The following is a 57671-nucleotide window of genomic DNA, read 5'->3' as shown; positions in this document are numbered from 1 at the left end:
GAGCAGCAGGAAGCCTATCTGACCAAACTGGTCTCCGGCGAATGGACCGGCACCATGTGCCTGACCGAACCGCACTGCGGCACCGACCTGGGCATGCTGCGCACCAAGGCCGAGCCTCAGGCCGACGGTTCCTACAAAGTTTCCGGCACCAAGATCTTCATCTCGGCCGGTGAACACGACATGGCCGACAACATCGTCCACATCGTACTGGCCCGCCTGCCGGATGCTCCGGCTGGCACCAAAGGCATCTCGCTGTTCATCGTTCCAAAGTTCCTGCCAAACGCCGATGGCACCATTGGCGCTCGCAACGCAGTGAGCTGCGGTTCGCTGGAACACAAGATGGGCATCCACGGCAACGCCACCTGCGTGATGAACTTCGACGGCGCCACCGGTTACCTGATCGGCCCGGCGAACAAAGGCCTGAACTGCATGTTCACCTTTATGAACACCGCCCGTCTCGGTACCGCGCTGCAAGGTCTGGCCCACGCCGAAATCGGCTTCCAGGGCGGTCTGAAATACGCTCGTGATCGCCTGCAAATGCGCTCGCTGACTGGCCCGAAAGCGCCGGACAAAGCCGCTGACCCGATCATCGTCCACCCGGACGTGCGCCGCATGCTGTTGACCATGAAGGCGTTCGCCGAAGGCAACCGCGCGATGGTGTACTTCACCGCCAAGCAAGTCGACATCGTCAAATACGGCGTCGATGAAGAAGAGAAGAAGAAGGCCGACGCGCTGCTGGCGTTCATGACCCCGATCGCCAAAGCGTTCATGACCGAAGTCGGTTTCGAAGCCGCTAACCACGGCGTGCAGATCTACGGTGGCCACGGCTTCATCGCCGAGTGGGGCATGGAGCAGAACGTTCGCGACAGCCGCATTTCGATGCTGTACGAAGGCACCACCGGTATCCAGGCTCTCGACCTGCTCGGCCGCAAAGTGCTGATGACTCAAGGCGAAGCTCTGAAAGGCTTCACCAAGATCGTCCACAAGTTCTGCCAGACCAACGAAGGCAACGAAGCCGTCCAGGAATTCGTCGCGCCGCTGGCTGCACTGAACAAGGAATGGGGCGAGCTGACCATGAAGGTCGGTATGGCCGCCATGAAAGACCGCGAAGAAGTCGGCGCGGCCTCCGTGGACTACCTTATGTACTCCGGTTATGCCTGCCTGGCCTACTTCTGGGCTGACATGGCGCGTCTGGCTGCGGAAAAACTGGCTGCCGGCACCAGCGACGAGGCGTTCTACACCGCCAAGCTGCAAACCGCGCGCTTCTACTTCCAGCGCATCCTGCCGCGTACCCGCACGCACGTGGCCACTATGCTGTCGGGCGCTGGCAACCTGATGGACATGAAAGAAGAAGACTTCGCACTGGGCTACTAAGCCTTCACGCAGTCTGACGAAAACCGCTGCTCCCATTAGGGGGCAGCGGTTTTTTTGTTTGCGGATGGCTCAGATAGTCGAGCTTCCGGCCGTTACAGAGACCGTGTGTGATCTGGATCACATTGTATGGGCTTGGCCGCACTTTGCAGGCACAATGCCATCTCTTTGCTATGACGGGTCGGAGCTTACCCTTGCCGCGTTCTTCCGCTGTACGTTTCAGCCATTTCCTGCCATCACTGCTGTTATTGCTTGCGGGGCTGGCGGCTGCGTACGTCAAAGACCTCAGCGTATTTTTCACATCGCTGTTCAACGTGTTGCCGACATTGGTTCTGCTCCTCGGTGGCGCTTATTGCGCGGTGTATCGACGTCAGCGCGAACTGTTTCTTATGCTGACGGTGTACATCGCCTACTTTTTGCTCGATACCCAGACCGATTTCTACCGCGACAACGGCAAGGTCCGCGAAGACGCTGCGGTGGTGTTTCATCTGGTCTGCCTGCTGCTGCCGTTGTTGTTCGGGCTATTCGCGGCGTGGCAGGAACGTACGCATCTATTCCAAGACATGGTCGCGCGCTTTGCCGTGCTGCTGGCATTCGGCAGCGTGGCGCTAGGGCTGGAACAAAGTTACCCACAGGCGCTGCTGCTGTGGTTGTCGGAGATCCGCTGGCCGGCGCTGCACGGCGCGTGGATGAGCCTGATCCAGTTGTCCTACCCGGTGTTCATCTCGGCCTTCCTGCTCCTGGCCTGGCAATACTGGCGCAACCCGCGTCCGTTGCACGCGGCGCAACTGGTCGGCTTGCTCGGGGTGTTCTGGATGTTGCCGAAGACCTTCATTCTGCCGTTCACCCTGAACATCATGTGCAGCCAGGTGATGCTGATGATCGCTGCGGCGGTTGCGCATGAGGCCTATCAAATGGCCTTCCGCGACGAGCTCACCGGTCTGCCAGGACGACGTGCGCTCAACGAGCGCATGCAGCGTCTGGGGCGCAACTACGTGCTGGCGATGAGCGACGTCGATCACTTCAAGAAATTCAACGACACCCACGGCCACGATGTCGGTGATCAGGTGCTGCGCCTGGTCGCCAGCAAACTGTCGAAAATCAGCGGTGGCGGTAGGGCGTATCGCTACGGCGGTGAGGAATTTGCCTTGGTGTTTGCAGGCAAAACCCTTGAGGAGTGCATGCCGCACCTGGAAGTGATTCGTGAGTCGATCGCTTCCTACAGCATTCAGTTGCGCAACCAGGAAAACCGCCCGCAGGACGACCAGCAAGGGCGCCAGCGCCGCAGCGGTTCCGGCGCCTCGGCCGTGTCGGTGACTGTGAGCATCGGCGTCGCCGAACGCGTGGAGCAGCGCACTCCCGAAGAAGTGCTCAAGTCCGCTGACCAGGCGTTGTACAGCGCCAAGGGCGCCGGGCGTAACTGCGTCATGGCATTCGGGCAGAACCGCCGTGGCGCGGTGCGCATGGACGCCGCTGCGGGTTGAGTGATGACGGCGCATTCAGCGCCCGCACGATGATTGTCGCGGGTGGTGGCCAGCAGTAGGTTGGAGGAATCTGCTGACGGAGAAGCCACCATGCCCGAGTACAAAGCTCCCCTGCGCGACATGCGCTTTCTGATCGATCACGTCTTCGACTTCCACTCCAGCTACGCCAATCTCGGCGCGCATGACGCCAGCCCGGACATGATCAGCGCGATCCTCGAAGAAGGCGCGAAGTTCTGCGAGAACGTGCTGGCCCCGCTCAATCGCAGCGGCGATGAAGAGGGCTGCCATTTCGACAACGGCGTGGTGACAACGCCTACAGGCTTCAAGCAGGCCTTCGCACAATATGTCGAGGGCGGCTGGCACGGTTTGGCGGCTGATCCGGCTTACGGTGGCCAAGGGTTGCCGAGCTCGCTGGGGCTGGTGATCAGCGAGATGGTCGGCTCCAGCAACACGTCCTGGGGCATGTACCCTGGCCTGACCCACGGCGCGATGTCGGCGATCCACGCCCACGGTACTGCCGAGCAGAAAGACACCTACCTGAGCAAACTCACCGCTGGCCAGTGGACCGGCACCATGTGCCTGACCGAAGCGCACTGCGGCACTGATCTGGGCATCATCAAGACCCGCGCGGTGCCCCGGGCCGACGGCAGCTACGCGATCACCGGCAGCAAGATTTTCATTTCCGCCGGCGAGCATGACCTGAGCGACAACATCATCCATCTGGTCCTGGCCAAGCTGCCGGACGCACCGGCCGGAACCAAGGGCATTTCCCTGTTTATCGTGCCGAAATTCCTGCCGGATGCAGCAGGCGAAGCGGGTGAGCGCAATGGCGTTTCCTGCGGCTCGATCGAGCACAAGATGGGCATCAAGGCTTCGGCCACCTGCGTGTTGAATTTCGATGCCGCCACCGGTTATCTGATCGGTGAGCCGAACAAGGGCCTCAACTGCATGTTCACCATGATGAACCACGCGCGGCTCGGCACCGGCATGCAAGGGCTGTGTCTGGGCGAGGCGAGTTTTCAGGGTGCGATCAAGTACGCCAACGACCGCCTGCAGATGCGCGCCCTGACCGGCGCCAAGGCCCCGGAAAAACCTGCTGACCCGATCATCGTCCACCCCGATGTGCGGCGCATGCTGCTGACCATGAAGGCCTTCAACGAAGGCAACCGCGCGCTGACCTATTTCACCGCGCAGATGCTCGACGTCGCGCACCTGAGCAGCGACGCCGAGGCGCGTCAGGAGGCCGAAGACCTGTTGGCGTTCCTCACGCCGATCTGCAAGGCGTTTATGACCGACACCGGGCTGGAAGTGACCAACCACGGCATGCAAGTGTTCGGCGGCCACGGTTTCATTCGTGAGTGGGGCATGGAGCAACTGGTGCGCGATTGCCGGATTGCACCGATCTACGAGGGCACCAACGGCATTCAGGCGCTGGACCTGCTCGGGCGCAAGGTGCTGGGCAGCCAGGGCAAGCTGCTGCGCGGCTTTACCAAGATCGTCCACAAGTTCTGCGCAGCGAACGCCGGCCACGCGCAATTGGGCGGCTTCGTCGCGCAACTTGACGGGCTCAATCAACAGTGGGGCGACCTGACCATGAAGGTCGGTATGGCCGCCATGAAGAACCCGGACGAAGTCGGTGCCGCATCGGTCGATTATCTGATGTACAGCGGCTACATCATCCTTGGCTACCTGTGGCTGCGCATGGCGTTGGTTGCCCAGGCACAGTTGGAGGCGGGCGAGGGTGAGGCTGATTTCCTCAAAGGCAAACTGGCGACGTGCGAGTTCTACTTCAAGCGTTTGTTGCCGCGCACGGCTGCGCATCAGGCAGCCATCGAGGCGGGCAGTGATTGTTTGATGAATTTGCCGGCGGAGGCGTTTGCTTTGTAGGGCAGATCGAAAGATCGCGGCGATCTTTTTCTGGTGACTAAAAATAACAAATCAGTCACCGGTTGACCCTATGTGTCGCAAAAGTTGTTGAGGTACACTCAGGCTCAACGAAAACATCATTCCACGAACCACCTGTTTAGATCTTGCGAGGTTTGCCATGGCTGACTACAAAGCGCCGCTGCGCGATATGCGCTTCGTCCTCAATGAAGTGTTCGAAGTCGCCAAGCTCTGGGCCGAGCTGCCAGCGCTGGCCGAGACCGTCGATGCCGAAACCGTTGAAGCGATTCTCGAAGAGGCCGGCAAGGTCACCAGCAAAAGCATCGCGCCGCTGAGCCGTGCCGCTGACGAGGAAGGTTGCCATTGGGCGGACGGTGCCGTCACCACGCCGGCCGGCTTCCCACAGGCCTATCAGACATATGCTGAAGGCGGCTGGGTCGGCGTCGGTGGCGATCCGGCCTATGGCGGCATGGGCATGCCCAAAGCCGTGTCGGCGCAGGTCGAAGAAATGGTCAACTCCGCCAGCCTGGCGTTCGGTCTGTACCCGATGCTGACCGCCGGCGCCTGCCTGTCGATCAACGCCCACGCCAGTGAAGAACTGAAAGCTGCGTACCTGCCGAACATGTACGCCGGCATCTGGGCCGGTTCCATGTGCCTCACCGAGCCGCACGCCGGTACCGACCTGGGCATCATCCGCACCAAAGCCGAACCTCAGGCTGACGGTTCCTACAAGGTCAGCGGCACCAAGATCTTCATCACCGGCGGCGAGCACGACCTCACCGAAAACATCATTCATCTGGTACTGGCCAAGCTGCCTGATGCCCCGGCCGGTCCGAAAGGCATTTCGCTGTTCCTGGTGCCGAAGTTCATGGTCAATGCCGACGGCAGCCTCGGTGCGCGTAACCCGGCCAACTGCGGTTCGATCGAACACAAGATGGGCATCCAGGCGTCGGCGACCTGCGTGATGAACTTCGACGAAGCCGTCGGCTATCTGGTCGGCGAGCCGAACAAAGGCCTGGCGGCGATGTTCACCATGATGAACTACGAGCGCCTGGGTGTTGGTATTCAAGGCCTGGCCACGGGCGAGCGCTCTTATCAGAACGCTGTTGAATATGCGCGCGATCGTCTGCAGAGCCGTTCGCCGACCGGCGCGCAGAACAAGGACAAAGTCGCTGACCCGATCATCGTCCACCCGGACGTGCGACGCATGCTGCTGACCATGAAAGCCTCGAACGAAGGCGGCCGTGCGTTCTCCACGTATGTGGCGATGCAACTGGACACCGCCAAGTTCAGTGAAGACGCGACCACCCGCAAGCGCGCGGAAGATCTGGTGGCTTTGCTGACGCCGGTGGCGAAAGCCTTCCTGACCGACCTGGGTCTGGAAACCACCGTCCACGGCCAGCAGATTTTCGGCGGCCACGGCTACATCCGCGAGTGGGGCCAGGAGCAACTGGTGCGTGACGTGCGCATCACCCAGATCTACGAAGGCACCAACGGCATCCAGGCGCTGGACCTGGTCGGGCGCAAGATCGTTGGCAGTGGCGGCGCGTTCTACCAGTTGTTCGCTGACGAGATCCGCCATTTCACCGCTACCGCCAGTGCTGATCTGGGCGAGTTCACCAAGCCGTTGAACGATGCCGTCGACACCCTCGACGAGCTGACCGCGTGGCTGCTGGACCGGGCGAAAAACAATCCGAACGAAATCGGCGCGGCCTCGGTCGAATATTTGCAAGCGTTCGGATACACCGCTTACGCCTACATGTGGGCGTTGATGGCCAAAGCCTCGCTGGGCAAGGAAGCGCAAGATGATTTCTATGCGAGCAAGCTGGGCACCGCACGCTTCTATTTCGCCCGTTTGCTGCCGCGTATCCACTCGTTGAGCGCGTCGGTCAAGGCCGGTAGCGAGTCGCTGTTCCTGCTGGATGCGGCGCAGTTTTGATCCCGTAGACGTCATGTAAGCATTTGCTTACGTGACGTGCTGCTGTTCTCCCATATCCGTATATTGGATCCACGGCTAATCTACATTTCATGGACGTCGCGCAGGAAGCGCAAAGTAAACAACACGGACACGTAGGATTCTGCCAGGGTGGCGGAGTGAAATGGATGTCAGGGAAACAGTCTGCAAAGCCCCGCTTCGGCGGGGTTTTCTTTTGCCTGAAGAAAAGTTTCAGGCAAGCGGATCGAGAGGCGGCTTCATTTCGCGATCGATTACCTCTTCAAGCAATGTCCGCAGCAGTGCCAGCGAGGCCTGCTGGCGCTGTACATCGCGGCACACCAGGCCAACTTTCAACGGCACCCGTGGTTCGCTCAGCGGTTTCCACAGCAGATCGGCATCGTCGTATTCCTTTTGCGAACGTCCCGGCAGCACCGTCGCCAGACGGGTATGCGGCAGGCTGTCGAGAATCCCCAACATAGTGTTCAGCTCGGCCTGCACCTGCGGGCGTCGACCGAGGCTGGTCAGTTGTGCCTGCCAGATCTGCCGGATCTGGAACTCTTCGCCGAGCAGCAACATGGGCAGCTCAGCAGCCTGGCGCATCGAGACCTTCTTGAACTCGCGCAAGGGATGGTCTGCCGGGATCACCAGCGTCAGTTCATCTTCGTACAGCAACACGCCGTGCAGACCGGGTTGGCGCGGTGGCAGATAGCTGATGCCGATGTCCAGCGAACCATTGAGCAGACGCCGTTCGATTTCCAGCCCCGTAAGTTCATAGATCTGCACCACAAGATGCGGCTGCGCCTTGCGCACACGCTCGAGCATTTGCGGCACGAGGCTGGTGTGCACCGTTTGCAACACACCGATCGCCAGGGTGCGCAATGCCTGACCCTTGAAATTACCCAACGCCTCGCGCGCCCGCTGCAAGCCATCGAGCAACGGCAGCGCGTGGTTGTACAGCGTGTGCGCAGCGAGGGTCGGCAGCAGGCGTTTACTGCTGCGCTCGAACAGGGTGACGTCGAGATTCTGCTCCAGCTGACGAATCTGCTGCGACAGTGCCGGTTGCGAGATCGAGAGGCGTTCCGCCGCGCGTCCGACATGGCCTTCTTCGTAGACCGCGACGAAATAACGCAGTTGTTTGAAATCCATAAGTAGCGCTTATCGAAATGGCTGAAAAATCGAAATGGCCTGAAGCCGTTTGCGCGCCTAGTCTAACCGCATTCACAAGGCTTGCAGGGCCAGAAAGCGTGACGAATTCCATTTGCTTCGTTCGTGTTTACATAGGCAGTTCAAAAAACCTCCAGCGAGGTTTTTCCGCATGAATCTGTTCAGTTTGCGGCGCCAGACGCCGAGTCTGGATGACCTCTGCTTCGAGGCGGGGCCATCTGCTATGACCGACCATCTCAATGCCCAACGCCTGATGCCCAGTGTCGAGCGGCCGCATCAAGTGTTCGTTCGCGGCCAGGGTTCATGGCTGTGGGACAGCAACGATCGCGCCTACCTCGACTTTTCCCAGGCCGGCGGCGCCAACAGCCTTGGCCACAGCCCCACGGCGCTGGTCAAAGCCATCGCCAATCAGGCTCAGGCGCTGATCAATCCAGGCTGCAATCTGCGTAATCGCGGCATGTTCAGCCTCGCCGAACGTCTGTGCGCCAGCACGTCCAGCGATCAGGCATACCTGCTCAACAGTGGCAGCGAGGCTTGTGAGGCGGCGATCAAACTGGCGCGCAAATGGGGGCAACTGCATCGCGGTGGCGCTTCGCGGATCATCGTGGCGCAGCAGGGTTGCCATGGCCGCAGTCTGGCGACGGTCGATCAAGTGCCATTCAACGACCTGCCGGCGCTGCATGCGGCGGTTGATGCGCAGACCGTGGCAATCATGCTAGAGCCGATCCAGAGCGATGCCGGGGTTATTCCCGCGACCGAGCACTACCTCAAAGGCGTCGAGCGACTGTGTCGTGACCTAGGCATTCTGCTGATTCTCGACGAAGTGCAGACCGGCATCGGCCGTTGCGGCAGCTTGCTTGCCGAACAGTCCTACGGCATTCGCGCCGATATCGTCGTGCTCGGCAAAGGCCTTGGCGGCGGCTTGCCGCTGGCGGCCTTGCTGGCGCGAGGCAAGGCCTGCTGCTTCGCCACTGGCGAGCTGAGCGGCACCCATCACGGCAACGCCTTGATCACGGCGGCCGGTCTGGTAGTGCTCGACAGCATCCATGACCGCAGCTTCTTTCAGCAGGTCAACGACAACGGCCAGCACCTGAGCGAAGGCCTGGCGCGACTGGCGCACCGCTACGGTCACGGCGAGTTGCGCGGCCAAGGCCTGTTTTACGGGTTGACGCTGTCCGACGAATGCGCCGACGCCGTCGTTCACGCCGCACTTCACGAAGGCCTGATATTGAACGCCGCGCAGCCTGACTGCCTGCGCTTCACCCCGGCCCTCACTGTCGGCAAAGCCAACATCGACGAAATGCTGCTGCGCCTGGGCCGCGCCTTCTCGCGAGTGCGCACCGCCCAGTTGCAATGCCGCAAGGGCATTGCCGTCTGAGCTGAGCAGCTCCAACCGATTACCCGAACCGTCTCGCGGTATAACGCACGCCCCACGCCTGATTCTTTTGGCGTAGGGCGTTTTTTTGTGGCCGGGTTTTACAGACGGGATTTAGAGCTTGAGGGATCGTACCGCGGATGGTCTTTTAGAGAATGCCAGCAAGGGATGCGGCCACGGCCTGATCAGTATCACCGAAAAAGCCGTTTTGCGATCTGTACCACTGGGTGGTATGTTTTTGGAAGGGATACCTATGCCATTGAGGTTGTTCAAGACCAAACGCTTCGCCCTCCAGGCCAGCAGGGCGTGGATCACAGATGAAGAGTTGCAGGAGGCGTTTCACCAGATGCTTCAGGGACAGGCGGACGATCTTGGCGGAGGCGTGTGGAAGAAGCGCTTGAAGGCGAACCGCCACCGTTCGATTGTTTTGGCAAAAGGTGGACATTACTGGATCTACCAAGTGCTTTTCGCCAAGCAGGATCAAATCAATATCACGCCAACGGAATTGAAGGATTTACGTAAATTGGCAAAGGTTTATGCGCAACTGACCGAAGAGCAGATCAGCGACTTGTTGGCGATGAAGGAGTTTGTGGAGATATGTCATGAGTAAGAAATTCAAAAGTGAAGTCTTTGAATCGATACACGAATCAGCCGGGGCGTTGCTTGCTGTCGGAGCAATCAACAAAGCAACGATGCGAGAATTCAATGACTCCTGTCTGGCATCGGTTCCCTTAGCGATCCCGGCTGAGGAGATCAAGGCGCTACGCGAGCGTAACAAGGTCAGCCAGCCGGTGTTTGCACGCTATCTCAACACCAGTGCATCCACGGTCAAGCAATGGGAATCGGGTGACAAACATCCCAGCGGTATGGCGCTCAAACTACTGAGCATCGTACAAAAACATGGGTTGAAAATTCTCGCTTGAGCCTGACGCAGCTATTGCACTGAACCCTGACGAACGGCGCAGGTCGATTAGCTTGTATGGCTCAAGTGAGCCAACCCCCATTCAGGAGCTGCCCCATGGATTTCATTCGTATCATCATCGCTATTCTGTTGCCGCCACTGGGCGTGTTTCTGCAGGTCGGGTTTGGCGGGGCGTTCTGGCTGAACATTCTGCTGACGTTGTGCGGCTACATTCCGGGGATCGTGCATGCGGTGTATATCATCGCCAAGCGTTGAGTCCGGTAGCGTCTATTAGATAGCTTTCGCGAGCAGGCTCGCTCCCACAGGGGATTTGTGAATGACGCAGATCCAATGTGGGAGCGAGCCTGCTCGCGAATGGGACGACACGGTTTTCAGTCAACCAGCCCCATCACCCGCCGATAAAACGTCCACTCCCGCTCCAGCGCATGCGCCTGGTTAGCCGCGCGACGAAAGCCGTGGCGTTCGTCAGGGTAGTAATGCGCTTCGACAGGGATGCCGTTGTGCTCCAGCGCCGCGACCATGTCGCGGGTCTGTTGCGGCACGACCACCGCGTCCAGTTCACCCTGGAAGAAAATCACCGGCACGCGAATGTTGTCTGCGTGCAGCAATGGCGTGCGTGAGGCATAGCGTTCGGCATCTCGCTCGGGATCGCCGATCAGCCAGTCCAGATAATCGCCCTCGAACTTGTGCGTGGCCCGTGCAAGCGCGACCGGATCGCTGACGCCGTAGAGGCTGGCGCCTGCGCGGAAAACCTGCCTGAACGCCAGTGCGCACAATGTGGTGTAACCACCTGCACTGCCACCGCGAATGAACGCGCGGTCACCATCGATCAAACCTTGGTCAGCGAGATAACTCACCACCGCGCAGGCATCCTCGACATCCACCTCGCCCCAGCGCAAATGCAGCGCTTGACGATATTCGCGACCATAGCCACTGCTGCCGCGATAGTTGAGGTCGGCGACGGCAAAGCCGCGCTGCGTCCAGTACTGGATACGCGGATCGAGGATCGGATAGCACGCCGAGGTCGGGCCGCCGTGGATGAACACCACCAGCGGCGGTTTCGCTTCACCGCTCATGGCCGGGTAAAAGAAACCGTGCGCCTCGCCGGAGCCGCTCGGATAACGCAAGGTCTGCGGACGGCTGATGCGTTCGGCAGGCAATGGAGCCACGCCGCCAGCGAGGATTTTCACGGCATGCGAGACACGATCAATGGCGATCACTGCCGACGGGCTGGTCGGCGATGCAGCGATGCAATAGATGAATTGTTGATCCATCGCCAAGTGGCGGAAGCGGCTGTAGCCACCGCTGAAATCTTCAACTCCAAGGGCCAGGCGACCGAAACCATCCTCGCTCCAGCTGGCTAAGAATTGATCACCGACAGGCAGCCAAGTGCAGCCGCCCAGTTGCCAGGGCGCGGGCGCGTGATCGGCCTCTGCACTCGGTAGCGCGTGCAAGCCATCGGACGTTTCGACCCACGGCTGCCAGTAGCCGCCACGATCTGTCAGGCAGTAGAGCCGGCCGTCGGCGTCGAAACGCGGCTGCTGGATCGACTCCTCGATCTGCTCGCCGGCAATACAACGAGGCGCAGAAAAATCACCGTCCGCGACCATCAACCGCGTCGAGGTCCACGGCTGATGCGGTCGGCTCCACTCGATCCATGCCAACTGCTGGCCGTCGGGGCTCAGCGTTGGCGATGCATAGAAATCCGCACCCTCGGCCAGCACCTGTCGCGTGCCGGCCGCCAGATCAATCGCCACCAGGCGATGTCGATCCTGCTGCTCTTCGACCGCCAACACCCGGCCAGCGGCGAATTGCAGATCGCCGTAGCGGCAGTCAGTCGATGTCAGCGCGACCGGCTCGCCATCCAGCGCCTGCCGATACATCTGCTGATCCGCTTCATTGACGAAAACCACCCCGTCAGGCGTCAGACAAAACGCACCACCGCCATATTCGTACACGCGGCTACGCACGCTGAAGCCGTCCGGCGTCAGACGTTTCGCTGCGCCATCGCGCCAATGCCAGATTCGGCACGCGGCATCCTCGGGGCGGTATTCATTCCAGAACACGCCATGGGCGCCGAGCTGCAGTTCGGCGAAGTCGGTTCCGGCGGCGACGGCCTGGGCGGCGCTGAAAGGCTCAGCCCTTGGCGATGAGGCGTGAGTTTCGTTCATTGCGAAAGGCCAATTGTTCGATGGTTTGAGTGGCGGTCTCGGCTTCTTCGCGGGCCTTGAGGATCACGCCGTGATGTTCGGACTTGCTGCACACCGGGTCGGCATTACTGGCGTCGCCGGTGAGCATGAACGCTTGGCAGCGGCAGCCGCCGAAGTCTTTTTCTTTCTCATCGCAAGAGCGGCACGGCTCGGGCATCCAGTCGTAACCGCGAAAACGGTTGAAGCCGAACGAGTCGTACCAGATGTGCTGCATGCTGTGATCGCGCACGTTGGGAAACTGCACAGGCATCTGGCGGGCACCATGGCAGGGCAGGGCGGTGCCGTCCGGGGTGACGGTCAGGAAGATGCTGCCCCAGCCGTTCATGCAGGCTTTCGGGCGTTCTTCGTAGTAATCCGGGGTGACGAAAATCAGCTTGCAGGGATGCCCTTCGGCTTCCAGCCTGGCGCGGTATTCGTTGGTGATGCGTTCGGCGCGCACCAGTTGTTCCTTGGTCGGCAACAGACCGACACGGTTGAGCTGCGCCCAGCCGTAGAACTGGCAAGTGGCGAGTTCGACGAAGTCAGCCTCCAGCGCAATGCACAGTTCGATAATGCGGTCGATCTTGTCGATGTTGTGCCGATGGGTGACGAAGTTCAGCACCATCGGATAGCCGTGGGCCTTCACCGCACGAGCCATTTCCAGCTTTTGCGCAAAGGCCTTTTTCGAGCCCGCCAGCAGGTTGTTCACTTGCTCGTCGCTGGCCTGAAAACTGATCTGGATGTGATCGAGCCCGGCCTTTTTGAAGTCGCTGATTTTCTGCTCGGTCAGGCCAATGCCGGAGGTGATCAGGTTGGTGTAGAAACCCAACTGCCGCGCTTCACGGATAAGTTCGGCCAAGTCCTGGCGCACCAACGGTTCGCCGCCGGAAAAGCCCAATTGCGCCGCGCCCATCTCCCGCGCTTCGCGGAACACCTTGATCCATTGTTCGGTGGTCAGCTCTTTGCCCTGCTCGGCGAAATCCAGCGGGTTGGAGCAGTACGGGCATTGCAGCGGGCAGCGGTAGGTCAGCTCGGCGAGCAGCCACAGCGGCAGGCCGACTTGCGGTTTGGCCGGCAGATCAGCCAAGGGTGAGCCAGTGTTGCTCACGGGCAACCTCCATGAATTGCTCGACGTCGTCACCGAGCTCGGGCACGCCGGGGAACTGCTTGTCGAGTTCGGCAATGATTGCCGCGACATCGCGTTCGCCATCAATCAGGCTGCCAATCAGCGCGGCCGTTTCGTTGAGCTTGATCATGCCTTCCGGGTACAGCAACACATGGCCCTTTTGCGCCGGTTCGTACTGAAAGCGATAGCCCGGGCGCCAGCTCGGCACTTTGCTGCGGTCGAAACTCATAAGATGATTCCTTTATGCCAGACCCGTTGTTCGGTCACGCTGTGATACGGCGGACGGTTCAGTTCGTAGGCCATGCTCATGGCATCGAGCATGCTCCAAAGAATGTCCAGTTTGAACTGGAGAATTTCCAGCATGCGCTCCTGTCCTTCGCGAGTCTTGTAGTGCTCAAGCGTGATCGCCAGCCCATGCTCGACATCACGCCGCGCCTGACCGAGACGGGTGCGGAAGTATTCGTAGCCGGCCGGGTCGATCCACGGGTAATGCTGCGGCCAGCTGTTGAGGCGCGACTGGTGGATCTGCGGCGCGAACAGTTCGGTCAGCGAGCTGCTGGCGGCTTCCTGCCAACTGGCGCGACGGGCGAAGTTGACGTAGGCATCGACGGCGAAACGCACGCCGGGCAGCACCAGCTCCTGAGAACGCAATTGGTCCGGGTCGAGGCCAACAGCCTGGCCCAGACGCAGCCAGGCTTCGATGCCGCCATCTTCACCGGGTGCGCCGTCGTGGTCGAGCAGGCGCTGAATCCACTCGCGGCGGATTTCCCGATCCGGGCAATTGGCAAGGATCGCCGCGTCTTTCAGGGGAATGTTCACCTGATAGTAGAAGCGGTTGGCGACCCAGCCCTGAATCTGCTCGCGGGTCGCGCGGCCTTCGTACATCGCCACGTGGTACGGGTGGTAGATGTGGTAATAGGCGCCTTTGGCGCGCAGGGCCGCTTCGAATTCGGTGGGGGACAGCGGGGTGTCGGTCATCTCTGTTCTCCGGGAACAACCCTGGAAATCTTGGTGTCTGTGCTGGCCTCTTCGCGAGCAGGCTCGCTCCCACAGTTGATCGCATTCCAATGTGGGAGCGAGCCTGCTCGCGATAGACCGCGCAGCGGTCTCGATTGCTTAAAGCACGATACTCATGCCATCAAACGCCACTTCAACATTACGCCGCACCAGCTCCGCACGCTCCGGGGAATCCTCGTCGAGGATCGGGTTGGTGTTGTTGATGTGGATAAGTACCTTGCGCTGCTCGGGCAACTGCTCCAGCACTTCCAGCATGCCGCCGGGGCCGTTTTGCGCCAGATGGCCCATCTCGCGACCGGTGCGGGTGCCGACGCCACGGCGCTGCATTTCATCGTCATCCCACAGCGTGCCGTCGACCAGCAGGCAATCGCTGCCCGCCATGATTTCCAGCAGCGGCGCATCGACCTTGCCCAGCCCTGGCGCGTAGAACAGCTTGCCGCCGGTGTTGAGGTCTTCAACGATCAAACCGATGTTGTCGCCCGGATGCGGATCGAAACGGTGCGGCGAATACGGCGGCGCGGCGCTGCGCAACGGTAACGGTGTGAAACGCAGGTTCGGGCAGGCCGCTACGGTGAAGCTCTGGTCGAGCTCGATAAGGTTCCAGTCCAGCCCGCCATTCCAGTGGGTGAGCATTTTGAACAAGGGAAAACCGGTGCTCAGGTCTTCGTGAACCATGTCCGTGCACCAGACCTGATGCGGGCAGCCTTCGCGCAGGCTGAGCAGGCCGGTGGTGTGGTCGATCTGGCTGTCCATCAGGATGATCGCGCTGATGCCGGTGTCGCGCAGGGCGCGGCCCGGTTGCATCGGGGCGAAGCTTTGCAGTTGCGCGCGGATGTCCGGCGAGGCATTGCACAACACCCAGTTCACGCCGTCATCGGAAATGGCGATGGACGATTGGGTGCGGGCCTTGGCGTTCAGGCTGCCGTCGCGAAAGCCTGCGCAGTTGACGCAGTTGCAGTTCCACTGCGGAAAACCGCCACCGGCGGCCGAACCCAGAATCTGGACGAACATGAACGCTCCATCATTTCAACGCGGAAAATAAAACGCCTCGGCGAGCCGAGGCGTTGCACTGCGAATCTGCGTAAGCAGAACTCAGCGGCTGGCGAAGTACATGGTGACTTCGAAGCCGATACGCAGGTCGGTGTAAGCAGGTTTGGTCCAGGCCATGAGATGTCTCCTTCTGAGGGTTGGGATAGCGCTATCCATAGTTATAGTCCACGGCAGCGCGGTGATGTTCCAATTAGTTAGGCGGCTATGTTACTCAAAATTTCAACGCCGTGACCCGTGAATCTTTGAGAAAGCTCCTTGCAGCCTCAGTAATGATCACTTTGTCGCTTGCCACGGCGCGTCCGGCATCGATTCATTGGCCAGGCAGTGCCAGCCGCCCTCGGCATTGATCAGACGTTGCGCAGCATCGAGCAAGGCCTGGCGATTCAGCTGCTGGATCGCCGCGACCAACTGCTCACGGTAATCCGACGAATGGCCGGCAAGTTTGCCTTGCCACAGCAGCTCGGCAGCATCGCTGCTGGACAGTGTGGCATCGTCGAACTGATCGGCGAGGCTTTGGCGCTGTTGCTTGAGGCTTGCGTCATCGAGCGTTTCGATCAACGCGGGAATGCCATTGAAAAACTCATGCATGTATTCGAGCAACTTGCCCGCCGCAGTCGTCGGCGATTGCACGCCAAAGACAATCGCAGTCCTGCCATGCAACTGACGCAGCGCGCTGAACACGGCGTACCCCAATTGCAATTCGACACGCAGGCGCTGGTAAAAAGGCGTCTGGCACACCTGAGCCAGAAGGCGCCATGCAGCTTCATCAGCGATGTCGCGGCTGGCAGTCGGGCAGACCAGCAGCAAGGCGTGTTCGCTGGAGGCCGTGTTGATCTGGCTCCAGTGGTACTGGGCTTGGGTGATCGGTGTCACCGGTAGCTGATTGTCCGGTGTGCCGGGAATGCGGCTCAGCGCCAGGCCCATGGCTGATTGGGTCTGTTGATTTAGCCCTAGAGCGAGGCCGTCCCAGCGCGAAGTTGTCCACAGCTGATGGGCGTCATCGCTGGTTTCAATCATGGGCAGGCATTTTTCCGGCAACGCTTCGAGCAGTTGGCGGATCGGCATCGAGGGTATCTGTAGCTCATCGCGCGGCGAAACGGCTTCGATCATCGTCAGACATTTCAGCGCATGCTCGAGGACGCTGGGCATCGGTTCCTGTAATCCGGTCATTTTCAGCAGGCATTGGTTACCTGTGGCGCTGAAAGACAAGTCCACTCCGGCTTCGGACGCATCCTGTCGGGTCTGGCGCAGACTGCGCTGCAATCTTGCGCGCAGATCGGCGCTGGCTGCCGCCTCGACCTGCCAGCGCAGATAGATCGCGCCTTCATCGCTGTTGTCCGGCAGCGCCTGACTGAAATGCATCGGCGAACGTTCGCGACGGCTGCGCGAGCGATCCTGGGCGAAGGTGCGCAGGCCACGGTGGGCGCTGCTCTGGCCGCGAATCAGACCGGCGTTTGCCAGTGGCTCGCTGGCTCGCAGAAAAGGATTGGCGGCGGGCAGGTGCCAATGATCGCTGAAGTTATCCACAACGCCGATTTCCCGCAGGATGCGCTCAAGCGCGGCGGCAGCTGATTCGGACAGGCCGAATGCATGCTGCTCGATGTCGGTTCGCGCCAGTTGCAATGCGCCGCTGACTTGCTGCTGGCGCTGAAGCAGGGCGGCGTATTCCTCGCGCAACGGCGTCCAGTCCTGACGGGCGAAGAAGCTCAGCCAATCCAGCAGCTGTTCGTGAATGGCGTTCAACTGCTCGCCGTCGGCATGGAATTGAAGATGCAGCAGCGCTTGCCCGGCAAACTGGTAGAGCAGCGTAGCTTTCAAACCATCGGCCAGTTTTTGCTGGCGCAAATGTGCAAGCAATCCACCGGCTTTGGCGCTGTTCAACCAATGGCAGAGAAAGGCCATCGCCTCGGCGGATGCCTCGGGCAAAGCCTCGAAAGCAAGTAACAGGTTCGTGTGAGCGCCGACCTGTTGATAACTTTTCACTGCCAACGGTGGGGGTGCGGCTTGGACAACTTTATCCCCAACCGGCAAAACCGCTGCGAATTGCTGCGCCAGCTCCCGCAATTCATCAACACTCTGCGGACCGACCAGGCTGAGGTTCATTTGCCCGGTTCGATAAAACCGCTGATGGAAATCTTTCAATGCCAACTGAAACCCAGGCGATTCGACCTGCAAACTGTCCCGATTGCCCGCATGAAAACCGCGCAACGGATGCTCCGCTGATAAACCTTCATACAAGGCAAACTGCTGTTGCGCTGTCGGATCCTGCGACCAGGCGACGAATTCGGCCTGCAGGACTTCCCGTTCACGCAGTTGATCGTCCAGATTCATACGTGGCCGGGCGAGCATGTCTGACAGACGCTCGAGCCCCGCGCTGAAGGCCGACACAGGCAACTCGAAGAAAAAATCCGTAGTGCGCTCGCGGGTGCTGGCATTCACCTGCCCGCCGTGAAGTTGCACGTAGGCCATCAGCCCTTCGTCTGTGGGAAAGCGCTCGGTACCGAGAAACAACAAGTGCTCAAGAAAATGCGCCAACCCCGGCCATGCCAACGGCACGTCGTGACTGCCGGCCGCCACGCGCAACGCGGCAGCGCTGCGCTTGAGACCGGGCACGTGGCGCAGGGTCACGCGCAGGCCGTTGGCCAGGGTTTCAGAGTGGGGGCGGGGATGAGTCGGCGCAGGCATGGGCACTTCCAGAACAGTGAAGTGCCCATGCTAGCGGATTAGCGGCGGTTGAGCGCGCCGTAAAGCTCTGGACGGCGATCGCTGAGGTAGCGGTTTGCTGCGCGTGAATCGTTCATCAGTTGTCGATCCAGTTCACCGACGATCAACGCTTCGTCCAGACCTGCCAGCGCGATTTGGCTACCGTCCGGCGCGGCGATGCTGCTTTGCCCGCAGTACTGAATCTCGCCTTCATGCCCGCAGTAATTGGCGTAAGCCACGTAGCACTGGTTTTCGAAAGCGCGGGCGCGCACGGTGACATCGGCGACGAAATCGAACGGAATCATGTTCGCCGTCGGCACCACAATCAGCTCAGCGCCGGCCAAGGCCAGGCGACGCGCATTTTCCGGAAACTCCAGGTCATAGCAGATCAGGAAGCCGAGCTTCCAGCCGTTCAGTTCAACCACCGGCAACTCCGCTTCGCCGGGGCTGAACATCGTCCGGTCGAGGTCGCCGAACAGATGCGACTTGCGGTAATTGCACAGGCGCTCGCCGTGGGCGTCGATCAGTTGCACGGCGTTGTAGATTTGCCCGTCGGCGGTGCGCTCCGGATAACCGTAAGCGATCGCCAGACCCGCAGCCTTGGCAATCCGGGCGATCTGCTGCGCCCATTCACCGTTGTAGACCTCGGCCAGCGTGCTCACCGCTTCGGCGCCGATGTTGTAGCCGGTCATGAACATCTCCGGTAGCACCAGCAGGTCGGCGCCCTTGGCCTCCATCGCTACCTGATGCAGGCGCTGCAGGTTGGCGGCGGGGTCCAGTGGCAGCGGTGGACATTGGTAAACGGCTACGCGCATCGGGGAATCCTCTTACTCGGGCAGGGCGATAGGGCCGATGTCTTTGAACACATCACCCGGGCCAGGGTTCTCTTTATGTGTCGAGCCGCCGAAATGTTTCATGATGCCCCACACCGCGTTGAGCGAAGTCTGCACCGCGCCTTCGACCCACGCCGGTGTCCACGACACGTCGTCGCCAGCGATGAAAATCCCGCGCTGTTCGGCCGGCATATCGTCCTGCATGAAGTGCGCGTACATGCGCTGGTTGTAGCGGTAATGGCCGGGCAGGGCGCCCTTGAAGGCACCGAGGAAGTACGGATCGGCTTCCCACGATACGGTGATCGGATCGCCGATGATCCGCGCGGCGATGTCGACTTTCGGGTAGATCTTTTTGAGCGCGTTCAATGCCAGTTCAACGCGTTTTTCTACCGGATGCGGGAGCATTTTCAACGCGTCGCTCATCCACGAATACGACAGGCAGATCACCCCCGGCTTGTCGTCGCCGTTGTCGAACAGATAAGTGCCACGGGTCAGGCGATCGGTGAGGGTCATGCTCATCACATCGCGACCGGTTTCCGGGTCCTTGTCCTTCCAGAACGGCCGATCGACCATCACGAAGGTCTTCGACGACTGCATGTAGCGTGTGCGGTCGAGGGCCATCCACATCTTCTGCGAGAACAGGGTTTCGTCGCATTCGATCTGAGTGGTCAGCAGCCAGCTCTGGCAGGTTGTCAGGACGGCGGCGTATTCGCGGGTGTCACCGTTGTTGTCGGTTACGGCGAAACGGCCTTGCGGTGCGTGAGCGATTTTCTTCACACCGGAACGCGGTGCGCCACGGTGCAGTGATTTCAGGCTGGTGCCCGCCGGCCAGTGCACGCAGCGCTCCGGCACATGGCGCCAGATGCCCTGCGGCACCTGCTCGACGCCACCGACCACCAGGTGCTGGTGATCGTCGCAATTGGTCATTACCACGCGGAAGATTTCCAGCATCGAATTGGGAAAGTCTGAATCCCAGCCGCCGGTGCCGAAACCGACCTGACCGAACACTTCGCGGTGCTGGAACGACAATTTGGCGAAGGCTTTCGAGGTGGCGACGAAGTCGTAAAAGGTCCGGTCGTCCCACAGCGGCACCAGCTTGTTCCACAGCTCTTTCAGGCGCGGCACATCGCGATCACGGATGGCTTGCTGGATGTCGGAGAACTGCGAACCGGCTTCCAGCGCATCTGCCCAGGCGTCAGCCACTTCCTGAAACAATGCAGGAAGATCCTTGAGGCTTTCGGCGTAATAGGTTTCGCCTTCCAGATCGATCACGGTGCTACCAGAAGCGCCGGTCAACGGGTTGGGAAAAGGCTTGGTTTCCAGGCCGAGCTTGTCGACGTAGTGATAGAACGCGGTGGAGGACACCGGAAAACGCATGCCACCGAGCTCGGCGACGATGGCATCGGTACCGTTGAATGCCTGCGAGCGCAGACGACCACCGAGTTTCGACGCCTCGTACACCACCGGCTTCAAACCGAGTTTCATCAGTTCATACGCAGCCACCAGACCGGCAATACCCGCGCCGACAATCGCCACCTCAGCGCCATGGTGCTGCTCGGGAATGCTGCCCAGGCCGGCGGGATGCTCGATCCAGTCGTCAAACGCGAACGGAAAGTCCGGACCGAAAATGGTGACTGGTTTTTTTCCGTCTGCAGGATGGCGATTGTTCTTGTTCATGGCTGACCTTGTTGGCGACCCGACGCAGGATTCGCGTCTGAGTATAGGAAAAGATGCCAGCCATTCTAGGGAGCGTGGAGCGCGTTAATAAGACGCAATGTGTCGTCGTTTTGCCTGATTGTTGTGCAGACTGACGATTGCGGGCTGCATACCGACCAAAAAAGTGGGAGCGAGCCTGCTTGCGAAGCGGCTCAGCCAGAATGCCCGGCCAATGCTCAGACCGGCTGCCCGCGATCAATCTTGCTGCTCAGAATGATCGAAGTCGTGGTTTTCTCCACCCCATCGACGCTGCCAATCTGATCCAGCAATTGATCCAGCTGCTCCGGCGAATCGGTGCGCAACCACGCCACATAATCAAACTCGCCACTCACCGCACACAGCTGTTGCACCTGCGCCATCGCACTCAAACGTCGCAGCACGTCCTTGCCGGAACGCGGCTGCACCTTGATCCCGACGTAGGCCTGCAAGCCACCATCGACCACACGCTGACCCAAGCGCACGCCATAACCGGTGATTACCTTGGCCTTTTCCAGGCGGGCCAGACGCGACGTCACCGTCGTGCGAGCAATGCCTAGCTGACGGGCGAGCATGGCCACGCTTTCGCGGGCGTTGATTTGCAGCGCGGCGATTAGCTGGCGGTCGATTTCGTCGAGGATGGGTTGGCGGGTGTCTGGCAAGGTGGGCTCCGATGGCGTGGGCGATGAGATTGCCGATGGTACAGGGTCAAGCGCATTGGGGCATATTTGGAACCCATCGCTCGATGGGAGGGATAACGGCTTTGACGGTTGCTCTTGTCAGGTTCAAGGGCTATGATCGGCACGTCAGCACAGACCGGAACTTTGCAAGCAAAGGGTGTTGATTTCGGTGGCGCAAGCCACTCCTAGCCAGTGAGCGGGATAAGCGGGAAACCGTAAAAGGACAGGCCGATATTTCAGATTTACAGAAAGCCCCGTTGCGCAAGCATCGGGGCTTTTTGCTTTCTCTCACACGGATTTCCCCGCGTTACGCATTTCCAGAATGTAGCGGACGTTATGTGGTTTTCCTTTCGGCAGCTTCGAGCGTCCCCATTCAGCGACCTCGTAGGCGGAAATAATCCGGAGTTTGAGAAAGTTCGTTGTATTTTGCGGCTTGCTGATCGAAAAAAAGACCGCGTAATCATGCAAATCAAGGCAGTAATAGCGCTGACTGTTTTCGACGTAGAAGGGCACAGCCAAGCCTTTAAAAAAGCGTTTTTGCAGGTAGTCCGTGATCTGGCTGCTGTAGTAGTGGCGGTCTGCACAAAAATACCGGACTTCTCCTCTGTGTCTTAGTGGCAGGCCGTGACCTTTGTCATCGGTAAAACAGTGGAACCCGAATTCAAACCTGACGACAAGCTGCTGCTCCGCCACTTCAAATGTCTGTTCAAAAGGCTGTAGATGCGCCATGCAATATCTGCGTCCGCCAATAATCAGGTCTTTCCATTCCATTGTTACTGTCGCCGGACGTATTGATTTCTAGGGATTTCCAAGCCCGGTCGCTGATAAGCAGCGACGTCTCGAGAGTATCCCTGCGAAGACATCATCAACAGATGTCTAACCGCTCAAAACCGCAGCTTAGGATCTTTCCTACAGCTCTGGTTAGGTCTTCCGAACATTGCGCCCGTCGAGACGAAACCCAACCACTCGCCCACAAAAAAGCCGCGCATTCAGCGCGGCTTTTCAATTTGGTGGGCCCACACGGACTCGAACCGTGGACCAAAGGATTATGAGTCCTCTGCTCTAACCAACTGAGCTATAGGCCCTCAGTAGGCCGCGGATTATAGCGACGGTTTCGCGGCTGTGCTATCCGAAAAATCCGATACGGTTACATGCAGAAACGTCGCGGCGAATTCGTCCGGGGGCAGCGGCAGGCTGACGATGTAGCCTTGGATCTGTTCACAACCTTCTGCGGCGAGGAATTGTTGTTGCGCCTGGGTTTCCACGCCTTCGGCAATCACGGTGAATTGCATGCTGCGACCGAGTGCGATGATGGCGCGTACGATCGCTGCGTCGTGGGGGTCGTCAGGCAGTCCGCGGACGAAGGATTGATCAATCTTGAGGATGTCCAGCGGCAGGCGTTTGAGGTAGCTGAGCGAGGAGTAGCCGGTGCCGAAGTCGTCGATCGCCAGTTGCACACCGAGGTGTTTGAGTTGGTGCAGCACCGCCAGCGCCTCTTCTGCCTGACTCATGATGAAATTCTCGGTAATTTCCAGTTGCAGTAAATCCGGCCTGAGGCGGTTGTCCTTGAGCAGTTGTTCGATGCGCACCAACAGGTTGGGCTGACGCAGTTGCGCGCCGGCGAGGTTCACCGACAGCGGCCCCAGCGGTTGGTAGATCTCGTTCCACTCGAACATTTGCCTGCAAGCGGTTTCCAGCACCCAATCGCCGATCTGCAGGATCATTCCGTTCTCTTCCGCCAACGGAATGAAATGCTCGGGCGGCACGTCGCCGAAGGTCGGGTGGCGCCAGCGAATCAGCGCCTCTGCACCGACCAGACTGTGATCGACCAGGCTGATTTTCGGTTGGTAATAGAGAAACAGCTCATCACGCTCGATGGCACGGCGCAGTTCGTGCTCCAGCGCTATGCGCTCGCTGGCCTGGGCGGTGAGGTCGCGGGTGTAGCTTTCGACGCGGTTGCGTCCTTTGGCTTTGGAGCGGTACATCGCCGCGTCGGCGTTTTTCACCAGGGTGGCCACATCGCAACCGTCGCGCGGATAGAGGCTGGTGCCAATGCTGGCGCTGATAAAGAACTCGTGTTCGCCGGCCTGAAACGGCGCGCCGAAGCAGTTGAGCAGTTTCGTCGCGATGTTGTCGGCGTCGCTGGCTTGCTGCAAGCCCGGCAACAGGATGATGAACTCGTCGCCGCCCAACCGTGCGACTGTGTCGATATCGCGCAGTTGCTCCTTCAAGCGCACGGCGATGCCCTTGAGCAACAGGTCGCCGACCGGGTGGCCGAGGCTGTCGTTGATGTGCTTGAAGCGGTCGAGATCGAGAAACAGCACCGCGCCCTGGCCGCCATTTTCCTGTTGGCTGGTCAGGGCCATCTGCAGGCGGCTTTCGAACAGGGTGCGATTGGGCAGGCCGGTGAGCGGATCGTGGTGAGCCTGATAATCGAGCTTGGCCTGGGCATGCTTGAGGCTGGAAATATCGGCAAACACCGCAACGAAGTGAGTGATGAATTTGTCGCGATTGCGCACGGCGCTGATGGTCAGCCAGCTCGGGTACAGCTCGCCGTTCTTGCGCCGGTTGGAAATCTCGCCTTGCCAGTGTCCCTCGTCGGTCAATTGATGCCACATCGCTGCGTAGAAAGCGCTGTCATGCAGCCCTGACGCCAGCAAGCGTGGCGTGTGGCCCAGTGCTTCGCTTTCGCTGTAGCCGGTAATTTCGGTGAAGGCACGGTTGACCGCGCTGATGTGTTGTTGGGTATCGGTGATCAGCACGCCTTCTGCCGTGCTCTCGAAAACGGTCGCGGCCTGCTGCAGTTTTTCCTGCATGAGATGGCGTTCAGTGATGTCGCGGGCGATGGTCAGCATGCAATCCTCGTCGCCGATCGGCAGCGGGCGACTGGACACTTCGCACAGGCGAATCTGCCCGTCGCTGCGACGGATGTGGCATGTGAAGTCGCGGACGAAACCGTCGCGTTGCAGCAGGTCAAGCATCTGTTTGCGTTCGTTGAGGTTGACCCAGATGCCCAGATCCAGCGTCGAACGATCCACCGACATGGCGCTGTTGAAACCGGTGATGCGGCTGAAGCCTTCATTGACCTCCAATAGCAGGCCGTCGCTCTGGCGTGACAGCAGCAGGCCGTCCGGCGACGCATGGAAAGCCTTGGCGAATTTTTCTTCAGAAGTTTGCAGTTGCTGTTGGGTTTCCTTGAGCTGGCTGATGTCGCGCACCACGACCACCAGCGCCGGCGTGGTGTCGAGGTCGAAAGGCTCGGCGGAAATCAGCCCGGTGAAGACTTGGCCGTTGTTGCGGCGAAAGGGCATTTCCAGATTACGGATGCTGCCGGCCTGCAAACGCTGCAAGAGGCCCGGCCCGACGCCGGGAATGCCCCAGATATTGAGGTTGGTGGCGGTCTGGCCGATCACGTCCTCGGCCCTGAGGCCGATCTGCTCCTCGAAGGCCTCGTTGACCTCCAGCAGGCAGCCGTCGGACAGACGCGCAATCACCAGAATGTCCGGGCACTGCTCGAACACCGATGCGAACTTCTGCTCGGACAGCCGCAGCGCCTCTTCGGTGCGTTTGATTTCGCTGATATCGATCATCAACCCGCGCATCACCGGTTCGTGGCCATGCTCGATCAGGCTGACGATATCGCGCACCCACAGGCAGCGGCCGTCAGCGGTTATCACGCGGTAATCGACGATGTGATCGCGGCCCTGGCGTAGCGCTTCCTTGCAATAGTTCTGCGTGCGGGTCAGGTCGGCGGGGTGAATGATGTTGTGCCAGAAGCCCGGAATCAGCCAATGGGACTGTGGATAGCCGAGCAAGTCTTCAGCATGCGGCGAAACATAGCTGTAGGTGAAGTCGCTCATCCGCGCTTCCCAGGCGATCGCCGACAGGCTCTCGACCAGGCCGCGGTAGTGATATTCGCTGCTGCGCAATTCCTGTTCGAGGTCGATGCGCCGGGTGATTTCCGAGCTCAGGCGGCGGTTGATGCGAATCACCACGGCCAGCACTGTCATCAGCAGCAACAGGCCGGGCAGGCCATACATCAGCAGATCTGACCAGAACGTCCGGTGGTCGAGCACGTTACCGACCCAATGTTCCTGGATGCTGCTGATTTCCGCCGGTGTCATGTCGGCGAGGACTTTGTCGAGAATGCCCACCAACACTTTATTGTCGCGGGGCACGGCCATCGCCAATTGATAGCGATATGGGGTTTCGCCGCTGACGTAGAGGCCGTCGAGCTTGAGCTGGCGCAGGCTCCAGACGCTGGAAGCGAGATCGCCGACCACCGCGTCCACTTCATCGGTCGCCAAAGCTTGCAGCGCCGAACTGACGTTGGGCATGGCGACCAGATTCAGGTCGGGGTGGTGAGTGCGTAGCAGTTCGTGGGGAGCGTAGTTGTCCACCACGGCGATTTTCAGGCCATACAGATCATCGAGTTTGCGCGGCTGGGCGCCGCCGACATGGGCAAGGATGACGATCGGGAAGTCGAGGTACGGTCGGGTGAATGACAGATAGTTCTGGCGTTCCGGTGTAGACATGATCCCCGGCAGCAAATCGATCTTGCCCTTCTTGACCTGCTCCAGCACCACCGTCCAGCTCACTGGTTCGATAGGTGTAAGTTTGATCGCCAGGCGTTGACGGATTACGTCGATATAGTCGGCAGCCAGGCCCTGATAACGGTTCTGATCGTCCCGAAATTCGAAAGGCGGCCACGACGCGTCGACACCCAGGCGCAAGTCAGGGTGAGCCGCCAGCCAGCTGCGTTCTTCATCGGTGAGAGTCAGCGCGTCAGCCGTGGCGGTGCAGATCATCAATGACAGCAGAAAAAGCACGGGCGCCAGTCTGGGCATAACGCTCTCGTCACGGCTTGGGGATGATTGTTTCGAGTGTAGACGGGGTACGCGGCGGGGAGGGCGGAGCGGGGAATTTAATCTGCCATAAAACAAAACCCCCGGCCTGGGCCGGGGGTTCTGGTATCACTCGTCGAGGAAGGAGCGCAGATGCTCGCTTCGCGTCGGGTGGCGCAGCTTGCGCAGCGCCTTGGCTTCGATCTGACGAATCCGCTCACGCGTTACGTCAAACTGTTTGCCCACTTCTTCAAGCGTATGGTCGGTGTTCATGTCGATACCGAAACGCATGCGCAGTACCTTGGCTTCACGGGCAGTGAGGCCGGACAGTACTTCGCGAGTCGCTTCCTTCAGGCTTTCCACCGTGGCGACATCGATTGGCGACTGCATGGTCGAGTCTTCGATGAAGTCGCCCAGATGGGAGTCTTCGTCATCACCGATCGGGGTTTCCATGGAGATCGGCTCTTTGGCGATCTTCAGTACCTTGCGGATCTTGTCCTCAGGCATTTCCATGCGTTCGCCCAGCTCTTCCGGGGTCGGTTCGCGACCCATTTCCTGCAACATCTGCCGGGAAATACGGTTGAGCTTGTTGATCGTCTCGATCATGTGCACCGGAATACGGATGGTGCGGGCCTGGTCGGCGATCGAGCGAGTGATCGCCTGACGGATCCACCAGGTGGCATAAGTCGAGAACTTGTAACCACGACGGTATTCGAACTTGTCCACCGCTTTCATCAGACCGATGTTGCCTTCCTGGATCAGATCGAGGAATTGCAGGCCGCGGTTGGTGTACTTCTTGGCGATCGAGATCACCAGACGCAAGTTGGCTTCAACCATCTCTTTCTTCGCGCGGCGGGCCTTGGCCTCACCGATCGACATGCGACGGTTGATGTCCTTGATTTCAGCAATGGTCAGGCCGGTCTCGGTTTCCAGTGCGATCAGCTTCTGCTGGCAACGGATGATGTCCGGCTGCACGCGACCGATGGCTTCGGCGTACTTGCTCTTGCCTTTGGCCAGGGCGTCGGACCAGCTTTCGTCGACTTCGTTGCCCGGGAACTGACGCAGGAAATCGGCGCGTGGCATACGTGCATCACGTACGCACAGCTGCATGATCGCGCGCTCTTGCTGACGCAGACGATCCAGGGCACTGCGCACACGCTCGACCAGGGCTTCGAATTGCTTCGGCACCAGTTTGATCGGCATGAACAGCTCGGCCAGGGCCAGCAACTCGGCAACCGCTGCCTTGTTGTGACGACCGTGCTTTTTCAGGGCCTTGCGGGTGATTTCCATTTGGTCGGCCACGGCGCCGAAGCGCTGCGCAGCAATGACCGGATCCGGACCGCTTTCGGCTTCTTCTTCGTCATCGGAAGATTCGGCTTCATCGTCGTCGGTGTCGTCGTCAGCCTTGACGGCTTTCGGATCGACCGGCGGCGGCACTTCTGCCGCAGGCGGCGCGATGCCGTCGTCCGGGTCGATATAACCGCTCAGGACGTCGGACAGGCGACCACCTTCGGTGGTGACGCGGGTGTACTCGGAGAGAATGTGGTCAACCGTGCCAGGGAAGTGCGCAATTGCGCTCATCACTTCACGAATGCCTTCTTCGATCCGCTTGGCGATTTCGATTTCGCCTTCACGGGTCAGAAGCTCGACCGTACCCATTTCACGCATGTACATGCGCACCGGGTCAGTGGTGCGACCGATATCGGTCTCCACCGCCGCCAACGCAGCGGCTGCTTCTTCCGCAGCGGCCTCGTCGGTATCGGCGTCGGCCAACATAAGGGCGTCCGCATCCGGAGCACTCTCGTGTACGGGGATCCCCATGTCGTTAATCATGCGGATGATGTCTTCCACCTGCTCCGGATCTGAAATATCCTCGGGCAGGTGGTCGTTGACCTCGGCGTAAGTCAGATACTTCTGCTCACGACCCAGTTTGATCAACTCAATAATACGAGACTGCTGTTGCGCTTTTCCGGACATAACACCCTATCCACTGAAGGTCTTGGCGGGCAAAAAACAAGCCGAGGATTATACCTGAGCTATGACCTCACGCGCCAGTTGAGGTCGGGTTTGATGCGGAAACATTGCGACTTAAAAGGTCGCGCAGTTGATTTTTCTCTTCGACGCTCAGTTCGCTTTGCCGCGCTTTCCTGAGTAACTGTTCGAGATTTCGCTCGCGTTGGCGGGCGGACAAGCTAGTAATGGTGTCGAAAAACTGTTGTTCAAGGTTATCTCCGTCAATCAGCCATTCCTTTTCTGCCAGTGCCTTGAGCAAGCGACCCTGTTCAGTACCGTGCCATCGCGCAATCAACTGAAATGAGTTTAGCTTGGGATTCTTCTGTACGGCTTCGAGCAGCGCCACAAGCAGCTGGGCGTTGGTCTGATTTTCATCGGCAATATGCCCGGCGTCTTCAACGCGCTTGGCCAGTTGCGGATGATGGAGCAATGTTCTCAATGCCGTCAGGGTCGGCGATTCGACGCCAATCGGCGTGCGCGGGCGCTGCTGTTCGCGATCGCCACCACGCTTGCCGTTCTTGTCCCACGGTTTCTTGTCCCACTTCTTGCCGCCGGCGCCGGGTTTCTTCGGCGTCCATTCCTGCTGCGGCGCGTACAAGTCCTGTGCCTGCGGCTGATGGTAGTCGCTGTAGTCCGGCATGGCGTCGTAATCGAAGCCCGGATCGTAGGCGGGCGGTGCTTCCTGCGGCGCACTCTGAACCAGTTGGCTGACGGTCTCGCTGCTGAGGCCGGTGATTTCGGTCAGGCGCTGACGCATCAGGATGCGCAGGTTCGCGCCTGGAACCTTGTCGATCAGCGGTGCGGCGAGGGTGGCCATGTGTGCCTTGCCCTCAAGTGAGCGCGGGTCGGATTCCTCGGTCAGTTGCTGGAAAAAATAATCGGCCAGCGGCTGCGCGTGCTGATTGATGCGCGCCTTGAATGCGTCGGTGCCTTCGGCGCGAACCAGGGTGTCCGGGTCTTCGCCTTCGGGCAAAAACAGAAATCGTGCGCGGCGACCGTCCTGCAGGCACGGCAATGTCGCTTCCAGGGCGCGCCACGCGGCGTTGCGACCGGCCTGGTCGCCGTCGAAGCAGAACAATACGTTCGGCACGACGCGGAACAGGCGCTTGAGGTGTTCTTCGCTGGTCGCGGTACCCAGCGTGGCGACGGCATTGCGCAAGCCTTGCTGGGCGAGGGCGATGACGTCCATGTAACCCTCGACGACGATGATTTCGTCGAGGTTGCGGTTGTTCTTGCGCGCTTCATAGAGGCCGTAGAGCTCCTGGCCTTTATGGAATACCGGGGTTTCCGGTGAGTTCAGGTACTTGGGCTTGTCGTCGCCCAGTACGCGGCCGCCGAAGGCGATGATCCGTCCACGGGTATCGCGAATCGGGAACATCACGCGATCGCGGAAGCGGTCATAGCGTTTGCCGGTTTCGGCGTTCTCGATCAGCAGGCCGGCTTCGATCATGGCCTTCTGTTGCAGCGTGTCGCTGCTCAGGTGCTTGAGCAGGTTGTCCCAGCCCGGCGGTGCAAAGCCTAGGCCGAAATCCCGAGCGATCTCGCCGGTCAGGCCGCGACCCTTGAGGTAATCCACTGCAGCCTTGCGCGACGGATGACTCTTGAGTGCCTGCCGGTAGAAATCGGCGGCGGCAGTGAGCAGCGGGTACAACGGCGAGTCGGTAGGCTGGCGCGGCTTACGCTCGCGGCCGCTTTCTTCGCGGGGGATTTCCATGCCGGCGGCTTTGGCCAGATCTTCGACGGCCTGTGGGAAATCCAGGTTGTCGTGATCCATGAGAAAGCCGAGGGCGTTGCCGCCAGCGCCGCAGCCGAAGCAGTAATAGAACTGCTTGTCGGGGCTGACGCTGAATGACGGGGTTTTCTCTTTGTGGAACGGGCAACAGGCGGTGTAGTTCTTGCCGGCCTTCTTCAATTGCACGCGCGAGCTGACCACGTCGACGATGTCGGTGCGGTTCAGCAGGTCGTCAATGAAGCTCTGGGGTATCAACCCGGCCATGGCGTTCTCGTCGTCTGCGCTGCAATAAATCCGTTGCGACAGGCTGTCGGACGCGGGCCATTGCTGGAAACGCACAAAAAGTGCGGCTCGACCGGTGTCGTCTGCGTGATCGCTGTCGGGAAGTGTATCTGCCGAAAATCCACTGACGTTAGTACCTATCAGTCTTCGACTATGTGAAAGTGTTGCGCTGAATCCGCTGACGGCCGGTTGTCGGCCTCGGATAGCTCAATAAAGCGGGCACGCATGCAGGTGCCTTGGGCTGATCGTCGTAAGAGGAATCAGTGGGTGTGCTCGTCAGTAGCCTTGAAAGGCTCGTCAGAAAAGACGTGCACCGCTGGCAAAAGAGCCAGGCCTGACGCGGTGAAGCAGATTTGTCTCGGTCGCATCGGCGGCGTCGACGGTGAAGCATCAAGCGTTTTACGCAAATGCCATTAGCCCGGCTGAGGGCCGGGCTTAGGCAAGAAGCTTGCTACGAACGTCTGTGGATTAGTACAGACGAACGGCGCGGCGCTGTTCGCGCTGAACTTTCTTGGCGTGACGCTTAACAGCGGCTGCTGCCTTGCGCTTACGCTCAGAAGTTGGCTTCTCGTAAAATTCGCGGCTACGAACTTCAGCCAGTACACCGGCTTTTTCGCAGGAGCGCTTGAAACGACGCAGAGCTACGTCGAAGGGTTCGTTCTCTTTTACTTTGACGGCTGGCATCCAGAGCTACCTTCATTCATTACCGGGGTCAACATCCTCGCGGCAAAAGAGCACTTGAAGACGTCGGTTTTTAAGGGTTGCGGATGTTAACCCCTCATCGCTCGGAATGCAAAGCCTCTGATCGAAAACCGCTGGTCGGGGCATCACGTGGCGACTATTATGCGCGCCTTCGAATTCAGCCTAAACAAGGCGCAAACCCATGCTAGTACTGGGATTAGAAACCTCCTGCGACGAAACCGGCGTCGCATTGTATGACAGTGAACGCGGTCTGCTGGCCGACGCGCTGTTCAGTCAGATCGACCTGCACCGCGTCTATGGCGGTGTGGTGCCGGAGCTGGCCTCGCGTGACCACGTCAAACGCATGCTGCCCTTGATCCGTCAGGTGTTGGCCGAGGCCGACTGTGTGCCGACCGAGATCGACGCAATCGCCTACACCGCAGGTCCTGGCCTGGTCGGCGCGCTGTTGGTCGGTGCGTCCTGCGCGCAGGCGCTGGCGTTTGCCTGGGGCATTCCGGCGCTCGGCGTGCACCACATGGAAGGCCACTTGCTGGCACCGATGCTGGAACCGAAACCGCCGCAATTCCCGTTCGTCGCTTTGTTGGTGTCCGGTGGTCATACACAGCTGGTTCAGGTCGATGGCATTGGCCAATACAGCCTGCTCGGCGAGACGCTCGACGATGCGGCCGGCGAAGCCTTCGACAAAACCGCAAAGATGATGGGCCTTAATTACCCCGGCGGGCCGGAAATCGCCAAGCTGGCCGAGAAGGGCGTCGCAGGACGTTTCACTTTTCCGCGTCCGATGTGTGACCGCCCGGGTCTGGACTTCAGCTTCAGCGGCTTGAAAACCTTCGCCCTCAACACCTGGCAGCAATGCGTCAGCGCCGGGGACGACGGCGAGCAAGCCCGTTGCGACATCGCGCTGGCGTTCCAGCAGGCCGTGGTGGAGACTTTGACCATCAAGTGCAAGCGCGCCCTCAAACAGGCGGGCATGAAGCAACTGGTGATCGCCGGCGGCGTCAGCGCCAACAAGGCGTTGCGGGTTTCGCTGGAAAAGATGCTCGGTGATATGAAGGGCGATGTGTTTTACGCACGTCCCGAGTTCTGCACCGACAATGGCGCAATGATCGCGTTCGCCGGTTGCCAGCGCCTGAAGGCCGGTCAGCAGGAAAGTCTGGCAATCACCGTGCAGGCACGCTGGCCGATGGAACAATTGTCGGCGCTGTAATGAGCGACGCTCAGGGACGGCAGCTAGAAATGCCGTTCGCGCCCGGCAAACAGGTCGCGTAGATTGCCGCGATGACGCCAGACAATCAGCAAGGTCAGCGCGCTCATTGGCAGCAAGGCTTCCGGCTCTTGCCAGGCCAGCAACGGCAGGGTCAGCGGTGTGGCAATCAGCGCCGCCAGCGAGCTGGTGCGGGTCAGGTAGAACGTCAGCAGCCAGGCGCAGACCGCCAGCAGCGCGGCGGGTGGATACAGGCCAAGCAGCATGCCGGCGGCAGTGGCAACGCCTTTGCCGCCGCGAAAGCGAAAGTACAAAGGGAACAGGTGACCGATCACGGCGCACACGCCAATCCAGGCCTGATCCTGCAGTGAGAGGCCCGCGCTTGAGGCGATCAGCACCGGCAGCAGGCCTTTGCACAGATCACCGAGCAGGGTCAGGATCGCCAGTTTGCGACCGGCCAGGCGCAGCATGTTGGTGGCGCCGGCATTACCCGAGCCACTCATTCGTGGATCCGGATTTCCGGTCAGGCGGCTGAGCAAAATGGCGAAGGACAGCGAGCCGAGCAGGTAGGCGAGAATCGCCAGTAACCAAAACATGCTAACTATTCCGGGCGAGGACGCCCTGATTCTAACGGCGCATCGCGCCCTTGTCGTGCAGCGGAGAGAAGTGCTTGGACAGAGTGTTTATCGAGGGCCTGGAAGTCGACACCGTGATCGGTGCCTATGACTGGGAGCGCGGCATCCGTCAGTGTCTGCGTCTTGATCTGAGCTTCGCCTGGGACAATCGCCCGGCCGCCGCCGGTGACGACCTGACCCTGGCGCTCGATTACGCCAGCGTTTCCACGCGCATTCAGGCTTTTGCCGAGCAGGCGCAGTTCCAGTTGGTCGAAACCTTTGCCGAGCGTCTGGTTGAAGTGCTCATGGCCGAATTCAAGATCACCTGGGTGCGACTGAAACTGACCAAGCCGGGCGCCGTTCCAGCGGCCAAGGGTGGTGTGGGTGTGGAGATCGAGCGCGGATGTCGCTGACTCAGGTCTACCTCGGGCTCGGTAGCAATATCGAGCGCGAAACCCATTTGCGCGCCGGTCTCGATGCGCTGGCCAAATTTCTGGTGGATATCCGTTGTTCGGCGGTGTTCGAGAGCCAGCCGGTGGGCATCAAAAGCGGGCCGTTCTTCAATTTCGTGGTCTCGGCCTACACGGACCTGCCGTTGATGGAGCTCGATCGGCGCTTGAAATTCATCGAGGCGGACAACGGTCGTTATGCCCCGGATCGCAAGGGCTTGCCGCTGGATATCGACGTGCTGCTGTATGGCGATCTGGTGGGTAACTTCGACGGATTGGTACTGCCGCGTGCGGAAATTCTGAAAAATGCCTTTGTGCTGTGGCCGCTGTCGTTGATTGCGCCGCAGCGGGTGCATCCGGGGGTGGGCCAAAGCTTTGCGACGTTGTGGGCTGAGGCGCAAATTGATCAGGTGTTGGCGCCGGTTGCGTTCGAATGGCGGGGGGAGCAGCTCACGCCTTCGGAGTTGCGGTGATATCAAATGCGCTTTCGCGAGCAGGCTCGCTCCCACATTGGATCGAGGTCTCCTGTGGGAGCGAGCCTGCTCGCGAAGTTTTTTATCAGGCCGTCGCCGCCTCTTTGTAGGCTTTCAACGCCTTCAGTCGTTCCCGCTTCAGCGCTTCGCCCAGTTCCGGCCCCTTGAATCCTTGCTCCAGCAATGGCTGCACCGCCACCGCTCGCGCAGCCTTCGCGGCTCCGCGCAAATAATCCGCCTGTGGATAACTGCGCTGCTCCAGGCCCTTGCGGCCACGGGCGTCCATCTCGCACGCGGCGATAAACTCTTCGAATCGCTGCGGCCGGCGATAGATATCGAAACTCTGCAGCAACTCCAACAGCGTCGAGGCTTTCAGCTCCAGCGCCCGGTGCCCATGGGTGTGGTACTGGCCGACCAGCAGCGCCAGTTCCTGACAGTCCTTGGGGACCTTGAAGCGCTCGTTGACCGCTTTGATCAGCTTCAGCCCGGTGTGCTCATGGGCGATATGCCTGGGCCATTCTTCTTCCGGCGTGAGGCCTTTGCCCAGGTCATGCAGCAGGCAGGCCCAGCGCACCGTCAGCGGTTGTTTGTGCAAAGCTGACTGCTCCAGCACGCTCAAGGTGTGCAGGCCCGTGTCGATTTCCGGGTGATGGGTCTCCGGCTGCGGTACGCCGAACAAGGCGTCGACTTCCGGCATTAGCTCTTTGAGTGCGCCACAGTCGCGCAAGACTTGGATGAACACCTGTGGATGGTCTTCCAGCAGTGCCCGGGAAATCTCCTTCCAGCTACGTTCGGCAGTCAGCGCCTGTAATTCGCCGGACTCGCTGAGCTGACGCATCAGGTCCATGGTCTCGTCGGCAACCGTGAAGCCCAGCCCGGCGTAGCGCGCAGCAAAACGGGCAACACGCAGGACACGGAGCGGATCTTCGGCGAATGCCGGGGAAACATGGCGAAGGATTCGCGCTTCAAGATCGCGCTGGCCGTGGTACGGATCGGTCAGGTTGAGTTGATCGTCCTCGGCCATGGCATTGATCGTCAGGTCGCGGCGAATCAGATCTTCTTCAAGCGTGACTTCAGGACTTGCATAGAAGGTGAAACCTCCGTAACCGCGTCCGCTTTTGCGCTCGGTGCGGGCGAGGGCGTATTCCTCACCGGTTTTCGGGTGCAGAAACACCGGGAAATCTGCGCCGACCGGGCGGAATCCCTTGGCGAGCATTTCTTCAGTGGTTGCACCGACCACGACCCGGTCGACATCAGTGACCGGCAACCCTAACAGGCGATCACGTACCGCGCCGCCAACCTTGTAAACCTGCATAAAAAACCTCCGTCAGTCCGACAGGATAACCCTTGCGTCAGACTTTCGGAGGCCAGAACCGGATCAAAGATGAATCACGGCCAGATCGAGCCGGCCGTAATCGCCCTCGCTGTGTTCACTGCGTGGCGGCACGTGATGGGTTTTCATGATCTGGTCGCCTTGCAGGGTTTCCAGATGAATGTCGAAGCCCCAGAGCCGGTGCAGGTGCTTGAGCACTTCTTCGGTGGAATCGCCCAAAGGTTTGCGGTCGTGCTGCTGATGGCGCAGGGTCAGCGAGCGATCGCCGCGCCGATCGATGCTGTAGATCTGCACGTTCGGCTCACGATTACCGAGGTTGTACTGCGCAGCCAGGGTTTCACGGATGATGCGGTAGCCGCCCTCGTCATGGATGGCCGGCACCAGCAGATCGTCTTTCTGGTCGTCATCGAGAATGCTGAACAGCTTCAGGTCGCGGATCACTTTGGGCGACAAGTACTGCAGGATGAAGCTCTCGTCCTTGAAACTGCTCATGGCGAACTTGATGGTCGACAGCCAGTCGGAACCGGCGATGTCCGGGAACCAGCGGCGATCTTCTTCGGTAGGTTCTTCGCACATGCGCCGAATGTCGCGGTACATGGCGAAACCCAGTGCGTAAGGATTGATGCCGCTGTAGTACGGGCTGTCGAAACCCGGCTGGAACACCACGCTGGTGTGCGAGGTGAGAAATTCCATCATGAAGCCGTCAGTGACCAGGCCTTCGTCATACAGATCATTCATCAGCGTGTAATGCCAGAACGTCGCCCAGCCTTCGTTCATCACCTGAGTCTGGCGCTGCGGATAGAAATACTGGGCGATCTTGCGCACGATGCGCACGATTTCGCGCTGCCACGGCTCCAGCAGCGGTGCGTGTTTTTCGATGAAATAGAGGATGTTTTCCTGCGGCTCGGCCGGGAAGCGGGCGTTGTCCTTGTCGCTGTATTTATCCGCGCCCTTGGGAATGGTGCGCCACAGATCATTGATCTGCTTCTGCATGTGCTCTTCACGATCCTTTTGCCGCCGGCGTTCCTCTTCGGCGGAAATCGGATACGGCCGCTTGTAGCGGTCGACGCCGTAATTCATCAAGGCATGGCAGGAATCGAGCAGATCTTCTACGGCGTCGATGCCGTGGCGTTCCTCGCACTGCATGATGTACTGCTTGGCGAACACCAGGTAATCGATGATCGAGCTTGCGTCGGTCCAGGTGCGGAACAGGTAGTTGCCCTTGAAAAAACTGTTGTGGCCATAGCAGGCGTGAGCCACCACCAGCGCCTGCATGCAGATGGTGTTCTCTTCCATCAAATAGGCGATGCACGGGTCGGAGTTGATCACGATCTCGTAAGCCAGGCCCATCTGCCCGCGACTGTAGGATTTCTCTGTGCTGAGGAAGTGTTTGCCGTAGGACCAGTGGTGATAGCCCAGCGGCATGCCCACCGAGGCATAGGCGTCCATCATCTGCTCGGCGGTGATCACTTCGATCTGGTTGGGATAGGTATCCAGCGCGTAGCGGGCCGCGATCCGGGCGATTTCACGGTCGTAGGTCTGGATCAGCTCGAATGTCCATTCGGAGCCGGTGGAAATCGGTTGGCGTTTCTGCTCTTTGGCGGTCATGTCACTAACCTGCGCTGGAAGAGTTCACGGAAGACCGGATAGATATCTCCGGCCGAGACCAGTTGCTGCTGGGCAAAGGTGTCAGAGAAGGCTTCGGCGATGCGTTCGTATTCGTACCACAGGGCCTGATGTTCGCGCGGGGTGATCTCCACGTAAGTGTAGTACTGCACAAACGGCATGATCTGGTTGATCAGGATGTCGCGGCAGATCGGCGAGTCGTCGTTCCAGTTGTCGCCGTCGGAGGCCTGAGCGGCGTAGATGTTCCACTCGTTGCTCGGATAGCGCTCGGCCATGATTTCCTGCATCAGCTTCAGCGCGCTGGAAACAATGGTGCCGCCGGTCTCACGAGAATAGAAAAACTCCTCCTCATCCACCTCTCGGGCGCTGGTGTGGTGACGGATGAACACCACGTCGATCTTGTCGTAGTTACGCTTGAGAAACAGGTACAGCAAGATGAAAAAGCGCTTGGCGATGTCCTTGGTCGCCTGCGTCATCGACCCGGAAACGTCCATCAGGCAGAACATCACTGCTTTGGAGCTGGGGTTGGGTTGCTTGACCAGCAGGTTGTATTTCAAGTCGAAGGTATCGAGGAACGGCACGCGGTGAATGCGTGCGCTGAGTTTTTCAATTTCAGCCTCGAGATCCTGGATATCGCCGAAGTTGTCCGGTTCTTCGCGCTTGAGCCGTGCCAGCTCTTCCTTGGCTTCACGAAGCTTTGCCCGGCTGCTGCCGGACAGGGCAATACGACGTGCATGTGCTGAGCGCAGGGTGCGGATGATATTGATGCGTGAAGGGTTACCTTCGTTGCTGATCCCGGCGCGTACGGTTTTGAACGTGTCGGTACCGGTCAGATTGCGTTTGACCAGGTTCGGCAGTTCCAGGTCTTCGAACATGAACTCGAGGAATTCCTCCTGAGTGATCTGGAAGACGAACTCGTCCATGCCTTCACCGGAGTTGCCTGCCTTGCCCGGGCCGCGCCCACCGCCGCCTCCCGGTGGACGAGCGATATGTTCACCGGCCGTGAACTCTTTGTTACCGGGATGCACCACGGTCTGCTTGCCGCCGCGTCCATGATGAAGCACCGGCTCGTCGATATCGCGGCCGGGAATGCTGATCTGCTCGCCGTGCTCCATATCCGTGATGGAGCGGCGACTGACTGCCTCTTCGACAGCCTTCTTGATGTGGTCACGGTAACGCCGCAGAAAACGCTGGCGGTTCACCGTGCTCTTGTTCTTGCCATTGAGGCGTCGGTCGATCACATAGCTCATAAGGCCCCTCCGGGGAGCTTCAAGTTTTGAGCTGCAAGCTGCAAGTAAAAGCGAATGCCCGTGTTTTCGGGTTCACGCGCTTGGTTCTTGCAGCTTGTGGCTTATAGCTTGCAGCTGCCTCACTGCGACTTGCGGACCCGCAGGTACCATTCGGACAGCAGGCGTACCTGTTTATCGGTGTAGCCACGTTCAACCATTCGCGTAACGAAGTCGTTGTGTTTCTGCTGATCCTCCTTGCTGGCCTTGGCGTTGAAACTGATGACGGGCAGCAGGTCTTCGGTGTTGGAGAACATTTTCTTCTCGATGACCACCCGCAGTTTTTCGTAGCTGAGCCACGTCGGGTTCTTGCCGTTGTTGTTGGCCCGGGCGCGCAGGACGAAGTTGACGATTTCGTTGCGGAAATCCTTCGGATTGCTGATGCCGGCCGGTTTCTCGATTTTCTCCAGTTCTTCGTTCAGCGCCACGCGGTTGAGAATCTCGCCGGTTTCCGGGTCGCGATACTCCTGATCCTGAATCCAGAAATCCGCATACAACACGTAGCGGTCGAAGATGTTCTGACCGTATTCGCTGTAGGACTCCAGATAAGCGGTCTGGATTTCCTTGCCGATGAACTCGATGTAGCGCGGCGCCAGGTATTCCTTCAGATAGCGCAGGTAGCGTTCGCGGGTTTCGGCCTGGAACTGTTCCTGTTCGATCTGTTGTTCAAGCACATAGAGCAGGTGCACCGGGTTGGCGGCGATTTCATGTGGATCGAAGTTGAACACCTTGGAGAGGATCTTGAAGGCGAAGCGGGTCGACAGACCGTTCATGCCTTCGTCGACACCGGCCGAATCGCGATACTCCTGAATCGACTTGGCCTTCGGATCGGTATCCTTGAGGTTTTCACCGTCGTAGACGCGCATCTTCGAATAGATGTTGGAGTTTTCCGGCTCCTTGAGGCGCGACAACACGGTGAACTGCGCGAGCATTTTCAGGGTGTCCGGTGCGCAGTGCGCCTTGGACAGGGAACTGTTGAAAAGCAGTTTGTCGTAGATCTTCACTTCGTCGCTGACGCGCAGGCAGTACGGCACTTTGACGATGTAGATCCGGTCGATGAACGCCTCGTTGTTCTTGTTGTTGCGGAAGGTGTGCCACTCCGACTCGTTGGAGTGAGCCAGCAAAATCCCGGTGAACGGAATCGCGCCGAGGCCTTCGGTACTGTTGTAGTTACCCTCCTGAGTAGCGGTCAACAATGGGTGCAGCACCTTGATCGGCGCCTTGAACATTTCGACAAATTCCATCAGGCCCTGGTTGGCCCGGCACAGCGCACCGGAGTAGCTGTAGGCGTCGGCGTCGTTCTGCGGGAATTCTTCGAGCTTGCGGATATCGACCTTGCCGACCAGCGCCGAGATGTCCTGGTTGTTCTCGTCACCGGGTTCGGTCTTGGCCACGGCAATCTGATTGAGGATCGAGGGGTACAGCTTGACCACGCGGAACTGGCTGATGTCGCCGCCGAATTCAGCCAGGCGCTTGGTCGCCCAGGGCGACATGATGGTGTTCAGGTAGCGCCGTGGAATACCGAAGTCTTCCTCGAGGATCGCGCCATCTTCAGTGGCGTTGAACAGACCCAGAGGTGATTCGAAGACCGGCGAGCCCTTGATGGCGTAGAAAGGTACCTTCTCCATCAGCTGTTTCAGCTTCTCGGCCAGGGACGATTTACCGCCACCGACGGGGCCGAGCAGATAAAGAATCTGTTTCTTCTCTTCCAGGCCTTGGGCAGCGTGGCGGAAATACGAGACGATCTGGTCGATGCATTCTTCCATCCCGTGGAAGTCTTCAAAGGCCGGATAGCGGCGGATCACCTTGTTGGAGAAGATGCGCGACAGCCTCGAATTGGTCGAAGTGTCGAGCAGTTCCGGTTCGCCGATCGCCATCAACAGACGCTCGGCGGCGGAAACGTAGGCGCTGCGATCGTTTTTGCACAGCTCCAGGTACTCCTGCAGAGAGAGTTCTTCCTGGCGTGTGGATTCGAAGCGTTGTTGGAAGTGGCTAAAGATACTCATGACGTCACCTCGCTCGATACGTGGAGCCGACGCCGGATCACTCAGTCGATGCTGGCAGCAGTCGCTGTGGCAACTGCTGTTTACCCCCCAGAATTCTCCCACGGTCGACAAACCGCGAAAGCTACTCCCGATGATCCGCGCGCCGGTGTACCGGCTCTCCCCTGATTTGGATGGCCTGCGCTTAAGGATAGTTGGGAATTCGAGAGGTAAAGGCGAGATACGTAATTAGTTGTGGCAGACCGTTCGTCTGCCGCGCGCAGGCCCACGGCAGCCGGGGCCTGCGCCGCGCAAAAAATTTATTCGTCGGTGCCTTGCGCGGTTTCCGAAGGATAGGTCGTACGCCATAGCTCGAAACCGCCATCCATGCTGTAGACGTCGGAGAAGCCCTGGCCGACCAGATAGGCGGCTGCGCCCTGGCTGGAATTGCCGTGGTAGCAGACCACGACGGTCGGTGCATCAAGATCGGCGCCTTGAATGAAAGCGTGCAGCGAATGGTTGTCGAGATGCTTCGAACCGCTGATGTGCAGCGCGGCGAAGGTCGCTGGATCGCGTACGTCAACCACAACGGCGCCTTGTTCACGCAGGGCCTGCGCCTGTTCCGGGGGGATTCGTTTGAATTCGCTCATGGCGGGTTCCTGTAGCTCAACTGAAAATGCAGTCTAACGCGGCGCGTCGACTGGCGAAGATTCGGGGATAAGTGGTGCGACCGAGGGCGCAAGCCCGCCGTGTTCATCGCATTTGCACGAGAGGCGTTCGCCGCTGTCGACGTTCATCAGCGTCAGGCTGCCGCCCCATACACATCCGGTGTCCAGCGCGGAAATGCCCGGCTCGTGGATATTGCCCTCGAGCGCAGCCCAGTGACCGAAGATAATGCGCAGGCCGCGGGTCTTGCGCTCCTTGTGCTGAAACCACGGCTTGTAGCCGGGCGGGGCGCTGTCCAGGCCTTCCTTGCTCTTGAGGTCGAGCTTGCCCTCAGCGGTGCAAAAGCGCATGCGTGTGAAGTAATTAGTGATCACCCGCAGGCGATCAATGCCTTTGAGGTCGTTGTCCCATCTCGCCGGTTCGTTGCCGTACATGCCGTCAAGGTAGGCGGGGAACACGTTGTCGTCACGCAGGGCGGTCTCGACTTCGGCGGCGCACTTCAGGGCGCGGCGCAGCGACCATTGCGGCGGGATGCCAGCATGGACCATCGCAACATCGCGTGTTTCGTCGTAATGCATCAGCTTCTGCTGGCGCAGCCATTCCATCAGTTGCGGGCCGTCGGGGGCATCGATGATCTCGCGCAGTGTGTCGCTTTTCTTCAAGCGTTCGATCTTTTTCGCGGCGGCCAGCAGATGCAGGTCGTGATTGCCGAGTACGCAAACCAGCGACTCGCGCATCTCGTAGAGAAAGCGCAGGGTTTCCAGCGACTGCGGGCCACGGTTGACCAGATCGCCGACAAGCCACAGCCGATCAAGCGTCGGGTCGAACGCGACTTGCCTGAGCAGACACTTGAGCGGCTCCAGGCAGCCTTGCAGGTCACCGACCGCGTAAGTCGCCATCAGTGCAGGGCTCCGGGTACGGCGAGGCGAAACGGTTTGATGACGGCATCGAAATGTTTGCCGTCATCGGCGAGCATTTGATAAGTGCCCTGCATGGTGCCGACCTTGGTGGTCATCACCGTGCCGCTGGTATACGTGTGGCTCTTGCCTGCATCGATCAACGGTTGCTGGCCGACGACGCCTTCACCGCGCACTTGTTCAGCATGGCCGTCACCATCGGTGATCACCCAATGCCGGGACAAAAGCTTGGCCGCAATCTTGCCGTTGTTCTGCACGGTAATGGTGTAGGCGAAGGCGAAACGGTCGTGTTCGGGTTGCGATTGGTCTGCCAGATAGTGGGTGACGACGCTGACATCGACCTGATAACGGGAATCGGACATGCAAGAAGGCCTTAACGAAGCGGAACGCGGGGCGTAGCTGATGGGGAATCAGTCTAGGCAAGTATCGGGCAGTAAACCAGAGTGGTGTGCTGCCCGATAGCGTTCATCGCGGGTCAGTCGGCGGCGGGAGCTGCCGGGACCTGTATCGCGAGCTGGTCGGCCAGGCGCACGAATGCAGCCAGATCCAGCTGCTCGGGACGCAGGCTGCCATCGACGCCGGCGGCTTCGATTTCGGCATTGCTGAGCAATTGCTTGAGGGTATTGCGCAGGGTTTTGCGGCGCTGATTGAAGGCTTCGCGCACCACGCGCTCCAGCAACTTGTGATCCTTGGCCGGGTGCGGCAGTACCGCGTGGGGCACCAGACGAACGATCGCCGAATCGACTTTCGGCGGTGGATTGAATGCGCCCGGGCCGACATTGAACAGATGCTCCACGCGGCAATGGTACTGAACCATGATCGACAAACGACCCCAGTCACCGCCACCCGGGCCTGCAGCCAGACGCTCGACCACTTCTTTCTGCAACATGAAGTGCATGTCACGAATGATGCCGGCGTTGTTCAGCAGGTGAAAAATCAGCGGCGTGGAAATGTTGTACGGCAGGTTGCCAACCACCCGCAGGCTGTTCGGCGCGGCGTTCAGCGTGTTGAAGTCGAACTTCAGCGCATCGCCCTGATGCAGGTTGAAATTGCTCATGCCGGCAAACTGCTGGTTGAGGATCGGGATCAGATCCTTGTCCAGCTCCACTACGTCGAGTTGCGCGCCGGAGCCGAGCAAACCTTGGGTCAGGGCACCCTGACCGGGGCCGATTTCCAGCAGGCGGTCGTCAGCCTTGGCATGGATGGAGCGCAGGATGCGGTCAATAACGCCGGCATCGTGCAGGAAGTTCTGGCCAAAGCGTTTGCGCGCCTTGTGTTGGTATTGCTCGTTCATAAACGGGTCTCGGCCATCTGGTAGGCGGTTTCCAGGGCGACTTGCAGGCTGCCGGTGTCGATCCTGCCGCTGCCGGCCAGATCCAGGGCGGTGCCATGGTCGACCGAGGTGCGGATGATCGGCAGGCCCAGCGTCACGTTGACGGCAGCGCCGAAGCCTTTGTACTTGAGCACGGGCAAGCCCTGGTCGTGGTACATCGCCAGCACTGCGTCGCAGTGCTCCAGATATTTGGGGGTAAACAGAGTGTCGGCAGGCAGCGGGCCACGAAGGTCCATGCCCTCGCCGCGCAGGCGCTCTAATGTCGGTTCGATGATGTCGATTTCTTCATGGCCCAGGTGGCCGCCTTCACCGGCGTGCGGATTAAGACCGCAGACCAGAATGCGTGGCCGGGCGATGCCGAATTTGTCTTGCAGATCGGTGTGCAGGATTCGCGTGACCCGCTCCAGCCGCTCTGCGGTGATCGCATCGGCAATCTCGCGCAGTGGCAGATGCGTGGTGACCAGCGCCACGCGCAAACCGCGAGTGGCAAGCATCATCACTACTTGCGCGGTGTGCGTCAGGTCGGCGAGAAATTCGGTGTGTCCGGAGAACGCGATACCCGATTCGTTGATCACGCCTTTGTGCACGGGTGCGGTGATCATCCCGGCGAAGTCGCCGTTCAGGCAGCCGTTGCCGGCGCGGGTCAGGGTTTCGAGGACGAATGCCGCGTTGGCCGTGTCCAGTTGTCCGGCGACTACCGGTGCGCTGAGTGGCGTATCCCAGACGTACAGGCTGTTGGCCGGCGCTGGAACATTTGGCCACTGCCCGGGCGCGACATCCAGCAGATTGACGGCCAGCCCCAGCTGCGCGGCCCGCTCAATGAGCAGGTCGCGGCTGGTAATGGCTATCAGGGGATGTGGCTGGGCTTGCGAGGCGAGCAGCAGGCACAGGTCGGGACCGATGCCGGCCGGTTCGCCGGGTGTCAGCGCGAAACGCTTGGGTTTCACTGCGCTGCCTGGTCTGCACCAGGGAGTTTGATCTCTACGTATGCTTCGTCACGGATCTGACGCAGCCAGGTTTGCAGCTCTTCGTCGTATTTGCGGTTGCGCAGTACGGTCATGGCTTGCTGCTCACGGGCCTGTTCGGTGCTGTCAGTGGCGCGACGGCCAAGGACTTCCAGCACGTGCCAGCCATATTGGGTCTGGAACGGCTTGGACAGCTGACCTTGCGGGGTCGAGGCCATCACTTCGCGGAATTCCGGCACCAGCGCGTTCGGGTCGATCCAGTTCAGGTCGCCGCCGTTGAGGGCGGAACCCGGGTCTTCCGAGTAGTTTTTCGCCAGCTCGGCAAAGTCTTCACCGGCGCTGATGCGGTCATACAACGATTGCACTAGGGCCTTGGTCTTGGCTTCGTCGCGGATCGGGCTCGGCTTGACCAGGATGTGGCGCACATGCACTTCGTCGCGCATCTGCGCTTCGCCGCCACGCTTGCCCAGCAGCTTCAGAATGATGAAGCCGCCCGGTGTGCGCGCAGGTTGAGTGATGTCGCCGACGGCCATGCTGCTCAGTTCGCGGTCGAACGGCGGTGGCAGTTGCGCGGCTTTACGCCAGCCCATGTCGCCGCCTTCCAGCGCGTTGTCGCTGCCGGATTTGGCCACGGCCATCTGACCGAAGTCGGCGCCTTGCTTGAGCTGCTGGTAAACCTCCATGGCCTGACGCGCGGCGCTCTGAATGGCTTCAGAGTTGGCGCTTTCCGGGGTCGGAATCAGGATGTTGGCCAGGTGCAGTTCTTCGGACAGTTGCATCTTGCCGAGGTCGGAGGCGAGGAAGTTCTTCACTTCCTGCTCGGAAACCTGGATGCGCTCGGCCACGCGACGCTGACGCACGCGGCTGATGATCATCTCGCGCTTGATCTGATCACGGGCGTCGTCATAGTTCAGGCCATCACGAGCCAGCGCTGAGCGGAACTGATCGACCGTCATGTTGTTGCGCTGGGCAATGGTGCCAACAGCCTGGTTGAGCTCTTCGTCAGTGATGCGGATGCCCGAGCGCTCGCCGATCTGCAGTTGCAGGTTTTCGACGATCAGACGCTCGAGCACTTGCTGATCGAGCACGCCCGGAGGCGGAAGACCGCCACCGCGCTTGGCGATGGTCTGCTGAACTTCGTGAACCCGCTGGTCCAGTTGGCTCTGCATGACCACGTCGTTGTCGACGATCGCCACCACTTTATCGATGGACTGTACGGCGGCGTTGGCCGCCGTACCCAGGAACAGCGCGCCCAGCATCAGCGGGCGCAGACAATCAGAAAGCTTGGTCTTCACGTTCACGATAACCTTGAATGCCTTGATCGAGGAAACTCTCTACCTTGGCGCCAGTCAGGCCGCCGAGCCCCTTCAGAACAATTTGGAGGAAGACGCCATGGTCGCCTTTTTCGTTTTGCGGAGCTTCCTGGCTGAACTCGTCATAGGCAACCCAGTAACGGTTGATCAGGCGCAGTTTCCAGCAGCAGTTGTCATATTCGAAACCACCGAAGGCTTCCAGCGTGCGATTGCGGTTGTAGTCGTACTGCCAGCGGCTGATGGCGCTCCACTGCGGAACGATCGGCCAGATGACCGAAAAGTCATGCTGCTGGATCTTGTAGTAGTCCTTCACGTAGCCAGGCTGGCCCGGGGTGCCGTAGTCACCACCGCCCACCGACCATTGACCGGTATTCTGGTCGTAGCGAATCTGGTCGTTGCGATAGCGATAACCGGCGTTGATGACCTTGTTCGGGTTGTCCGCAGGCTGATAATGGAACATCGCACTGCCGGAGCGCGGGCTACGGCTGTCCGGATCCCAGTTGTAATCGGCAGTGGCGCGCCAGTCGCGGTTCCAGCGGTATTCGTATTCCAGCGCGTACGGAGAAACATTTGATTTGGAGTCGGCGCGGGTTTTTGCATCGATACCCGGCAACTGCACTTCACGATTCTTGAAGTAGTAGGCCTGACCTACGCTGATGCGCTGGCGCTCGAAACCATCTTCTTCGATCCAGCGACTGGTCACGCCCAGCGACAGTTTGTTCTCGTCACCGACGCGGTCGGCACCGGAGAAACGGTTGTCACGGAACAGCGACGAGTAGTTGAAGGTGTACTCGCTGGTGTCGAAGATCGGGATATCGGACTGGTCTTCCTCAGGAACATAGAGATAGAACAGGCGTGGTTCCAGCGTCTGGCGATAATTCTTGCCAAAGTAGGATGTATCGCGATCGAAGTACAGGCCGCTATCGACACTGGCGATCGGAACACCACGATTCTGATTGCTGCTGAATTTGCCGTAGAGCTTCTGGTTTTCTGGCGACAGCGCATCGATCTGAGATTTGCCGGTGCCGTCCAGATCAAGCTGATACTGAGTGTATTGATACTTCAGGGAAGGCTTGAGGAAACCGTAACTCCAGTTCATCGGCAGGCTAACGCCCGGCTTCAGATTCAAACGGTCGCCGGTGGCACGAGCCAGCCCGGTGATGTTCCTGTCCAGGCGAGGTGATGCAATGCCATCTTCGTCGACGAAATCTCCATCGCGCAGGTCGCGATCAAAACGTACCAGCTCTGTCTCGTAATCGAAATTCAGGCCTTCCGGATGATATGGCAGCTGACCATTGAAGGTGATCTGCGGCAGGCGGTCATACGGCGTGATGCTCGAAACGGTGGCCAGTTGATAGGCCTGGGCGTTCAACTGTGCGGTGTAGCTGTCGCCGCGATAGGTGATTGCGCCTTGCTGGTTGACGTAATCTGCACTCTTCACACCGATCTGATCGGTCTGCAGATCCTGGAAGTAATACGGATCGCTGATCTTGGTGTAGTCGACCTGGGTCATCACGCGGGAGTCGAGACCGCCCTTGTGCTGCCAGTTGTACATATAGCGAGTGTCTTTGTAGTCGGACTGAAGCTTGCGATCGTCGTTCTCATCGTTGAGATACGCCGCACCGAACTGACCTTCGCTCGATTTGGTCAGGTAGCGGAACTCACCTTCCATCAGCATGCCGCGCTTGCTCATGTAGCGCGGGTACAACGTGGCGTCATAGTTCGGCGCCAGGTTGAAGTAGTACGGGGTGAGCAGCGTGAAGCCGGTGTCGCTGCCCGAACCGATGGTTGGCGGCAGGAAACCGGACTGGCGACGGTCGTCGATCGGGAAGTAGATGTACGGCGTGTACAGAATCGGGATGTCTTTGACGCGCAAGGTCACGTTGGTCGCGGTGCCGAAACCGGTCGCCGGGTTCAAGGTGATGTTGTTGCCCTTGAGCTGCCACGCGTTGCTGTTCGGTTCGCACGTGGTGTACGTGCCGTCCTTCAGGCGGATGATCGCGTTTTCGGCACGCTTGGCGTACAGCGCGTTACCGCGGATGCGCGATTTGTGCATAACGTATTCAGCGTTGTCGACCTTGGCTTCACCGGTGTCGAGCTGCACATCGGCGTGGTCGCCGACGATCAGCGCGCCGTTGTCGCGGATGCGCACGTTGCCGGCCAGTTCACCACGGCTTTCGGCCTGATACAGGTTGGCCTCGTCGGCCTCGACCTGCATGCTGCCCTGACGCATGACCACGTCACCGGCGAGGCTGGCGACCTGGGTGTCCTGCTCGTAACGCGACGCTTTGGCACCGATGAAGGTCGGCGCGTCACTTTTATTCGTCTTGTCATTCATGCCAGGACGAATCGGTTCGATATAGGAACCAGAGCAGTAAGGACCGGTCTCGGCCAGTTGGGCGGCAGTGAGCTTCTCGCGCGGAACCCAGTCGAGGTGACTGTAGTCTTCGCTACGGGATTTCAGGCCGCGGCCCTTGGACTCGGTGACCAGTGCGGTTTTTGCACCGGTCTCTGCGCCTGAACCGTTGTCGGCCGGAGCCTCGCCAGCAGCGCTGACGGCACTGCCGTCATGCACCGGACGCGGCGGCAATGCCGCGGCGGGCGACTTGGGCGCACAGTCCCAGCCACCCGTAGCCGAGACGGAGCAGTCATACTGCTCGGCGGCAACAACGAATTGACTGGCCAGAGGTTGCATAGCCAGCAGACTGCCGGTTACCAACAACGGAAATTTTTTACGAAACGCGGGGGATTTCAATGCCATCTTATTAGTCCGGGCTTCCTGCGTGCCATCTGCCCGCGGTGTGGGCCGCACGCCTCTCGATGGTCTGAAAAAGATGCTGGATAATAAAGCATGACCCGCTTGACGGCTAGCGCCGTCGGAGACCCTTGCAATGCCTGACCAAGATGTACGCTTGCAACACCTGAAAGTTTGGCTCGATGAGCAGTTGGCAAAGCTGTTTGCCGAGCAGGGCTGGGGCACCGTGCCCCCGGCCACGTTGACCGCGGCCAGCAGCGACGCGAGTTTCCGCCGCTACTTCCGCTGGGAGGGCGATGGTCGCAGCTTCGTCGTCATGGACGCGCCGCCACCCCAGGAAAACTGCAAACCGTTCGTGGATATCGCCTTTTTGCTGGCGAAATCCGGAATTAATGTGCCGAAAATTTACGCCGAAGACCTCGAGCGCGGTTTTCTTTTGCTCAATGACCTGGGCAACAAGACCTATCTCGACGTGATCGATGGCGAAAATGCCGACGCGTTATTCCACGATGCCCTGCAAGCGCTGTTGGCTTTTCAACAGTTGCCGATGGTTGCGCCGTTGCCCAGTTACGACGTCGCCTTGTTGCGCCGTGAGCTGGAATTGTTCCCCGAGTGGTACGTCAAGCGCGAGCTGGGCGTCGAGTTCGATGCGGCCCAGCAGCAACAGTGGCAGCACGTCAGCGAGTTGCTGATCGACAGCGCGCTGGCGCAGTCGAAAGTGCTGGTGCACCGCGACTACATGCCGCGCAATCTGATGCTCAGCGAACCCAACCCCGGCGTGCTGGATTTCCAGGACGCGGTGTACGGCCCGGTGACTTACGACGTGACTTGCCTGTTCAAGGATGCCTTCCTCAGCTGGCCGGAAGAACGCGTGCGCGGCTGGCTGGAAAGTTATTGGCAGCAAGCCTCGGCGCTGGACATCCCGGTGCAGGCGGATTTCGAAGACTTCCTGCGCGCCAGCGATCTGATGGGCGTGCAGCGTCACCTGAAAGTCATCGGCATCTTCGCGCGTATCTGCCACCGCGATGGCAAGCCACGTTATCTGGCGGACGTGCCGCGCTTCTTCTCCTATATAGAAGCAGTGATCGCCCGCCGTCCTGAACTGGCGGAACTGCAAGCGCTGTTCAGCAGCTTGCGTGCTGGAGCGACGGCATGAAGGCAATGATCCTGGCAGCGGGCAAAGGCGAGCGCATGCGCCCGCTGACCCTGACCACGCCGAAACCGCTGGTGCGTGCCGGCGGTGTACCGCTGATCGAGTATCACCTGCGCGCCCTCGCGGCCGCAGGTTTCAACGAAATCGTCATCAACCACGCATGGCTCGGCCAGCAGATCGAGGATCATCTGGGCGACGGCTCGCGCTTCGGCCTGAGTATTCGGTACTCGCCGGAAGGCGAACCGCTGGAAACCGGTGGCGGGATTTTCCGTGCACTGCCGTTGCTCGGTGATGATGCGTTTCTGGTGGTCAACGGCGACATCTGGACCGATTACGACTTCAGCGTGCTGCACCAGCCGATCAATGGCCTGGCGCACCTGGTGCTGGCGGACAATCCGGCGCATCACCCGAACGGCGACTTCAGCCTGATCGACGGCAAAGTGCAGGACGGTGAGCCTGATGCGGCGACCCTGACCTACAGCGGTATCGCCGTGCTTCATCCGCAGCTGTTCGACGGTTGCAGCGACGGTGCTTTCAAGCTCGCGCCGCTGCTGCGCAATGCCATGGCCAATGGCGAAGTGACGGGCGAGCGTCTGAAGGGGCATTGGGTGGATGTCGGGACCCACGAGCGTCTGGCCGAAGCCGAAGCCTTGATAGAAGCGAGTCGCTGAGATGCTGTGGCCAGGGACTCTGATTGGAGCCGGAGTGGGGTACGCGATTGCCAGCATTCCGGGGGCCATGCTTGGGGCGTTGTTGGGGCAGGCGCTGGATCGGCGCCTGCACTTGCAGAGCTGGGGACATTTACGCGAAAAGCTCGGCGGCCGGCCGATGCTGCGCAACGATGAATTGCTGTTCGTCTTGCTCGGGCGTCTGGCCAAGAGCGACGGGCGCGTCACTGACGGGCATATCCAGCAGGCGCGCAATGAAATGCGCGCACTGGAAATGAGCGAGCCGGCGACGCGCCGGGCCATCGCTGCGTTCAATCGCGGCAAGTCCGGCAGCGACAATCTGCGCGGCTATCTGCGCCGTCTGAGTGCGCAACCGCATGCGGCTGAAGGTGTGTTGCGCGCCTGTTGGCGGATGGTCTGGGCCGACGGTCGCGCTGGGGTGAGTGAGCGCGAGTTGCTGGCGCAGTGGGGCAAGTGGCTGGGCTGGACGCCGCAGCAGGTGCAGGCATTGGCCAGCGATTACGAGCCGGGCAAGCGGCCGATCGTCAGTGCGGCGGTGAGCTACCAGGAGGCGATGAAATTGCTTGGGGTGTCGGCGAGCAGCGAGCCGGCGCAGATCAAGCGCGCTTACCGGCGATTGCTCAGTCGCCATCACCCGGACAAGATTGCCGGCAGTGGCGCGACCCCGGCACAGGTGCGTGAGGCGACCGAGCGTACGCGGGAATTGCATAGCGCTTATACGCTGATTCGCGAGCGGCGGGATTTTCGCTAGGAATTAGATGGGTTTTGCTTGTGCTTGCCTCTTCGCGAGCAGGCTCGCTCCCACATTGAATTGTGCATAGATCCAATGTGGGAGCGAGCCTGCTCGCGAATTAAGGGCGACTCGGTGGAACAGTCAGTCAACAGCCTGAGGATTCAACCAGCCCCGCACCCGCCGAAACAATTGCTCCTGCTCAGCCTTTTTGTCCGGCAACACCTTCAGCGCCACCTGGCTGAATGCCGAGGTCTTCAGACGCTTGCTCGCCTGCATGCGCTCCAGCGCTGCGTTGCGATCCAGCGCTTTGTCCATGTAGAAAATATCCACCGTCGGCAGCTTCAGCGTCGGCGTCAGTTCGGCCAGTGGCGGCAGGGCTTTGGCCGGTGCTTGCGCATCGACCATCACCAGTTTTTCCACCTGCGGCGTCTGCCGCTCGCTGAGAAAACGCGCCGCCCAGTAGGCGCCGGTGCCGTGACCGAGCACGACAATGCTGCGCGCGCTCTGCTGTTCGGCGTAGGCAATCGCCGCGTCAATCCTTCCGAAGATGCGATCGGCATCGGCCTTGGCTTGTTCTTCGCTGGTCTCGGCGACCACCTGTTCGGCAACTTCCGCTTCACCGCCTGCGGCTTGCTCGATCGGTTGCGCGGTGGCGGCATCCTTGCTTGCGGTTTCCGGGGCTTTCGGCGCGGCGGCCGGTTCGATTACGCGCGGAGCAATGGCGTCGCCTTGCAGATCCGGCAGGGTGATACTCAGGCTGCTCCACTCGACGTCCGGCAATTTGCGTCGCAACGGGCCGACTGCCTGCGGCCAGTCAGCGGTTTCGCCGGCACCGGGAACGATGATCACCGCACCTTTGGGTTCGGCGCTGTTGGCCGGTTTCCACAGGGCGAGGAAAGTGTCGCTGCCAGCCTGCAGTTGTTGCTGCTCTTGCGCCGGCAGTTTACGTTGCAGTGCGGCGGCCTCTTCCTGACTACGCTCAAGCAGTGGCTGGCGCTCGGCCGGTTTTTCTTCGGCGGGTTTATCCGTGGCGGCAGGCGCAGGGTCGGCGGCTTCGACGGAAAACGCACAAGGCAGGATCAGCGACAGGCACAATGCTGGCAGTGCCAGGCGGTAGACAAAGGGCATCGGTTATTCCAGGCCAGAAAAGTATCCTGGCAGCCTAATGGGTTGGTCAGAATTTGTCAGTGTATGAGACTTCAATGAAGCGATTTTGCTGCCTGTGGGTTATCGGCTGTTTGTGGTTTCCCTTGATGGGCTGGGCGGCGCCTGCGCCGCCGGCTCATGCCGCGCAATTGTCGCCAGAGAAGCAGCAATGGCTGGCACAGCACAACGAATTGCGCGTCGGCCTGGTGTTGCAGGCGCCCTACGCGACCTACGATCGGCGCTTGCAGCGATTGTCCGGGGCCAATGTCGAGTTGATGAAGCTGCTGGCCAAAACCCTCGGCGTGGAGCTGAGCTGGCGCAACTTCCAGGATCTCGGAGCATTGGAAAACGCTTTGCGCGAGGGCGAGATCGACATCGCCCCGGGCCTGAGTCAGACTCCCAGCGCGCTGCGCCTCTGGCAGTTTTCCGACCCGTACATGCGCGTGCCGCAACTGGTGGTCAGCGACCAGAAAAGCAGTGGCGCGGTCGATCTGGAAAAACTCGACAGCCAGACCCGCGTCGCCGTGCGCATGCCGAGCAGCACCGCCGATTACCTGCGCAGCAACTATCCGCACTTGAATCTGCAAGGCGTGCCGCTGGAACGTCAGGCGTTGCAACTACTGTTGAGTCAGCAAGCCTCCTACGCGGTGGTCGACGAAGCGCAGTTGGGGCGCCTGTCGGTGGAGCCAGAATTTGCCGAACTGGTGGTGGTCGGCGATATCGGCCTTCCACAGCTGCTGCGCGTGGCCTCGCGGCGCGATTGGCCGGAACTGGCCGGCATCGTCCAGAGCGCCTTGCGCGCGATCCCGGCCAAGGATCTGGAGCAACTGCACAACCAATGGCTGCAGCCGAAATACCCACGGCTGACCGAGTCGCCGGGGTTCTGGCAGAACCTCAGTCTGTTGTTCGCGGTGATGCTCCTCAGTTGCGCGGCGATCGTGGTCTGGCAGCGGCGCCAACAGCACAGTCTCGAACAACGCTTGCTCAGCGCCCGCGAGGACATCGCGTTGCGCGCCGCCAGCGAAGAGGCCCTGCGACTGACGCAGTTTTCCATCGACCAAAGTACCGTCGGCATTCTTTGGGTCAATTGGGACAGCCATGTGCGCTACGCCAACCGCGCGGCGGAAAACATGTTGGGCTATCCCTCGGGCGGGCTGATCGAACGGCCGTTGATCGATTTCGAGCCCGGCCTGCACATGGATCGCTGGCTCAATCTGTGGAAGCGCGCGCGGGCCAGTGAAGAAGGACCGCTGAGCTTCGAAACCAGTTGCCTGCGCGCCGATGGCAGCGTGTTGCCGGCGGACGTGTCTTTGAGTTTTCTGCGTTTTCGCGACAGTGAATATCTGGTTGTCTACCTCACCGATGTCACCGACCGCCGCCGCGCGCTCGCCGCTTTGCAGGAAAGCGAGGCGCGCCTGCAAGGCATCGCCGCCAACGTTCCGGGTCTGGTGTTCAGGCTGGAGCGGGCACCGGTCACCGGGCAGATCGACTTTGCCTACATCAGCGAGGGCAGCGAAAGTCTGGTCGGTTATGCGCCGGCAGCCATCGCCCATCGCGACATGGGCCTGCGCAGCCTGGTGCACCCCGACGACAAGGCCAGTTATCACCGCACCCAAGATCAGGCGCTGGATAACGACAGCGACTGGTCGTGGCAGGGCCGCATCGTCACGCGCCAGGGTGAGCAGCGTTGGGCCGAGATCAAGGCGATCACCCGAAAACTGGAGGATGGCGCCTACGTGTGGGACGGCATCGTCTGGGACATCAGCGAAAGCAAACGCATCGAGCTGGAACTGGCGGCCTCGCGCGAGCAACTGCGCGAACTGTCGGCGCACCTGGAAAGCGTGCGCGAAGAAGAGAAGGCGCGCATCGCCCGGGAAGTTCATGATGAGCTGGGGCAAATGCTCACCGTGCTGAAACTGGAGACATCGATGTGCGAACTGGCCTACGCGCAACTCGATCCGGGACTCAACGAGCGGCTCAACAGCATGAAGCGCTTGATCGCGCAGTTGTTTCAGCTGGTGCGTGATGTGGCGACGGCCTTGCGCCCGCCGATTCTGGATGCCGGGATTGCCTCGGCCATCGAGTGGCAGGCTCGGCGTTTCGAGGCGCGCACACAGATACCATGTCTGGTGCAGGTGCCGGACAACCTGCCGGCGCTCAGCGATGCCAAGGCGGTGGGGCTGTTCCGGATTTTGCAGGAGGCGCTGACCAACGTGATGCGCCATGCTCAGGCGCATACGGTGGAGTTGACGCTGGAGCTTGCGGGCGATGAATTGTGTCTGACCGTCAGCGATGATGGCGTAGGATTTGTCGCCGCTGAAGGTCGGCCGACGTCGTTTGGCCTGGTCGGCATGCGTGAGCGGGTACTGATCATGGGCGGGCGACTGGAACTGGAGAGCGAGCCGGGGGAGGGCACCAGTCTTGAGGTGTGGGTGCCGGTGAGTGAGGTCTGAAGTTCTGTGTTGTGAGTGCGGACGCCTTCGCGAGCAGGCTCGCTCCCACAGGGAGAATGCATTCCAGGGTGGGAGCGAGCCTGCTCGCGAAATATTTTGGCTGAGGAGAAAAACTTGATCCGTGTACTGGTAGCCGAAGACCACACCATCGTCCGCGAGGGCATCAAGCAATTGATCGGCCTGGCCAAGGATCTGCAAGTCGTGGGGGAGGCGAGCAATGGCGAGCAACTGCTCGAAACCCTGCGCAGCGTGCCGTGCGAAGTGGTGCTGCTGGACATCTCCATGCCCGGCGTCAACGGCCTGGAAGCGATCCCGCGCATCCGTGCGCTGAACAATCCGCCGGCGATTCTGGTGCTGTCGATGCACGACGAAGCGCAAATGGCCGCGCGCGCCTTGAAGGTCGGCGCGGCCGGGTATGCGACCAAGGACAGCGATCCGGCGCTGCTGCTTACAGCAATCCGCAAAGTCGCCGCGGGCGGGCGCTACATTGACCCGGAACTGGCTGACCGAATGGTATTCGAAGTTGGCCTGACCGATACCCGGCCGCTGCATTCACTTTTGTCAGAACGCGAATTCTCGGTGTTCGAACGCCTGGCCCAAGGCGCGAACGTCAACGACATCGCCCTGCAACTGGCCCTGAGCAGCAAGACCATCAGCACGCACAAGGCGCGGCTGATGCAGAAGCTCAACATCACCTCGCTGGCGGAGCTGGTCAAATACGCGATGGAGCACAAACTCCTCTGAACCCGCCCCGCACCTGTAGGAGCTGTCGAAGGCTGCGATCTTTTGATCTTATAAACAGCAAGGTCAAAAGATCGTCCGATCGCGGCCCGAGCCTTCGGCAGCTCCTACATGAGACCGCGTTGGCATATCTGTTAGCGACAAACGCTTTTGCCCTTGCTCGCGGCTTGCAGCCCACCGCTCACCACTGCTTTATCCATTAGCGCCATCCTTGTAGGGCAATCCCTACACCCAACCTTCCATTGCGCTTAAGCGATTCTCTCCTGCGCCCCGATTTGCGTGGCCGCCGCCAGCCACTAGGCTTGATGAACAAGCAGTCATCAACAACAAAGGTGTGGGTATGAGCCAGGTCGATTCAAACGCAGGGGCCGGTGATGTGCTGGTCAGCTTTCGTGGTGTGCAGAAGAGCTACGACGGCGAGAACCTGATCGTCAAAGACCTCAACCTGGACATTCGCAAAGGCGAATTCCTCACATTGCTCGGGCCGTCCGGTTCCGGCAAGACTACCAGCCTGATGATGCTCGCCGGTTTCGAAACGCCGACCGCCGGCGAGATTCTGCTGGCCGGGCGTTCGATCAATAACGTGCCGCCGCACAAGCGTGACATCGGCATGGTGTTCCAGAACTACGCGCTGTTCCCGCACATGACTGTCGCGGAGAACCTTGCTTTCCCGTTGACCGTGCGCGGCTTGAACAAAAGCGACGTCAGCGAGCGGGTGAAGAAAGTCCTCAGCATGGTTCAGCTCGATGCCTTCGCTTCGCGCTATCCGGCGCAGTTGTCCGGTGGTCAGCAGCAACGTGTGGCACTGGCCCGCGCGCTGGTGTTCGAGCCGCAACTGGTGCTGATGGACGAACCGCTGGGCGCCCTCGACAAACAACTGCGTGAACACATGCAGATGGAGATCAAGCACCTGCACCAGCGCCTCGGCGTGACCGTGGTCTACGTAACCCACGATCAGGGTGAAGCGCTGACCATGTCGGACCGCGTGGCGGTATTCCATCAGGGCGAGATCCAGCAGATCGCGCCACCGCGCACCCTTTACGAAGAGCCGAAGAACACCTTTGTCGCCAACTTCATTGGTGAGAACAACCGCCTCAACGGCCGCCTGCTCAGCCAGAGCGGCGAGCGCTGCGTGGTCGAGTTGGGGCGTGGAGAGAAGGTCGAGGCGCTGGCCGTCAACGTTGGCCAGACCGGCGAACCGGTGACTCTGTCGATCCGTCCGGAGCGCGTCAGCCTCAACGGTTCGAGCGATCAATGCGTCAACCGCTTCTCAGGGAGGGTGGCGGAATTCATCTATCTGGGCGACCACGTCCGGGTGCGCCTGGAAGTCTGCGGCAAGACCGACTTCTTCGTGAAACAACCGATTGCCGAGCTCGATCCTGCGCTCGCTGTCGGCGACGTGGTACCGCTTGGCTGGCAGGTCGAGCACGTTCGTGCGCTCGATCCGCTTTTAGAGGCGCACTAAGCGCCCCGGCAATACCAACACCAACCCTGCACGTGGAGAGAACAATAAATGTTGAGATCCCTGAAGTTCACCGCCCTGACTCTGGGCCTGATGGGTGCGACCGGCGTAATGGCTGCCGGCCCGGACTTGACCGTGGTGTCGTTTGGCGGGGCGAACAAGGCGGCGCAAGTCAAAGCCTTCTATGCACCGTGGGAAGCGGCGGGTAACGGCAAGATCGTTGCCGGCGAATACAACGGCGAGATGGCCAAGGTCAAAGCCATGGTCGACACCAAGAGTGTGTCGTGGGATCTGGTCGAAGTTGAATCGCCAGAGCTGTCCCGGGGTTGCGACGAAGACATGTTCGAGCAACTCGACCCGGCCCTGTTCGGCAAGACCGAAGACTACGTCAAGGGCGCCATTCAGCCGTGCGGCGTAGGTTTCTTCGTCTGGTCGACCGTACTGGCGTACAACGCCGACAAGCTGAAAACCGCACCGACCAGTTGGGCGGATTTCTGGGACACCAAGAAATTCCCGGGCAAGCGCGGCCTGCGCAAAGGCGCCAAGTACACCCTCGAATTCGCTTTGATGGCCGACGGTGTTGCGCCGAAAGACGTCTACAAAGAGCTGGCGAGCAAGGGCGGCCAGGATCGCGCGTTCAAGAAACTCGATGAGCTCAAGCCAAGCATTCAGTGGTGGGAAGCCGGTGCACAACCGCCGCAATACCTCGCTTCCGGCGACGTGGTGATGAGTTCGGCCTACAACGGTCGTATTGCTGCGGTGCAGAAAGAATCCAACCTGAAAGTGGTGTGGAACGGCGGCATCTACGACTTCGACGCCTGGGCAATCCCGAAAGGCCTGGACGCCAAGCGCGCCGAAGCGGCGAAGAAATTCATCGCCTTCTCGGTGCAGCCGCAGCAGCAGAAGACCTACTCGGAAAACATCGCCTACGGCCCGGCCAACACCCAGGCCGTACCGTTGCTGGCCAAGGATGTCCTGAAAGACATGCCGACCACCCCGGAAAACATCGCCAACCAGGTGCAGATCGACGTCAGCTTCTGGGCTGATAACGGCGAGCAACTTGAACAGCGCTTCAATTCCTGGGCGGCGAAATAACCACTGTTTTACCTGTATGGAGGATGGCAAGGGGCTTTTGTGGCGAGGGGATTTATCCCCGTCGGGTTGCGAAGCAGCCCCAAAGCCATACCCGCTCGGTGGGTCAGATAAACCGCATTCTCAGGTTTTACGACTGCTGCGCAGCCGAACGGGGATAAATCCCCTCGCCACAAAGGTTCGCTGCCACAGGAAGGCTCGCTCCCACAGGTAGCAGTGTTTCAACGCAACAGAGGTGGTTCGCCACCTCTGTAACGATCAAAGATTTGCGGAGTACGTCATGGCCA

47 protein-coding genes and 1 tRNA gene (1 of these 48 running past the window's edge) are annotated in these 57671 nt (G+C 60.0%); 18 read left to right on the top strand and 30 right to left on the bottom strand.

Annotated elements, in window-relative coordinates; all coding sequences use genetic code 11:
• From D6877_RS15910 to D6877_RS15895, 4 genes are all read left to right on the top strand, one after another.
• Nucleotides 1-1374, top strand: partial view of a phenylacyl-CoA dehydrogenase gene (locus D6877_RS15910; RefSeq protein ID WP_024014564.1) — the 3' portion only. It extends 432 nt beyond the left edge of the window; only the last 1374 of its 1806 coding nucleotides appear in the window; its start codon lies off the left edge, out of view; its stop codon occupies nucleotides 1372-1374.
• Nucleotides 1375-1565: 191 nt separating this feature from the next.
• The gene (locus tag D6877_RS15905; RefSeq protein WP_039757672.1) at nucleotides 1566-2855 is read left to right on the top strand and encodes a GGDEF domain-containing protein; all 1290 of its coding nucleotides are present in this window, start codon (nucleotides 1566-1568) and stop codon (nucleotides 2853-2855) included.
• Nucleotides 2856-2945: 90 nt separating this feature from the next.
• A complete protein-coding gene (locus D6877_RS15900) occupies nucleotides 2946-4742 on the top strand; it encodes an acyl-CoA dehydrogenase C-terminal domain-containing protein (protein WP_130911403.1) in 1797 nt (598 codons plus the stop codon).
• 157 nt (nucleotides 4743-4899) lie between these two features.
• The gene (locus D6877_RS15895; protein WP_016772869.1) at nucleotides 4900-6678 is read left to right on the top strand and encodes an acyl-CoA dehydrogenase C-terminal domain-containing protein; all 1779 of its coding nucleotides are present in this window, start codon (nucleotides 4900-4902) and stop codon (nucleotides 6676-6678) included.
• 228 nt (nucleotides 6679-6906) lie between these two features.
• On the opposite strand, the gene D6877_RS15890 is transcribed toward D6877_RS15895, so the two are convergent.
• Nucleotides 6907-7821, bottom strand: coding sequence for a LysR family transcriptional regulator (locus D6877_RS15890; RefSeq protein ID WP_130911402.1), 915 nt, complete (start codon nucleotides 7819-7821; stop codon nucleotides 6907-6909).
• Between the two features lie 169 nt (nucleotides 7822-7990).
• Between D6877_RS15890 and D6877_RS15885 the strand changes: the two genes are divergently transcribed.
• The 4 genes from D6877_RS15885 (at nucleotide 7991) to D6877_RS15870 (ending at nucleotide 10391) form a co-directional block, all read left to right on the top strand.
• The gene (locus D6877_RS15885) at nucleotides 7991-9217 is read left to right on the top strand and encodes an aminotransferase class III-fold pyridoxal phosphate-dependent enzyme (protein ID WP_130911401.1); all 1227 of its coding nucleotides are present in this window, start codon (nucleotides 7991-7993) and stop codon (nucleotides 9215-9217) included.
• Nucleotides 9218-9467: 250 nt separating this feature from the next.
• Nucleotides 9468-9824 carry a type II toxin-antitoxin system RelE/ParE family toxin gene (locus D6877_RS15880; protein WP_130911416.1) on the top strand — a complete coding sequence of 119 codons (357 nt, stop codon included), beginning with the start codon at nucleotides 9468-9470 and terminating at the stop codon, nucleotides 9822-9824.
• On the top strand, nucleotides 9817-10137 hold the full coding sequence (locus D6877_RS15875; protein ID WP_130911400.1) for a DNA-binding transcriptional regulator: 321 nt from the start codon (nucleotides 9817-9819) through the stop codon (nucleotides 10135-10137). The genes D6877_RS15880 and D6877_RS15875 overlap by 8 nt, the downstream gene beginning before the upstream one ends.
• A gap of 95 nt (nucleotides 10138-10232) precedes the next feature.
• Nucleotides 10233-10391 (top strand): YqaE/Pmp3 family membrane protein, encoded by a 159-nt coding sequence (locus tag D6877_RS15870; RefSeq protein WP_003228885.1) that lies wholly within the window; start codon nucleotides 10233-10235, stop codon nucleotides 10389-10391.
• A 116-nt stretch (nucleotides 10392-10507) separates the two neighbouring features.
• Here the strand turns inward: D6877_RS15870 and D6877_RS15865 are convergent, their stop codons facing one another.
• The 16 genes from D6877_RS15865 to rpsU form a co-directional block, all read right to left on the bottom strand.
• Entirely contained in the window at nucleotides 10508-12307 is a 1800-nt protein-coding gene (locus tag D6877_RS15865; protein WP_130911399.1) for a S9 family peptidase, read from the bottom strand.
• Complete coding sequence (pqqE, locus tag D6877_RS15860; RefSeq protein ID WP_122506064.1) at nucleotides 12273-13433, bottom strand: pyrroloquinoline quinone biosynthesis protein PqqE; 1161 nt, start codon at nucleotides 13431-13433, stop codon at nucleotides 12273-12275. The genes D6877_RS15865 and pqqE overlap by 35 nt, the downstream gene beginning before the upstream one ends.
• Nucleotides 13405-13680 carry a pyrroloquinoline quinone biosynthesis peptide chaperone PqqD gene (gene pqqD / locus D6877_RS15855; protein WP_130911398.1) on the bottom strand — a complete coding sequence of 92 codons (276 nt, stop codon included), beginning with the start codon at nucleotides 13678-13680 and terminating at the stop codon, nucleotides 13405-13407. Before pqqD ends, pqqE begins: the two co-directional genes overlap by 29 nt.
• Nucleotides 13677-14429, bottom strand: a complete 753-nt coding sequence (pqqC, locus tag D6877_RS15850; protein ID WP_130911397.1) for a pyrroloquinoline-quinone synthase PqqC — start codon at nucleotides 14427-14429, stop codon at nucleotides 13677-13679. The genes pqqD and pqqC overlap by 4 nt, the downstream gene beginning before the upstream one ends.
• Before the next feature lie 138 nt (nucleotides 14430-14567).
• Nucleotides 14568-15479 carry a pyrroloquinoline quinone biosynthesis protein PqqB gene (pqqB, locus tag D6877_RS15845; protein WP_130911396.1) on the bottom strand — a complete coding sequence of 304 codons (912 nt, stop codon included), beginning with the start codon at nucleotides 15477-15479 and terminating at the stop codon, nucleotides 14568-14570.
• An 81-nt stretch (nucleotides 15480-15560) separates the two neighbouring features.
• On the bottom strand, nucleotides 15561-15635 hold the full coding sequence (gene pqqA, locus D6877_RS15840; RefSeq protein ID WP_003444522.1) for a pyrroloquinoline quinone precursor peptide PqqA: 75 nt from the start codon (nucleotides 15633-15635) through the stop codon (nucleotides 15561-15563).
• A 156-nt stretch (nucleotides 15636-15791) separates the two neighbouring features.
• Nucleotides 15792-18203, bottom strand: a complete 2412-nt coding sequence (gene pqqF, locus D6877_RS15835) for a pyrroloquinoline quinone biosynthesis protein PqqF (RefSeq protein WP_130911395.1) — start codon at nucleotides 18201-18203, stop codon at nucleotides 15792-15794.
• Nucleotides 18204-18241: 38 nt separating this feature from the next.
• Complete coding sequence (locus D6877_RS15830; RefSeq protein WP_130911394.1) at nucleotides 18242-19036, bottom strand: carbon-nitrogen hydrolase family protein; 795 nt, start codon at nucleotides 19034-19036, stop codon at nucleotides 18242-18244.
• Between the two features lie 12 nt (nucleotides 19037-19048).
• Nucleotides 19049-20731, bottom strand: a complete 1683-nt coding sequence (locus tag D6877_RS15825; RefSeq protein WP_016772878.1) for an NAD(P)/FAD-dependent oxidoreductase — start codon at nucleotides 20729-20731, stop codon at nucleotides 19049-19051.
• 215 nt (nucleotides 20732-20946) lie between these two features.
• Nucleotides 20947-21408: an Lrp/AsnC family transcriptional regulator gene (locus D6877_RS15820; protein WP_016772879.1), complete on the bottom strand. Its 462-nt coding sequence runs from the start codon at nucleotides 21406-21408 to the stop codon at nucleotides 20947-20949.
• 306 nt (nucleotides 21409-21714) lie between these two features.
• Nucleotides 21715-22155 (bottom strand): hypothetical protein, encoded by a 441-nt coding sequence (locus D6877_RS15815; RefSeq protein ID WP_073476547.1) that lies wholly within the window; start codon nucleotides 22153-22155, stop codon nucleotides 21715-21717.
• A 279-nt stretch (nucleotides 22156-22434) separates the two neighbouring features.
• Nucleotides 22435-22511: transfer RNA gene (locus tag D6877_RS15810), tRNA-Ile, on the bottom strand.
• 15 nt (nucleotides 22512-22526) lie between these two features.
• Nucleotides 22527-26273, bottom strand: a complete 3747-nt coding sequence (locus tag D6877_RS15805; RefSeq protein WP_130911393.1) for a bifunctional diguanylate cyclase/phosphodiesterase — start codon at nucleotides 26271-26273, stop codon at nucleotides 22527-22529.
• A 126-nt stretch (nucleotides 26274-26399) separates the two neighbouring features.
• Nucleotides 26400-28247: an RNA polymerase sigma factor RpoD gene (gene rpoD / locus D6877_RS15800; RefSeq protein ID WP_039757703.1), complete on the bottom strand. Its 1848-nt coding sequence runs from the start codon at nucleotides 28245-28247 to the stop codon at nucleotides 26400-26402.
• A 67-nt stretch (nucleotides 28248-28314) separates the two neighbouring features.
• A complete protein-coding gene (dnaG, locus tag D6877_RS15795; RefSeq protein ID WP_130911415.1) occupies nucleotides 28315-30279 on the bottom strand; it encodes a DNA primase in 1965 nt (654 codons plus the stop codon).
• Between the two features lie 486 nt (nucleotides 30280-30765).
• Nucleotides 30766-30981, bottom strand: a complete 216-nt coding sequence (gene rpsU / locus D6877_RS15790) for a 30S ribosomal protein S21 (protein ID WP_002551877.1) — start codon at nucleotides 30979-30981, stop codon at nucleotides 30766-30768.
• Between the two features lie 199 nt (nucleotides 30982-31180).
• On the opposite strand from rpsU, the gene tsaD reads away from it, so the two are divergent.
• Nucleotides 31181-32206: a tRNA (adenosine(37)-N6)-threonylcarbamoyltransferase complex transferase subunit TsaD gene (tsaD, locus tag D6877_RS15785; protein ID WP_130911392.1), complete on the top strand. Its 1026-nt coding sequence runs from the start codon at nucleotides 31181-31183 to the stop codon at nucleotides 32204-32206.
• Nucleotides 32207-32229: 23 nt separating this feature from the next.
• On the opposite strand, the gene plsY is transcribed toward tsaD, so the two are convergent.
• The gene (plsY, locus tag D6877_RS15780; protein ID WP_024014548.1) at nucleotides 32230-32799 is read right to left on the bottom strand and encodes a glycerol-3-phosphate 1-O-acyltransferase PlsY; all 570 of its coding nucleotides are present in this window, start codon (nucleotides 32797-32799) and stop codon (nucleotides 32230-32232) included.
• A gap of 74 nt (nucleotides 32800-32873) precedes the next feature.
• On the opposite strand from plsY, the gene folB reads away from it, so the two are divergent.
• Nucleotides 32874-33230: a dihydroneopterin aldolase gene (gene folB, locus D6877_RS15775; RefSeq protein WP_016772885.1), complete on the top strand. Its 357-nt coding sequence runs from the start codon at nucleotides 32874-32876 to the stop codon at nucleotides 33228-33230.
• A complete protein-coding gene (gene folK / locus D6877_RS15770; RefSeq protein WP_130911391.1) occupies nucleotides 33221-33739 on the top strand; it encodes a 2-amino-4-hydroxy-6-hydroxymethyldihydropteridine diphosphokinase in 519 nt (172 codons plus the stop codon). The genes folB and folK overlap by 10 nt, the downstream gene beginning before the upstream one ends.
• An 85-nt stretch (nucleotides 33740-33824) precedes the next feature.
• On the opposite strand, the gene D6877_RS15765 is transcribed toward folK, so the two are convergent.
• From D6877_RS15765 to D6877_RS15715, 11 genes are all read right to left on the bottom strand, one after another.
• Nucleotides 33825-35054: a multifunctional CCA addition/repair protein gene (locus tag D6877_RS15765; RefSeq protein ID WP_130911390.1), complete on the bottom strand. Its 1230-nt coding sequence runs from the start codon at nucleotides 35052-35054 to the stop codon at nucleotides 33825-33827.
• Between the two features lie 63 nt (nucleotides 35055-35117).
• Nucleotides 35118-36680 (bottom strand): SpoVR family protein, encoded by a 1563-nt coding sequence (locus tag D6877_RS15760; protein WP_024014545.1) that lies wholly within the window; start codon nucleotides 36678-36680, stop codon nucleotides 35118-35120.
• On the bottom strand, nucleotides 36677-37948 hold the full coding sequence (locus D6877_RS15755) for a YeaH/YhbH family protein (RefSeq protein ID WP_056786661.1): 1272 nt from the start codon (nucleotides 37946-37948) through the stop codon (nucleotides 36677-36679). The genes D6877_RS15760 and D6877_RS15755 overlap by 4 nt, the downstream gene beginning before the upstream one ends.
• Nucleotides 37949-38067: 119 nt before the next feature.
• Entirely contained in the window at nucleotides 38068-39990 is a 1923-nt protein-coding gene (locus D6877_RS15750) for a PrkA family serine protein kinase (RefSeq protein ID WP_016772892.1), read from the bottom strand.
• A 296-nt stretch (nucleotides 39991-40286) separates the two neighbouring features.
• The gene (glpE, locus tag D6877_RS15745) at nucleotides 40287-40616 is read right to left on the bottom strand and encodes a thiosulfate sulfurtransferase GlpE (protein WP_122748131.1); all 330 of its coding nucleotides are present in this window, start codon (nucleotides 40614-40616) and stop codon (nucleotides 40287-40289) included.
• Nucleotides 40617-40649: 33 nt separating this feature from the next.
• Nucleotides 40650-41531 carry a symmetrical bis(5'-nucleosyl)-tetraphosphatase gene (locus tag D6877_RS15740; RefSeq protein ID WP_130911389.1) on the bottom strand — a complete coding sequence of 294 codons (882 nt, stop codon included), beginning with the start codon at nucleotides 41529-41531 and terminating at the stop codon, nucleotides 40650-40652.
• Nucleotides 41531-41911 (bottom strand): Co2+/Mg2+ efflux protein ApaG, encoded by a 381-nt coding sequence (gene apaG, locus D6877_RS15735; RefSeq protein WP_130911388.1) that lies wholly within the window; start codon nucleotides 41909-41911, stop codon nucleotides 41531-41533. The genes D6877_RS15740 and apaG overlap by 1 nt, the downstream gene beginning before the upstream one ends.
• Before the next feature lie 113 nt (nucleotides 41912-42024).
• Entirely contained in the window at nucleotides 42025-42843 is an 819-nt protein-coding gene (gene rsmA / locus D6877_RS15730) for a 16S rRNA (adenine(1518)-N(6)/adenine(1519)-N(6))-dimethyltransferase RsmA (protein WP_039757718.1), read from the bottom strand.
• Nucleotides 42840-43829 carry a 4-hydroxythreonine-4-phosphate dehydrogenase PdxA gene (gene pdxA, locus D6877_RS15725; RefSeq protein ID WP_130911387.1) on the bottom strand — a complete coding sequence of 330 codons (990 nt, stop codon included), beginning with the start codon at nucleotides 43827-43829 and terminating at the stop codon, nucleotides 42840-42842. Before pdxA ends, rsmA begins: the two co-directional genes overlap by 4 nt.
• Complete coding sequence (gene surA, locus D6877_RS15720) at nucleotides 43826-45148, bottom strand: peptidylprolyl isomerase SurA (protein ID WP_178083694.1); 1323 nt, start codon at nucleotides 45146-45148, stop codon at nucleotides 43826-43828. Before surA ends, pdxA begins: the two co-directional genes overlap by 4 nt.
• The gene (locus D6877_RS15715; RefSeq protein WP_130911386.1) at nucleotides 45123-47921 is read right to left on the bottom strand and encodes an LPS-assembly protein LptD; all 2799 of its coding nucleotides are present in this window, start codon (nucleotides 47919-47921) and stop codon (nucleotides 45123-45125) included. The genes surA and D6877_RS15715 overlap by 26 nt, the downstream gene beginning before the upstream one ends.
• Before the next feature lie 130 nt (nucleotides 47922-48051).
• On the opposite strand from D6877_RS15715, the gene D6877_RS15710 reads away from it, so the two are divergent.
• Genes D6877_RS15710 through D6877_RS15700 form a run of 3 tightly spaced genes read left to right on the top strand, consistent with a single transcriptional unit; the run spans nucleotide 48052 to nucleotide 50508 of the window.
• A complete protein-coding gene (locus tag D6877_RS15710) occupies nucleotides 48052-49071 on the top strand; it encodes a phosphotransferase (protein WP_130911385.1) in 1020 nt (339 codons plus the stop codon).
• Nucleotides 49068-49739, top strand: coding sequence for an N-acetylmuramate alpha-1-phosphate uridylyltransferase MurU (gene murU, locus D6877_RS15705; protein WP_130911384.1), 672 nt, complete (start codon nucleotides 49068-49070; stop codon nucleotides 49737-49739). Before D6877_RS15710 ends, murU begins: the two co-directional genes overlap by 4 nt.
• Nucleotide 49740: 1 nt before the next feature.
• Nucleotides 49741-50508 carry a TerB family tellurite resistance protein gene (locus D6877_RS15700; RefSeq protein WP_130911383.1) on the top strand — a complete coding sequence of 256 codons (768 nt, stop codon included), beginning with the start codon at nucleotides 49741-49743 and terminating at the stop codon, nucleotides 50506-50508.
• A 123-nt stretch (nucleotides 50509-50631) separates the two neighbouring features.
• On the opposite strand, the gene D6877_RS15695 is transcribed toward D6877_RS15700, so the two are convergent.
• Nucleotides 50632-51618 (bottom strand): alpha/beta hydrolase family protein, encoded by a 987-nt coding sequence (locus D6877_RS15695; RefSeq protein ID WP_130911382.1) that lies wholly within the window; start codon nucleotides 51616-51618, stop codon nucleotides 50632-50634.
• A gap of 74 nt (nucleotides 51619-51692) precedes the next feature.
• On the opposite strand from D6877_RS15695, the gene D6877_RS15690 reads away from it, so the two are divergent.
• The 4 genes from D6877_RS15690 to D6877_RS15675 all read left to right on the top strand — a co-directional run bounded on the left by D6877_RS15690 (nucleotide 51693) and on the right by D6877_RS15675 (nucleotide 57387).
• Nucleotides 51693-54089: a sensor histidine kinase gene (locus tag D6877_RS15690; protein WP_130911381.1), complete on the top strand. Its 2397-nt coding sequence runs from the start codon at nucleotides 51693-51695 to the stop codon at nucleotides 54087-54089.
• 114 nt (nucleotides 54090-54203) lie between these two features.
• Nucleotides 54204-54833: a response regulator transcription factor gene (locus tag D6877_RS15685; protein ID WP_130911380.1), complete on the top strand. Its 630-nt coding sequence runs from the start codon at nucleotides 54204-54206 to the stop codon at nucleotides 54831-54833.
• A 337-nt stretch (nucleotides 54834-55170) separates the two neighbouring features.
• Nucleotides 55171-56295: an ABC transporter ATP-binding protein gene (locus D6877_RS15680; RefSeq protein ID WP_130911379.1), complete on the top strand. Its 1125-nt coding sequence runs from the start codon at nucleotides 55171-55173 to the stop codon at nucleotides 56293-56295.
• A gap of 90 nt (nucleotides 56296-56385) precedes the next feature.
• Nucleotides 56386-57387 carry an ABC transporter substrate-binding protein gene (locus D6877_RS15675; RefSeq protein WP_241662911.1) on the top strand — a complete coding sequence of 334 codons (1002 nt, stop codon included), beginning with the start codon at nucleotides 56386-56388 and terminating at the stop codon, nucleotides 57385-57387.
• Nucleotides 57388-57671: the final 284 nt, after the last annotated feature.

Origin of the sequence: Pseudomonas sp. Sample_9 (assembly GCF_004307535.1) — a bacterium.
In the GTDB taxonomy this organism is placed as follows: Bacteria; Pseudomonadota; Gammaproteobacteria; order Pseudomonadales; family Pseudomonadaceae; genus Aquipseudomonas; species Aquipseudomonas mercuritolerans.
The sequence above is the reverse complement of the archived record's forward strand: the minus strand, read 5'-3'. Positions and strand labels throughout refer to the sequence as shown.

Excerpts from the sequence above, each read along its gene's own strand:
- D6877_RS15865 (WP_130911399.1), bottom strand. The coding sequence starts at position 12,307 with ATGAACGAAACTCACGCCTCATCGCCAAGGGCTGAGCCTTTCAGCGCC.
- glpE (WP_122748131.1), bottom strand. The coding sequence starts at position 40,616 with ATGAGCGAATTCAAACGAATCCCCCCGGAACAGGCGCAGGCCCTGCGT.
- D6877_RS15675 (WP_241662911.1), top strand. The coding sequence starts at position 56,386 with ATGGGTGCGACCGGCGTAATGGCTGCCGGCCCGGACTTGACCGTGGTG.
- D6877_RS15900 (WP_130911403.1), top strand. The coding sequence starts at position 2,946 with ATGCCCGAGTACAAAGCTCCCCTGCGCGACATGCGCTTTCTGATCGAT.
- pqqB (WP_130911396.1), bottom strand. The coding sequence starts at position 15,479 with ATGTTCGTCCAGATTCTGGGTTCGGCCGCCGGTGGCGGTTTTCCGCAG.
- D6877_RS15830 (WP_130911394.1), bottom strand. The coding sequence starts at position 19,036 with ATGCGCGTAGCCGTTTACCAATGTCCACCGCTGCCACTGGACCCCGCC.
- D6877_RS15760 (WP_024014545.1), bottom strand. The coding sequence starts at position 36,680 with ATGACCGCCAAAGAGCAGAAACGCCAACCGATTTCCACCGGCTCCGAA.
- dnaG (WP_130911415.1), bottom strand. The coding sequence starts at position 30,279 with ATGGCCGGGTTGATACCCCAGAGCTTCATTGACGACCTGCTGAACCGC.
- D6877_RS15750 (WP_016772892.1), bottom strand. The coding sequence starts at position 39,990 with ATGAGTATCTTTAGCCACTTCCAACAACGCTTCGAATCCACACGCCAG.
- D6877_RS15740 (WP_130911389.1), bottom strand. The coding sequence starts at position 41,531 with ATGGCGACTTACGCGGTCGGTGACCTGCAAGGCTGCCTGGAGCCGCTC.
- D6877_RS15700 (WP_130911383.1), top strand. The coding sequence starts at position 49,741 with ATGCTGTGGCCAGGGACTCTGATTGGAGCCGGAGTGGGGTACGCGATT.
- plsY (WP_024014548.1), bottom strand. The coding sequence starts at position 32,799 with ATGTTTTGGTTACTGGCGATTCTCGCCTACCTGCTCGGCTCGCTGTCC.
- D6877_RS15695 (WP_130911382.1), bottom strand. The coding sequence starts at position 51,618 with ATGCCCTTTGTCTACCGCCTGGCACTGCCAGCATTGTGCCTGTCGCTG.
- apaG (WP_130911388.1), bottom strand. The coding sequence starts at position 41,911 with ATGTCCGATTCCCGTTATCAGGTCGATGTCAGCGTCGTCACCCACTAT.
- D6877_RS15680 (WP_130911379.1), top strand. The coding sequence starts at position 55,171 with ATGAGCCAGGTCGATTCAAACGCAGGGGCCGGTGATGTGCTGGTCAGC.
- murU (WP_130911384.1), top strand. The coding sequence starts at position 49,068 with ATGAAGGCAATGATCCTGGCAGCGGGCAAAGGCGAGCGCATGCGCCCG.
- D6877_RS15805 (WP_130911393.1), bottom strand. The coding sequence starts at position 26,273 with ATGCCCAGACTGGCGCCCGTGCTTTTTCTGCTGTCATTGATGATCTGC.
- D6877_RS15710 (WP_130911385.1), top strand. The coding sequence starts at position 48,052 with ATGCCTGACCAAGATGTACGCTTGCAACACCTGAAAGTTTGGCTCGAT.
- rpoD (WP_039757703.1), bottom strand. The coding sequence starts at position 28,247 with ATGTCCGGAAAAGCGCAACAGCAGTCTCGTATTATTGAGTTGATCAAA.
- D6877_RS15885 (WP_130911401.1), top strand. The coding sequence starts at position 7,991 with ATGAATCTGTTCAGTTTGCGGCGCCAGACGCCGAGTCTGGATGACCTC.
- D6877_RS15715 (WP_130911386.1), bottom strand. The coding sequence starts at position 47,921 with ATGGCATTGAAATCCCCCGCGTTTCGTAAAAAATTTCCGTTGTTGGTA.
- D6877_RS15870 (WP_003228885.1), top strand. The coding sequence starts at position 10,233 with ATGGATTTCATTCGTATCATCATCGCTATTCTGTTGCCGCCACTGGGC.
- D6877_RS15890 (WP_130911402.1), bottom strand. The coding sequence starts at position 7,821 with ATGGATTTCAAACAACTGCGTTATTTCGTCGCGGTCTACGAAGAAGGC.
- D6877_RS15690 (WP_130911381.1), top strand. The coding sequence starts at position 51,693 with ATGAAGCGATTTTGCTGCCTGTGGGTTATCGGCTGTTTGTGGTTTCCC.
- pqqD (WP_130911398.1), bottom strand. The coding sequence starts at position 13,680 with ATGAGTTTCGACCGCAGCAAAGTGCCGAGCTGGCGCCCGGGCTATCGC.
- D6877_RS15880 (WP_130911416.1), top strand. The coding sequence starts at position 9,468 with ATGCCATTGAGGTTGTTCAAGACCAAACGCTTCGCCCTCCAGGCCAGC.
- rpsU (WP_002551877.1), bottom strand. The coding sequence starts at position 30,981 with ATGCCAGCCGTCAAAGTAAAAGAGAACGAACCCTTCGACGTAGCTCTG.
- D6877_RS15895 (WP_016772869.1), top strand. The coding sequence starts at position 4,900 with ATGGCTGACTACAAAGCGCCGCTGCGCGATATGCGCTTCGTCCTCAAT.
- pqqF (WP_130911395.1), bottom strand. The coding sequence starts at position 18,203 with ATGCCTGCGCCGACTCATCCCCGCCCCCACTCTGAAACCCTGGCCAAC.
- tsaD (WP_130911392.1), top strand. The coding sequence starts at position 31,181 with ATGCTAGTACTGGGATTAGAAACCTCCTGCGACGAAACCGGCGTCGCA.
- folK (WP_130911391.1), top strand. The coding sequence starts at position 33,221 with ATGTCGCTGACTCAGGTCTACCTCGGGCTCGGTAGCAATATCGAGCGC.
- pqqC (WP_130911397.1), bottom strand. The coding sequence starts at position 14,429 with ATGACCGACACCCCGCTGTCCCCCACCGAATTCGAAGCGGCCCTGCGC.
- rsmA (WP_039757718.1), bottom strand. The coding sequence starts at position 42,843 with ATGAACGAGCAATACCAACACAAGGCGCGCAAACGCTTTGGCCAGAAC.
- D6877_RS15825 (WP_016772878.1), bottom strand. The coding sequence starts at position 20,731 with ATGAACAAGAACAATCGCCATCCTGCAGACGGAAAAAAACCAGTCACC.
- D6877_RS15875 (WP_130911400.1), top strand. The coding sequence starts at position 9,817 with ATGAGTAAGAAATTCAAAAGTGAAGTCTTTGAATCGATACACGAATCA.
- D6877_RS15755 (WP_056786661.1), bottom strand. The coding sequence starts at position 37,948 with ATGAGCTATGTGATCGACCGACGCCTCAATGGCAAGAACAAGAGCACG.
- D6877_RS15815 (WP_073476547.1), bottom strand. The coding sequence starts at position 22,155 with ATGGCGCATCTACAGCCTTTTGAACAGACATTTGAAGTGGCGGAGCAG.
- D6877_RS15765 (WP_130911390.1), bottom strand. The coding sequence starts at position 35,054 with ATGCAGGTTTACAAGGTTGGCGGCGCGGTACGTGATCGCCTGTTAGGG.